This window comes from Pedobacter sp. UYEF25, from assembly GCF_054061655.1.
Genome location: NZ_JBSSEL010000003.1, coordinates 230,687 through 288,357, shown reverse-complemented (window position 1 = coordinate 288,357; position 57,671 = coordinate 230,687). Strand labels below are relative to the sequence as shown.

The 57,671-nt window shown below is 37.4% G+C and carries 53 protein-coding genes and 1 tRNA gene (1 of these 54 cut by a window edge); 13 read left to right on the top strand and 41 right to left on the bottom strand.

Translation table 11 applies throughout. The annotated features are described in order from the left end of the window. The 9 genes from ACVWYG_RS05245 to ACVWYG_RS05205 form a co-directional block, all read right to left on the bottom strand. Positions 1 to 1,584 carry the 5' portion of a M28 family peptidase gene (locus tag ACVWYG_RS05245; RefSeq protein ID WP_457269102.1) on the bottom strand. 57 nt of this gene lie to the left of the window's left edge, so only the first 1,584 of its 1,641 coding nucleotides appear in the window; it begins with the start codon at positions 1,582 to 1,584; its stop codon lies beyond the left edge, outside the window. Between the two features lie 15 nt (positions 1,585 to 1,599). After that, on the bottom strand, positions 1,600 to 2,022 hold the full coding sequence (gene rpiB / locus ACVWYG_RS05240) for a ribose 5-phosphate isomerase B (RefSeq protein ID WP_457269173.1): 423 nt from the start codon (positions 2,020 to 2,022) through the stop codon (positions 1,600 to 1,602). Between the two features lie 43 nt (positions 2,023 to 2,065). Then, on the bottom strand, positions 2,066 to 2,950 hold the full coding sequence (tatC, locus tag ACVWYG_RS05235; RefSeq protein ID WP_457269101.1) for a twin-arginine translocase subunit TatC: 885 nt from the start codon (positions 2,948 to 2,950) through the stop codon (positions 2,066 to 2,068). Positions 2,951 to 3,039: 89 nt separating this feature from the next. Further along, a complete protein-coding gene (gene accC / locus ACVWYG_RS05230) occupies positions 3,040 to 4,380 on the bottom strand; it encodes an acetyl-CoA carboxylase biotin carboxylase subunit (protein ID WP_457269100.1) in 1,341 nt (446 codons plus the stop codon). Positions 4,381 to 4,467: 87 nt separating this feature from the next. Further along, a complete protein-coding gene (accB, locus tag ACVWYG_RS05225; RefSeq protein ID WP_457269099.1) occupies positions 4,468 to 4,944 on the bottom strand; it encodes an acetyl-CoA carboxylase biotin carboxyl carrier protein in 477 nt (158 codons plus the stop codon). Positions 4,945 to 5,054: 110 nt separating this feature from the next. Continuing rightward, positions 5,055 to 6,053: a beta-ketoacyl-ACP synthase III gene (locus ACVWYG_RS05220; protein WP_457269098.1), complete on the bottom strand. Its 999-nt coding sequence runs from the start codon at positions 6,051 to 6,053 to the stop codon at positions 5,055 to 5,057. Positions 6,054 to 6,059: 6 nt separating this feature from the next. Next, the gene (plsX, locus tag ACVWYG_RS05215) at positions 6,060 to 6,995 is read right to left on the bottom strand and encodes a phosphate acyltransferase PlsX (protein WP_457269097.1); all 936 of its coding nucleotides are present in this window, start codon (positions 6,993 to 6,995) and stop codon (positions 6,060 to 6,062) included. Positions 6,996 to 7,094: 99 nt separating this feature from the next. Next, a complete protein-coding gene (rpmF, locus tag ACVWYG_RS05210; protein ID WP_457269096.1) occupies positions 7,095 to 7,286 on the bottom strand; it encodes a 50S ribosomal protein L32 in 192 nt (63 codons plus the stop codon). Between the two features lie 9 nt (positions 7,287 to 7,295). Next, positions 7,296 to 7,826 carry a YceD family protein gene (locus ACVWYG_RS05205; protein ID WP_457269095.1) on the bottom strand — a complete coding sequence of 177 codons (531 nt, stop codon included), beginning with the start codon at positions 7,824 to 7,826 and terminating at the stop codon, positions 7,296 to 7,298. A 224-nt stretch (positions 7,827 to 8,050) separates the two neighbouring features. Here ACVWYG_RS05205 and ACVWYG_RS05200 point away from each other — a divergent pair, with 224 nt between their 5' ends. The 3 genes from ACVWYG_RS05200 to ACVWYG_RS05190 all read left to right on the top strand — a co-directional run bounded on the left by ACVWYG_RS05200 (position 8,051) and on the right by ACVWYG_RS05190 (position 11,679). After that, the gene (locus ACVWYG_RS05200) at positions 8,051 to 10,135 is read left to right on the top strand and encodes a hypothetical protein (protein WP_457269094.1); all 2,085 of its coding nucleotides are present in this window, start codon (positions 8,051 to 8,053) and stop codon (positions 10,133 to 10,135) included. A 90-nt stretch (positions 10,136 to 10,225) separates the two neighbouring features. Beyond that, positions 10,226 to 11,068: a glycoside hydrolase family 25 protein gene (locus ACVWYG_RS05195; RefSeq protein ID WP_457269093.1), complete on the top strand. Its 843-nt coding sequence runs from the start codon at positions 10,226 to 10,228 to the stop codon at positions 11,066 to 11,068. A 254-nt stretch (positions 11,069 to 11,322) separates the two neighbouring features. Next, entirely contained in the window at positions 11,323 to 11,679 is a 357-nt protein-coding gene (locus ACVWYG_RS05190; protein ID WP_457269092.1) for a hypothetical protein, read from the top strand. Between the two features lie 266 nt (positions 11,680 to 11,945). On the opposite strand, the gene ACVWYG_RS05185 is transcribed toward ACVWYG_RS05190, so the two are convergent. From ACVWYG_RS05185 to ACVWYG_RS05175, 3 genes are all read right to left on the bottom strand, one after another. Further along, positions 11,946 to 12,242 (bottom strand): FtsB family cell division protein, encoded by a 297-nt coding sequence (locus ACVWYG_RS05185; protein ID WP_457269091.1) that lies wholly within the window; start codon positions 12,240 to 12,242, stop codon positions 11,946 to 11,948. A gap of 275 nt (positions 12,243 to 12,517) precedes the next feature. Next, positions 12,518 to 13,813: a phosphopyruvate hydratase gene (eno, locus tag ACVWYG_RS05180; protein WP_457269090.1), complete on the bottom strand. Its 1,296-nt coding sequence runs from the start codon at positions 13,811 to 13,813 to the stop codon at positions 12,518 to 12,520. 431 nt (positions 13,814 to 14,244) lie between these two features. Then, positions 14,245 to 14,697, bottom strand: a complete 453-nt coding sequence (locus ACVWYG_RS05175; RefSeq protein ID WP_457269089.1) for a hypothetical protein — start codon at positions 14,695 to 14,697, stop codon at positions 14,245 to 14,247. Positions 14,698 to 14,736: 39 nt separating this feature from the next. Between ACVWYG_RS05175 and ACVWYG_RS05170 the strand changes: the two genes are divergently transcribed. Continuing rightward, positions 14,737 to 16,371: an ABC transporter substrate-binding protein gene (locus ACVWYG_RS05170; protein WP_457269088.1), complete on the top strand. Its 1,635-nt coding sequence runs from the start codon at positions 14,737 to 14,739 to the stop codon at positions 16,369 to 16,371. A 2-nt stretch (positions 16,372 to 16,373) separates the two neighbouring features. On the opposite strand, the gene ACVWYG_RS05165 is transcribed toward ACVWYG_RS05170, so the two are convergent. The 4 genes from ACVWYG_RS05165 to ACVWYG_RS05150 form a co-directional block, all read right to left on the bottom strand. Then, positions 16,374 to 18,830, bottom strand: a complete 2,457-nt coding sequence (locus ACVWYG_RS05165) for a TonB-dependent receptor domain-containing protein (RefSeq protein WP_457269087.1) — start codon at positions 18,828 to 18,830, stop codon at positions 16,374 to 16,376. Between the two features lie 280 nt (positions 18,831 to 19,110). Beyond that, the gene (locus tag ACVWYG_RS05160; RefSeq protein ID WP_457269086.1) at positions 19,111 to 19,839 is read right to left on the bottom strand and encodes an acyl-CoA desaturase; all 729 of its coding nucleotides are present in this window, start codon (positions 19,837 to 19,839) and stop codon (positions 19,111 to 19,113) included. Positions 19,840 to 19,997: 158 nt separating this feature from the next. Then, positions 19,998 to 20,495: a phosphoheptose isomerase gene (locus ACVWYG_RS05155; RefSeq protein WP_457269085.1), complete on the bottom strand. Its 498-nt coding sequence runs from the start codon at positions 20,493 to 20,495 to the stop codon at positions 19,998 to 20,000. Positions 20,496 to 20,589: 94 nt separating this feature from the next. Beyond that, a complete protein-coding gene (locus ACVWYG_RS05150; protein ID WP_457269084.1) occupies positions 20,590 to 21,132 on the bottom strand; it encodes a hypothetical protein in 543 nt (180 codons plus the stop codon). A gap of 273 nt (positions 21,133 to 21,405) precedes the next feature. Between ACVWYG_RS05150 and ACVWYG_RS05145 the strand changes: the two genes are divergently transcribed. After that, a complete protein-coding gene (locus tag ACVWYG_RS05145) occupies positions 21,406 to 22,494 on the top strand; it encodes a mechanosensitive ion channel family protein (RefSeq protein ID WP_457269083.1) in 1,089 nt (362 codons plus the stop codon). A 191-nt stretch (positions 22,495 to 22,685) separates the two neighbouring features. Here ACVWYG_RS05145 and ACVWYG_RS05140 read toward each other — a convergent pair whose 3' ends face one another. Further along, positions 22,686 to 24,563: a potassium transporter Kup gene (locus ACVWYG_RS05140; protein WP_457269082.1), complete on the bottom strand. Its 1,878-nt coding sequence runs from the start codon at positions 24,561 to 24,563 to the stop codon at positions 22,686 to 22,688. Between the two features lie 126 nt (positions 24,564 to 24,689). Here ACVWYG_RS05140 and ACVWYG_RS05135 point away from each other — a divergent pair, with 126 nt between their 5' ends. From ACVWYG_RS05135 to ACVWYG_RS05115, 5 genes are all read left to right on the top strand, one after another. Continuing rightward, positions 24,690 to 26,576 (top strand): mechanosensitive ion channel family protein, encoded by a 1,887-nt coding sequence (locus ACVWYG_RS05135; protein WP_457269081.1) that lies wholly within the window; start codon positions 24,690 to 24,692, stop codon positions 26,574 to 26,576. Between the two features lie 29 nt (positions 26,577 to 26,605). Beyond that, on the top strand, positions 26,606 to 27,841 hold the full coding sequence (locus ACVWYG_RS05130; RefSeq protein ID WP_457269080.1) for a cation:proton antiporter: 1,236 nt from the start codon (positions 26,606 to 26,608) through the stop codon (positions 27,839 to 27,841). 190 nt (positions 27,842 to 28,031) lie between these two features. Then, on the top strand, positions 28,032 to 30,221 hold the full coding sequence (locus ACVWYG_RS05125; RefSeq protein ID WP_457269079.1) for an ATP-binding protein: 2,190 nt from the start codon (positions 28,032 to 28,034) through the stop codon (positions 30,219 to 30,221). A 97-nt stretch (positions 30,222 to 30,318) separates the two neighbouring features. Continuing rightward, a complete protein-coding gene (locus tag ACVWYG_RS05120) occupies positions 30,319 to 31,026 on the top strand; it encodes a DUF421 domain-containing protein (protein ID WP_457269078.1) in 708 nt (235 codons plus the stop codon). A 543-nt stretch (positions 31,027 to 31,569) separates the two neighbouring features. Beyond that, entirely contained in the window at positions 31,570 to 33,012 is a 1,443-nt protein-coding gene (locus ACVWYG_RS05115) for an APC family permease (protein WP_457269077.1), read from the top strand. 110 nt (positions 33,013 to 33,122) lie between these two features. Here the strand turns inward: ACVWYG_RS05115 and ACVWYG_RS05110 are convergent, their stop codons facing one another. The 3 genes from ACVWYG_RS05110 to ACVWYG_RS05100 form a co-directional block, all read right to left on the bottom strand. Then, positions 33,123 to 33,749 carry a class I SAM-dependent methyltransferase gene (locus tag ACVWYG_RS05110; protein WP_457269076.1) on the bottom strand — a complete coding sequence of 209 codons (627 nt, stop codon included), beginning with the start codon at positions 33,747 to 33,749 and terminating at the stop codon, positions 33,123 to 33,125. A 333-nt stretch (positions 33,750 to 34,082) separates the two neighbouring features. After that, entirely contained in the window at positions 34,083 to 34,925 is an 843-nt protein-coding gene (locus ACVWYG_RS05105; protein ID WP_457269075.1) for an aldo/keto reductase, read from the bottom strand. Between the two features lie 228 nt (positions 34,926 to 35,153). Continuing rightward, on the bottom strand, positions 35,154 to 36,128 hold the full coding sequence (locus tag ACVWYG_RS05100) for a glycoside hydrolase family 26 protein (RefSeq protein ID WP_457269073.1): 975 nt from the start codon (positions 36,126 to 36,128) through the stop codon (positions 35,154 to 35,156). Between the two features lie 358 nt (positions 36,129 to 36,486). On the opposite strand from ACVWYG_RS05100, the gene ACVWYG_RS05095 reads away from it, so the two are divergent. Further along, a complete protein-coding gene (locus ACVWYG_RS05095) occupies positions 36,487 to 36,891 on the top strand; it encodes a LytR/AlgR family response regulator transcription factor (protein WP_457269072.1) in 405 nt (134 codons plus the stop codon). A gap of 704 nt (positions 36,892 to 37,595) precedes the next feature. Here the strand turns inward: ACVWYG_RS05095 and ACVWYG_RS05090 are convergent. The 10 genes from ACVWYG_RS05090 to ACVWYG_RS05045 form a co-directional block, all read right to left on the bottom strand. Further along, a complete protein-coding gene (locus ACVWYG_RS05090; protein WP_457269071.1) occupies positions 37,596 to 38,033 on the bottom strand; it encodes a hypothetical protein in 438 nt (145 codons plus the stop codon). Between the two features lie 4 nt (positions 38,034 to 38,037). Beyond that, positions 38,038 to 38,682, bottom strand: coding sequence for a hypothetical protein (locus ACVWYG_RS05085; RefSeq protein WP_457269070.1), 645 nt, complete (start codon positions 38,680 to 38,682; stop codon positions 38,038 to 38,040). Between the two features lie 34 nt (positions 38,683 to 38,716). Beyond that, positions 38,717 to 39,268 (bottom strand): RNA polymerase sigma factor, encoded by a 552-nt coding sequence (locus ACVWYG_RS05080; protein ID WP_457269172.1) that lies wholly within the window; start codon positions 39,266 to 39,268, stop codon positions 38,717 to 38,719. A 104-nt stretch (positions 39,269 to 39,372) separates the two neighbouring features. Further along, positions 39,373 to 40,329, bottom strand: a complete 957-nt coding sequence (locus ACVWYG_RS05075) for a transketolase family protein (protein WP_457269069.1) — start codon at positions 40,327 to 40,329, stop codon at positions 39,373 to 39,375. A gap of 88 nt (positions 40,330 to 40,417) precedes the next feature. After that, the gene (locus ACVWYG_RS05070; protein WP_457269068.1) at positions 40,418 to 41,263 is read right to left on the bottom strand and encodes a transketolase; all 846 of its coding nucleotides are present in this window, start codon (positions 41,261 to 41,263) and stop codon (positions 40,418 to 40,420) included. A gap of 48 nt (positions 41,264 to 41,311) precedes the next feature. Continuing rightward, positions 41,312 to 41,776: a thioredoxin-dependent thiol peroxidase gene (gene bcp, locus ACVWYG_RS05065; protein ID WP_457269067.1), complete on the bottom strand. Its 465-nt coding sequence runs from the start codon at positions 41,774 to 41,776 to the stop codon at positions 41,312 to 41,314. Between the two features lie 19 nt (positions 41,777 to 41,795). Next, positions 41,796 to 42,008 carry a hypothetical protein gene (locus ACVWYG_RS05060; protein WP_457269066.1) on the bottom strand — a complete coding sequence of 71 codons (213 nt, stop codon included), beginning with the start codon at positions 42,006 to 42,008 and terminating at the stop codon, positions 41,796 to 41,798. Between the two features lie 3 nt (positions 42,009 to 42,011). Beyond that, positions 42,012 to 43,538: a M23 family metallopeptidase gene (locus ACVWYG_RS05055; RefSeq protein WP_457269065.1), complete on the bottom strand. Its 1,527-nt coding sequence runs from the start codon at positions 43,536 to 43,538 to the stop codon at positions 42,012 to 42,014. Beyond that, positions 43,539 to 44,150, bottom strand: a complete 612-nt coding sequence (locus ACVWYG_RS05050) for a fumarylacetoacetate hydrolase family protein (RefSeq protein ID WP_457269064.1) — start codon at positions 44,148 to 44,150, stop codon at positions 43,539 to 43,541. A gap of 67 nt (positions 44,151 to 44,217) precedes the next feature. Next, positions 44,218 to 44,751 carry a T9SS type A sorting domain-containing protein gene (locus ACVWYG_RS05045; protein ID WP_457269063.1) on the bottom strand — a complete coding sequence of 178 codons (534 nt, stop codon included), beginning with the start codon at positions 44,749 to 44,751 and terminating at the stop codon, positions 44,218 to 44,220. Between the two features lie 168 nt (positions 44,752 to 44,919). Between ACVWYG_RS05045 and ACVWYG_RS05040 the strand changes: the two genes are divergently transcribed. Continuing rightward, the gene (locus tag ACVWYG_RS05040) at positions 44,920 to 46,884 is read left to right on the top strand and encodes a KUP/HAK/KT family potassium transporter (RefSeq protein WP_457269062.1); all 1,965 of its coding nucleotides are present in this window, start codon (positions 44,920 to 44,922) and stop codon (positions 46,882 to 46,884) included. Between the two features lie 59 nt (positions 46,885 to 46,943). Here ACVWYG_RS05040 and ACVWYG_RS05035 read toward each other — a convergent pair whose 3' ends face one another. After that, a complete protein-coding gene (locus ACVWYG_RS05035; protein WP_457269061.1) occupies positions 46,944 to 48,233 on the bottom strand; it encodes a DEAD/DEAH box helicase in 1,290 nt (429 codons plus the stop codon). Between the two features lie 224 nt (positions 48,234 to 48,457). Continuing rightward, the gene (locus ACVWYG_RS05030) at positions 48,458 to 48,880 is read right to left on the bottom strand and encodes a secondary thiamine-phosphate synthase enzyme YjbQ (RefSeq protein WP_457269060.1); all 423 of its coding nucleotides are present in this window, start codon (positions 48,878 to 48,880) and stop codon (positions 48,458 to 48,460) included. A gap of 656 nt (positions 48,881 to 49,536) precedes the next feature. Here ACVWYG_RS05030 and ACVWYG_RS05025 point away from each other — a divergent pair. After that, positions 49,537 to 49,610 (top strand) — tRNA-Ala (locus ACVWYG_RS05025). A gap of 196 nt (positions 49,611 to 49,806) precedes the next feature. Here the strand turns inward: ACVWYG_RS05025 and ACVWYG_RS05020 are convergent. The 9 genes from ACVWYG_RS05020 to ACVWYG_RS04980 all read right to left on the bottom strand — a co-directional run bounded on the left by ACVWYG_RS05020 (position 49,807) and on the right by ACVWYG_RS04980 (position 57,671). Next, entirely contained in the window at positions 49,807 to 50,121 is a 315-nt protein-coding gene (locus tag ACVWYG_RS05020; RefSeq protein ID WP_457269059.1) for a hypothetical protein, read from the bottom strand. A gap of 162 nt (positions 50,122 to 50,283) precedes the next feature. Continuing rightward, the gene (locus ACVWYG_RS05015) at positions 50,284 to 50,604 is read right to left on the bottom strand and encodes a Dabb family protein (protein ID WP_457269058.1); all 321 of its coding nucleotides are present in this window, start codon (positions 50,602 to 50,604) and stop codon (positions 50,284 to 50,286) included. A gap of 325 nt (positions 50,605 to 50,929) precedes the next feature. Further along, on the bottom strand, positions 50,930 to 51,814 hold the full coding sequence (locus ACVWYG_RS05010; RefSeq protein WP_457269057.1) for an SMP-30/gluconolactonase/LRE family protein: 885 nt from the start codon (positions 51,812 to 51,814) through the stop codon (positions 50,930 to 50,932). A 136-nt stretch (positions 51,815 to 51,950) separates the two neighbouring features. Then, on the bottom strand, positions 51,951 to 52,712 hold the full coding sequence (locus ACVWYG_RS05005; protein ID WP_457269056.1) for an SDR family NAD(P)-dependent oxidoreductase: 762 nt from the start codon (positions 52,710 to 52,712) through the stop codon (positions 51,951 to 51,953). Positions 52,713 to 52,743: 31 nt separating this feature from the next. Then, positions 52,744 to 54,459: an IlvD/Edd family dehydratase gene (locus tag ACVWYG_RS05000; RefSeq protein WP_457269055.1), complete on the bottom strand. Its 1,716-nt coding sequence runs from the start codon at positions 54,457 to 54,459 to the stop codon at positions 52,744 to 52,746. A 670-nt stretch (positions 54,460 to 55,129) separates the two neighbouring features. Continuing rightward, positions 55,130 to 55,627 carry a VOC family protein gene (locus ACVWYG_RS04995; RefSeq protein WP_457269054.1) on the bottom strand — a complete coding sequence of 166 codons (498 nt, stop codon included), beginning with the start codon at positions 55,625 to 55,627 and terminating at the stop codon, positions 55,130 to 55,132. A gap of 31 nt (positions 55,628 to 55,658) precedes the next feature. Then, complete coding sequence (locus ACVWYG_RS04990) at positions 55,659 to 56,207, bottom strand: GNAT family N-acetyltransferase (RefSeq protein WP_457269053.1); 549 nt, start codon at positions 56,205 to 56,207, stop codon at positions 55,659 to 55,661. Positions 56,208 to 56,235: 28 nt separating this feature from the next. Continuing rightward, entirely contained in the window at positions 56,236 to 56,991 is a 756-nt protein-coding gene (locus ACVWYG_RS04985; protein ID WP_457269052.1) for an SDR family oxidoreductase, read from the bottom strand. Positions 56,992 to 57,128: 137 nt separating this feature from the next. Beyond that, a complete protein-coding gene (locus ACVWYG_RS04980; protein WP_457269051.1) occupies positions 57,129 to 57,671 on the bottom strand; it encodes a YceI family protein in 543 nt (180 codons plus the stop codon).

Genomic DNA, 57,671 nt, shown 5'->3' with positions numbered 1-57,671 from the left:
ATTCGCCAATTCCCAAGCCGTAAAATAGGTAAGTTTAGCCCGTTTGCACAACAACCCAAAATGGATTTTGCTCACTTCATCGCCTGGTTGGTGATAATCTTGTTGCAACATACCGTCGTAGTAAAAAATAATTGGAATACCTAATTTCGCGAAATTGTAATGATCGGAACGATAATAGATACGCTCTGGGTCTTTCGGATCATCGTATTTATAATTTAATTTCATTTTCGTATAAGTGGCATTTACTTGTTCGCTAAGTTTGCCCAAGCCGCTGCTTAACATATTAGAACCGATAGAGTAAATGTAATTTGCAGAATCTGCCTTACCCAAATATTCTTCCCCAATACGGCCAATCATATCTGTATTTAAATCTGCAATGGTATTTTTTACAGGAAAAATAGGATGGTCAGAATACCATTCAGAACCCCACAAACCTTTTTCCTCGCCAACAACTGTCATAAACAAGATACTTCTTTTAGGTCCTTTACCTGCTTTTTTCGCATCAGTAAATGCCTTAGCCATCAGCAAAACACCTGTCGTCCCAGAACCATCATCATCTGCGCCATTATTTACTTTATCTGTAGCGTTTGGATCATTCACCATTCCGATATGGTCATAATGGCCAGTAATGATTAATACTTCGTTCTTTAAATTTGGATCGCTGCCTTCTAAATAGCCCAAGACATTCTCGCAGCGCACAGGTTTTTGGGTTTTCATCGCGCTAGCAGAAATCGCCACATTTATAGTTTTGGAGGCAGGTTTCATTGTTGCTGAAATGGTATGCTGAACAGAATCTACACTTGTGCCCGCGGCCTTTAATATTATGTTCGCGGTCGCAGTAGAAATAGACACAGAAATAAATGGATCTGACCCAGCCGCTGCATTGAGGTCAGTGGCCTTCTTTACAGAAACGACCCCTGCTTTTTGTCGTTCAATCATATAAGGAGAAGTTTTATCAAGAGCAGGGTCTATTAATATCACTGCTTTTGCCTTATTTTGATTCAAATAGCTCATTTTTTTGTAGCGAGCCATCATTGCCTGTCTTCTATCCAATTTCTCTCCTGTTTTTAGAGTTGGGTCTCCGATTGCAAAAAGCATAACTACTTTTCCAGAAACATCGATGTTTTTAAAATCATTATATTCTCCATTTTGTACGCCGTAACCTGCAAAAACAATTTCGTCAGCGCTAAATGTAAATCCATTCGGGCCAACTGCATTGTTTGAGATTACGAAATCCTTGAATGCTTCTTGGGGTTGCCCATTTATTGTAAGCATACGCTGGGTAATGCTGTCGCTTACTAAGTCTATTTTTTGAAAATATTCGCCATTTACAGGGCCTTTTAATCCTATTGATTTGAAATATTTACGGATGTAGTCTGCCGCCATCCATGCGCCTCTGGTACCGGTTTCTCTACCTTCGTATTCATCAGAGGCTAAAACTGATAAATGTTTAAAAGCGGCTTCAGGATTAATCGCTTTGCTAAATTTAACAGCATTATTATTAACTGCTAGGGGCTTTACCTGCGCAAAACAGCTCGTACCAAATATAGCCAGGACTGAAATAGCTAAAAGTTTTTTATTCATGATTGGATAGTTAGTTTAAAGCAAAATTTTATCGATTCTTTTTTGATGTCTGCCGCCCTCAAAAACTGTGTTTAAGAAAACGGTTGTAATTTCTTTTGCATCCGGTAAAGATACAAATCGGGCCGGAATACAAAGGATGTTTGCATTATTGTGCTTTCTGATAAGCGAAGCAATTTCTGGTAGCCAACATATTCCTGCCCTGATTGATTGGTGTTTGTTGGCAGTAATGGCAACCCCATTTGCAGAACCGCAAAGTAAAACTCCATAATCAAATTTGCCACTTGCTACAGCCTCGGCAACTGCGTGAGCAAAATCTGGATAGTCTACCGAGGTGGAATTAAACGGGCCGAAATCTTCAATTTCGTACCCAATTAGGTGGTTGATTAATGATGTTTTGCAGTCAAAGCCAGCATGATCAGAACCTATGGCTAGTTTCAATTTCAATCGGTTGAATTTTGGTTTATAATTTTAGTGTTTTCACCTATTTTGCATAAAATTCTGCTTCTGCTTTTTTCTTCTGACGTTCTATGTAAGCTGAAACATAAATACTTAATTCATACAGCAGAAATAAAGGTGTTGCAACAATCATCATCGTCATAATATCTGGTGTAGGCGTAACGATTGCTGCAATAATTAAAATGATAACAGTCGCATATCTCCTGCTAGATCTCATTAACTTTGGAGTCATTAAGCCAAGTTTAGAGAGGATAAAAATTACAATTGGCAATTCAAAAATAATTCCCGTGCCCAAAGTAAGCGTTGCTACGGATGATAAATAGGAATCGACTGTGAATGTATTCTCAATTTCCTTACTTACCGTGTAGCCTGTTAAAAAGTTAACAGAAAGTGGACAAACGATGAAGTAGCCAAATAATATACCGACTATAAAAAGTGCCGATGCAAAGAAAACAAAGCCACTAGCAGATTTTCTTTCATTTTCTAAAAGAGCGGGTTTAATGAATCGCCAAATTTCCCATAACAAATAGGGGAAGCCAACAATAATACCTGCCATTACACAAACGCTTAACTGCAGATTAAACTGCCCAGCCATTTCCGTATTAATTATTTTACCATTTATCTGGGTAATGCAAAGACCTTCGCCCAGAGAGGGGAAGTGCTCCACCAACTTGCACAGCATCCTATAAGTCCAAAAACTTGGTTTCTTTGGGCCGAAAATAATGCTATCTAAAATAAACTCGTTGAAATAGAAAGCTACACCAGTTAACACACCAATTACAATTACCGCTCTGATTAAGTGTTTTCTAAGCACGTCTATATGGTCGAAAAATGACATTTCTGCTTCTAAGGATTTACCTTTTTCTCCTATGGTTTTAAGCAGGGGTTTTCTTTCTAGTTTTTCGCTCATGTTGTAAATAAAAATACCATTCTTTTATGCTAGAATGGTATCTACGTGGTAAAGATAAAAATAGTTTAAGAATAATGCGTAAATACTTCTTATTCTGAAAATTCGAAGGTTTCCATAAACTTCGTCGTAAAATTTCCGGCTCTAAAGTTTGGGTCTTTCATTAATTGCATATGAAACGGAATGGTTGTTTTTACGCCTTCAATTACAAATTCCCCTAAAGCGCGCTCCATTGTGCAGATGGCCTCTTCTCTAGATTGTGCCACACAAATCAGTTTAGCAATCATAGAGTCGTAATTTGGCGGAATCTGATAGCCTGCATAAACATGCGTGTCAACACGAACGCCGTGCCCTCCTGGAGAATGGAAATTGGTGATTCTACCCGGCGATGGACGAAAACCATTAAAAGGATCTTCTGCATTTATGCGACACTCGATGGCATGCATGTCCGGGAAATAGTTTTTCCCAGAAATAGGAATACCTGCAGCCACTTTTATCTGTTCCTTAATTAAATCGAAATTTATTACCTCTTCTGTTACCGGATGTTCTACCTGGATTCGGGTATTCATTTCCATGAAATAGAAATTACGATGTTTATCAACCAAGAATTCAATAGTGCCGGCTCCTTCATATTGTACAGCAACAGCGCCTTTTATAGCTGCTTCACCCATCCTCAACCTAAGTTCATCGGTCATAAATGGTGATGGTGATTCCTCTACCAACTTTTGATGGCGACGTTGGATCGAACAATCTCTTTCTGATAAATGGCAGGCTGTTCCATACTGATCTCCAATAATTTGAATCTCAATATGACGCGGATCTTCGATGTATTTTTCTAGGTATAATCCATCATTTCCAAAAGCTGCACCAGACTCTTGTTTGGCGCTATCCCAAGCATGTTCAAACTCTTCATCTTTCCAAACTACTCGCATGCCCTTCCCTCCGCCGCCTGCAGTTGCCTTTAATATGATGGGATAACCCATTTCGTTGGCTATTTTAATGCCTTCTTTAATAGTTGTAAGCAATCCCTCAGAGCCTGGAATAGTCGGTACACCTGCTTTTTTCATGGTTTCCTTTGCGGAAGCTTTATCTCCCATACCATTAATCTGCTCTGGTGTTGCTCCAATAAATTTGATGTTGTATTCCCTACATATGTTGGAAAATCGAGCGTTTTCAGAGAGAAAGCCATAACCAGGATGTATTGCATCAGCATTAGTCAATTCTGCTGCCGAGATAATATTTGGAATATTTAGGTAAGAGTCTTTACTAGGTGGTGGGCCAATGCAAACGGCCTCATCGGCAAAGCGAACATGTAAACTTTCCCTGTCTGCAGTAGAATAAACCGCGACAGTTTTTATACCCATCTCCTTGCACGTCCGGATGATGCGCAACGCTATTTCACCCCGGTTTGCAATTAATATTTTTTTAAACATAATGTGTTTATTTTCGTCGCCTCGGTTTATCTGAGGTCTTTATCTGTAAATGAAAAATGCTGAAACTAGTTCAGCACGACGGTTTGTTTAAAATGGCTCTACTAAAAATAACGGCTGATCGTATTCGATGGGCGATGAATTGTCCACCAAAATCTTGACAATTCGGCCAGAAACTTCGCTTTCTATCTCGTTAAAAAGTTTCATTGCTTCAATAATACAAAGCACTTTTCCTGGCGAAACATCATCGCCAACATTTACAAACAGGGGCTTATCAGGACTTGATGAACGATAAAATGTGCCAATCATTGGCGATTTTATGGTGATAAAATTAGATTCCTCTGCACTAGCGGCAACAGCTGCAGCTGATGCAGCATCTGCGGTTGGTGCTGCTGCTACCGGAGCAGCTGCCTGAAGAAGTGGCGCTTGTGGAAAACCAGCATGCACCACCGTATGTTCTTGATTTGTTTTGATGGTAATTTTGAAGTTTTCTTGCTCAATGGCAACTTCGTTTACGCCCGATTTAGCAACAAATTTAATGAGGTCTTGTATTTGTTTGATGTCCATTTTTTAAGCTTGTTTTGTCAAAAATAGTCTTGATTAAAAAACTAAGTTATACTTTTTTATTTTAATTTGTGACTGCAAAAAATTTTTTCTGTTTTGTTTTTAATTGGTGATTACACGGAATCATATGCCCATTTTAGATAAACGGAACCCCACGTAAAACCGCCTCCAAAAGCCGCTAAAATAATGTTATCGCCTTTTTTCAACTTAGTTTCCCACTCCCATAAACAAAGTGGAATGGTTCCGTTTGTAGTATTTCCATAACGTTCTATATTAATCATAACCTTATCCGTTCCCACGCCCATCCTGTTGGCAGTTGCATCTATAATGCGTTTGTTAGCCTGGTGCGGCACAAGCCATGCGACATCATCTGCGGTAAGTTTGTTTCGTTCCATAATCTCTGCAGCAACATCTGCCATATTTGTAACTGCAAATTTAAAAACAACAGGTCCCTCTTGGTGCGCATAATGTAAATCTGCATCTATACTCTCGTGGGTTGCAGGAATAACAGAGCCACCACCCTTCATGCCAAGATAATCCCTCCCAGATCCATCTGTCCTTAAAATGGTATCTAACATTCCAAAACCTTCCTCATTTGGCTCTAACAATGCGCAACCGCAACCGTCACCAAAAATAATGCAGGTACTTCGATCTTTATAATTTACGATGGCAGACATTTTATCACCACCCACAACAAGAACTTTTTTATGTTTACCAGACTCGATAAATGCTGCACCTGTTGATAGACCAAAGATAAATCCCGAACACGCTGCCTGCAAGTCATAACCCCATGCGTTTATAGCCCCTATTTTATCTGCCAATACGTTTGCTGTTGCTGGAAATGTAAAATCGGGTGTGGTGGTACAAAAAATAATAAGCTCTATTTCTTTTGCATCTATTCCTCTTTTCTTGAGCAAACCATTTACAGCGTGCACCGCCATATCAGACGTTCCAAGTCCTTCACCTTTTAAAACCCTTCTTTCTTTTATACCAGTTCTGGAGGTTATCCATTCATCAGAAGTATCCACCATGGTCTCTAATTCTGCATTGGTAAGTACATAATCAGGAACATAGCCATTTACTGCTGTGATAGCAGCGTGAATTTTACTCATTTTTATTTATTTAAACGCAAATGTTATTTTGTCTACCAATTTAGTGTAAATCATATCTCTAGATTGAAAGATCATATTTTTTACGGCAGTTGGACTAGATATTCCGTGTCCAATAACTACTGGCGCATTTACGCCTAAAATCGGACTTCCACCATATTGTTCATAATTAAAACGGTCGAAAAAATCGTCTTTGAGACCTATTTTTAATGTTAGTACGTAGAATGATTCGGCCATTTTAAGCATAATGTTTCCCGTAAACCCGTCGCAAACAATTACGTCTGCAATGTCGTTAAACAAATCTCTACCCTCTACATTGCCTATAAAGTTAAAGGTACTATTTTTCATTAAAGGAAAAGCGGCCATACTTAATAAATTTCCTTTCTCGTCTTCTTCTCCAATATTGATGAGGCCAACTTTGGGGTTTTGTAGCTGCATCATGTGTGTGGCATAAATGCTACCAAGAATGCCAAATTGCGGCAAATACTCAGGTTTGCAATCTGCGTTTGCACCAACATCTAACATAAGGCCAGTTCCCCCTTTTATTTTAGGAAGAATGGTCGTTAAGCAAGGTCTATGAATACCAGGGATTGCTTTTACGCTGTAAAGCGCGCCAACAAGCATGGCTCCGGAATTTCCGGCGCTTGCAAAAGCATCAAGTTTTCCACCTTTAAGTAGGCTAAAACCAACAGCAATACTGGAATTGGGTTTCTGTATAATGGCTTTGGTAGGATGTTCGCCCATACCAATAACTTCTTCGGTATGTACAAACTCAAAATGATCAGGATTGAAACCTTCTTCCGCTAGAATTGGTTTAATCTGATTTGCATTACCAATAAGCACCAAATGCTCATCAGCCTTTAAATATTTATGGGCAGCAATGGCTCCCAAAACAATTGCTTTGGGAGCATGGTCTCCGCCCATGATGTCAAGACCTATTTTCATAGAAAAATATGTATGTATTTAAGTTAGGCGCTACCTAGGGTTATAAAAGACTAAGGTATGACTAAAGAAGTCGAAAACACAAACAATTTTTTGAGAATATTACCCAATTTGAGTGTTCTCAATTACAAGTTTACCGTTGTAATATAAATTCCCATCAACGTTGTAGGCACGGTGAGGAACATGTATAGCACCTGTAGCTGAGCAAGTTGACAAAGAAGGCAATACCGCTTTATAATGTGTTCTTCTTTTATTTTTTCTCTGTTTCGAGATTTTCCGTTTTGGATGTGCCATGTTATTTTTTTAATTATTTTTTAACTTATTAAGAGCCTCCCAACGTGGGTCGGATGTTTTTTCTTCTTCTTTCTGGTGCGTTAAACTTAGCTGTTCCAATCGCGCAATCATTTCCTCATCGCAACTAAGTCCCGCTTGCTCACAATGCTTAATAAAAGGCACACTCACATTTATCATTTCATAAAGAACTTTAGAAATATCTATTTCAGCTTCTTTACGGTGTAAACTGATGATCTCCTCATCGTCGCTTTCCAAATCATCACCGGCAAACTTTACAATTTGCCTTTCTTCAACACTTATCGGCAATGGAAAATTACTTAAACACTTATCGCAGTTTAAATTTACAGTACCAAAAATTTTAAAATTTAACAGCAACATTGTTTCTTGCTTCTCCAATTCCACGTTTACTTTCAAATCCCCACTTTTTATCAACGAATAATCAAATGCGTCAAAAAACGAGTCATCAAGTTGATAATCAAATTGATGAACTCCAAGTTTAAGGCCGGTAAAAGGGATTGAAAATTGTTTTAACGGTTTCAAAGTACTTCAAATTTTAGCCTGCAAATGTATGGATAAATTTACGAGATTAAAAATGTTTTTATAAATCAGTGCGGCTTCACTTTGTTTTTTATAAGATATAGATAACTCAAATATTTTTTTAACCACCCTGTTTTTTTCTTTGGTGGATATTATGTTTGGGCCTACAGGTATGTAATCTAATTTTATTTTTAAAAAAGGCAGCAAAATGATCATCTTTATCAATTATGATGAGCACTTTTTCTATCGCTACCATTTTTTTTCTGCTGGGATGTTTATTATTGGGCGTGCTGTATGCCTGGCTGCTCTATACAACTAAAAGCAGCTTAGACAAAAAATATAAAGTTAGTTTGTCGGTAATTAGAACCCTGTTGGTAGCAGTTATTGCTTTTTTGCTGTTTGCGCCATTATTAAAGTTTACAGAATATACCTTGCAGAAACCAGTACTGATTATTGGTCAAGACAATTCGATTTCTATTAAGCAAGTGGAGCCGAAGGGTTTCGATAGACAACTGTATCAAAGTAATTTTAAAGCTTTACAAAAAGCCTTATCAAAAAAGTTCGATGTACAAACCTATCATTTTGGCGACCAAATTGGCGAAGATTTTGATTTTTCGTATCAGTCAAAACTAACCGACGGATCAGCTTTTTTTAAAAAAATTAAGGAAGAATATGTAAATAGAAATATAGGAGCAGTTATTTTAGCAACCGATGGAATATTTAATAAGGGTTCCAATCCACTTTATGGTTTGGAAAATTTAAAATCGCCCGTCTACACAATAGCGCTTGGAGACACGATGCCAAAACGGGATGCAGTTGTTGAAGGGGTAAATTATAACAATATCGTTTACCAAAATGATAATTTTACCGCAGAGGTGCTGGTTAAAATTTTTGGTGGTGATGGAGAATCAGCACAACTAGCTTTAGCTTCAAACGGAAAAACCATACAGAGGCGAAATATTTTAATTAGGGGAAAGGCATTTTTCCAAACCATTTCTCTAAAAATTAAAGCAGATAGACTAGGACTGCAGAAATTTACGGTAGAAATTAATCCATTAAAAAATGAAATTACAACCAAAAACAATTCTCAAACTTTTTATGTTGAGGTAATTGGCGGGTCTCAAAAGGTGCTTTTGGCAGCTGGCGCGCCTCATCCAGATTTAGCAGTGTTAAAAAATGCTATCTCTAGCAATAAGCATTTTGAAGTTACGCTCGCTCTTGCAGCTCAGCTGAATGAGTTAAAGCCGAAAACTTTCGATGTGATAATCCTTTATCAATTGCCAGACGCTAATAATTTATACAAGAATTTTTTCATCAATTTGCGCGAAGCACAAAAGCCGACTTGGTTTATTTTAGGTGGACAAACAGATATAACTGGATTTAATCAATTTCAGAAATCGGTAAATTTAGATGCAACAAACAGAAGTTTACAAGAAACATATCCGGTCTTAACAGATAATTTTACCGCCTTTAATTTGGGGCAAGGCGAAGAGAAATTAATGAGCAGGTTAGATCCCCTTTTGAGTCCTTTTGGACGGATAAATGCCTCTACAAGTACAACCGCTATCCTAAATCAGCGCATCGGTAAGATAAGTACAAATTCACCACTGCTCTTCTTTACTGATGAAAATGAGCAGAAATTCGGATTTTTAATGGGCGAGGGACTTTGGAGATGGAAATTGAATGAGGCCGAAAATGAAGACACTTCTGGTTTTGTCCAGGATCTAATTTTTAAAACGGTTCAATACCTGGCTGCAAAAGATGATAAGAGACGTTTTAAAATAGCTGCCCTAAAACCTAGATATGAAGAAAATGAAGAGGTTAATTTAAATGCAACGCTCTATAACAAAAGCTACCAACCAATAAATGAGCCTGAAGTAAATCTAGTTTTAAAAAACCAAACCGGTAAAAGTTTCAATTATGTCTTTTCCAAATCGACACTTGGTTATCGATTGAGCATGGTCAATTTGCCACCTGGAAACTACACTTTTACAGGAAATACGACACTAGGTAAGGAAAAATTTTCGGCGATAGGAGGATTTTATATTACATCTGTGTTGACTGAGTATATACAGACCACTGCAGACCATAGGTTGCTAAATGCAATGGCGAAGCAAAGTGGAGGCAAAATGTTTATGCCAGAAAACCTAATGAAAATTGCGGATGAAGTCTCTAAAAATGAGAATATTAAGACCATTAGCTACGAAGATCGGCAGTATGTAGCGCTTATAAACCTGAAATGGTTATTTGCTTTTATTCTAGCGTTGCTAAGTACCGAGTGGTTTTTAAGAAAACGGAATGGTGCAATTTAGTGTTTCACAAATTAATTAATCCACCCACAATAACTAAGCTGCAATTGCCAAATAATATGTCTAACCATTGGCAAATTTTTACTCTTAGAAATGGAAACAACAAAACCTAGGTTGAAGACTAGAAAGAAGAAAAAACGAAGGCGGGAACTATCCAACCGATGGAAAGTTACATTGGTGGTTGTGCTAATGTTTTTACTGTCGCCCTTTTATTATGGATACATTATAAAAGGCTTTGCAAGCACTTTACAGATGGTAAAGGATTGGCGACAAAATCCAAATTATCGAAGGTATAAAAGCTTTCATATAAAAATTCCGATAAATTATAAGATTCATGGTATTGATGTTTCCTATTACCAGGGTAAAATAGATTGGAAGAAGGTTAAAGAAATGAGAGAAGACGAAGTGCACATTCAATTTTCGTTTATAAAAGCTACAGAAGGCTTGCTGAATGTAGATCCTTATTTTAAGCGCAACTGGCGCGAAGCCCCAAAAGCAGGCATTGTACGCGGTGCATATCATTTCTTTAGGCCTAAACTTGATGGGAAAGCACAAGCGAAATTTTTTCTGCAAGTTGCTAGTGTAGATATAGGAGATTTACCGCCGGTGGTAGATGTAGAAAGTTTAGATGGGGTTTCTCCCCAAAAAATGCGAACAGCGCTGGGTGATTATCTAAATTATATAGAATTGAAAACAAAGATAAGACCGGTGATTTATACGGGATTGCGGTTTTATGAAAATTATATACGCGGAGATTTTGACGAATATCCGTTATGGATAGCGCATTATCATCAACCAAAATTAAGAGTTGATAAAAGTAGATGGAAATTTTGGCAGCATTCTGATCGAGCTAAAATTAACGGAATTAACCACGTAGTAGATTTTAATGCATTTAACGGCGATAGCATTGCTTTTGAAAAAATATTGGTTAAATAAATTAGCTATTTATATTTGATTGATATCTAACCTAATATGCTCGCAATAAAAAATCTTTGGTTTACGCTCAAATGTTTGTCCATACATCCCGAACGTACATTTTCTTATATAGTTAATCGTTCAGGAAATAGCCAAAAAAATTTACTTATAGCAATAGCAATCTTGGTTGGACAAAAACGTTGTTTTTCGACAAGCAAGATACCATGTTGGGCTATATACTTGGCTCTTGTTTTTTATTACCAATAGCTTTTTTTGTGGCTACTTACATAATTAAATTAGCCGGCCTTCTGTTGGTTTTTTTATTAGAAAAATTTGGCAATTCGATGGATGTGCCTAATGCAGAACTGGTTGTTGTTTATTCTCTACTACCAATCTCTATTCTATATGGCTTCATACTTATACCGTTTAAGTTTGGAGATGAACAGTTTTCACAGAGTATAATTATTACGTTCGCTATATATTCTTCTCCAGCTAGCATATTATTTAGAGCTATTTATAGTTTAACAGATCTTAGTTGGAATAAATCATTCTATGTAGTCGTAATTTTTACGCTTTTGCCATACCTTCTACTCGGTGCATTTAGTCTATTGCTGAATAATGTTATGCATTAAATAGAGTTTATTGCGATTTTTAGACTGATTGATTAAGGTTTGTTTGGCCGCTGCTAATGAAACCTGTGTTAATTGCACAGCAGTAAATTCTTAAACCCGACTGAAACGATATCCTTTTACCCGTAAGGGTTTTTAACGATTAGAGGTAAAAGATACAGTGGAGTGCGGGGCAGAATTTTCTAATGTCGTAGCGTGTCTCGTTTTCAAAAAATTGAAAGAAAATAACCCAATTTTTGGTTAAAAGAGTTGATTCTAAACCCTAAACCTTACTTCTTTTCTTCCCTAATTATTACAAAAACATCTTCGTTGTCTTTTTTCATGAAGTATTTTTCTCGGGCGAATTTCTCGGCAGTATTTAGGTTGGTACTCAGTTCGGTCAAATCGGTTTTAACCTGTGCAGTTTCTTTCTCGTAATATTCCTTTTCGTTCTGAAGTTTATTGGCTTCTGTCCGATACTCGTATTGCGACATCATGTCGTTTTTATCGAAAAACATAATCCAGAAAAAGAAAGCCAAAGTCGCTAAGAAATATTTGTTCCGAAAAAGATCTATTAACCGTTGCATTTATTGGGGGTATTTAAATGGTTATACAAATATAGAGTTTTATCAACGATAATTAAAGGCGATTTCTCATTGTAAAGTTAAAGAAGCTGCGGAAAAATAAGCCATTTTGAATTAAAGAAAATTTATCCGTTGCCCTCAACAAAAAAAACATCCGGAGGTTTTAACCCTCGGATGTTTTGCAATCTTGTTTTTCAAACTACTAAAATAAGGCGATGCTCGCACTAACCTGTTAAAACACTGCTATAAAATCCTTTAACAAGCCTGGCATAACACATTTATTTCTTGTAATATTTGAAATTTTTACCTATAAAACGAGCATTTTCGCCAAGTTCTTCTTCGATACGTAACAACTGATTGTATTTCGCAATTCTATCAGAACGAGACGCAGAACCTGTTTTAATTTGTCCACAGTTTAATGCAACAGCTAAATCTGCAATTGTTGTATCTTCGGTCTCTCCACTTCTATGACTCATTACGGTTGTATAACCGTTTGTTTGGGCTAAAGTAACTGCATTAATTGTTTCCGTTAATGAACCAATTTGATTTACTTTCACCAAAATAGAATTGGCAATTTTCTCGTCGATGCCTCTTTGTAAGCGAGTTACATTGGTCACAAATAAATCGTCACCCACTAACTGAACTTTGTCGCCAATTTTATCTGTTAATGTTTTCCAACCTTTCCAGTCGTCTTCATCCATCCCATCTTCGATAGAGATAATTGGATATTTTGCTGCTAAATCTGCAAGATATTGTGCCTGCTCTTCACTGCTGCGAACTGCGCCTTTCTTACCTTCAAATTTAGTGTAATCATATTTACCGCCTTCATAAAATTCTGCAGCAGCGCAATCTAAAGCCAAGCAAATGTCTTTACCAGGCTTATAACCAGCTTTTTCAATTGCCTTTAAAACGGTTTCAATTGCATCTTCGGTGCTATCGAATTTTGGTGCAAAACCACCTTCATCTCCAACTGCGGTAGATAAATTTCTATCATGTAAAATTTTCTTCAACGTATGGAAAACTTCTGTTCCCCAACGCAATGCTTCAGAAAATGAAGAGGCCCCAACGGGCATAATCATAAATTCTTGGAAAGCAATAGGCGCATCAGAGTGCGAACCACCGTTAATAATATTCATCATCGGTATAGGCAATGTATTGGCATTTACACCACCAACATACCTATAAAGCGGTTGCAAACTTTCTTGCGCAGCTGCCTTCGCAGCGGCTAAAGAAACGCCTAAAATAGCATTTGCACCGAGTTTACCTTTGTTTTCGCTGCCATCTAAGGCAATCATAATCTTATCTATCTCGTTTTGCTCAAACACATCTATGCCTTGCAAAGCCTTGCTAATTTTGGTATTTACATTTTCAATAGCTTTTAATACGCCCTTGCCCATGTAAACTTTTTTGTCGTCATCGCGCAGCTCTACTGCTTCGTGTTTACCTGTAGATGCGCCACTTGGCACAGCTGCACGGCCCATGGCGCCCGCTTCTGTTACTACTTCTACTTCTACTGTTGGGTTGCCACGACTGTCTAAAATCTGGCGTGCATGCACATTGATTATTGAACTCATTTTTTTCTGTCTTTTTTTGATTATTTTACTTAGTGTAAAAAGTACAATTACTAAGTTAAAACCAAAGTTAACATATTTTTTAAAATTATTGTGTTTCGTAAACTTTATCGGGTTTTAGAAGCTTTTTAAGATATCAGACCGCAGAAAAAGCAAAATCCAAGTCTGTTTCAATAGATATCATTTAGTCGGTTTCATTGAAAAAACGAGAGTGGAATTTAAAAAAGCTCGATTTACAAAAATTTCCTACTACAAAGCCGATTGAACATACCCATTGTCCAATCGTTAATTATAAAACCGGAGCGCTCTTACGCTATTGATTGCATCTTTCTTAATTGAGAAAATAAACAAAATTATCACCATATTATGATTAGATATTTCTTGCAAACCGAAACCAAGTTTTTAGACTCCAATAAATATGGTCGTCGAATTAACTACACCGAAAATCGAATCCATTTATGCCCTTCATGCCCAAATATAAATGTTCCAGGATGAATCATTTCCGCCATATCTTCTATAAGTGAAACCGCATTTTCGGCCGTTAGCGATCTATTTATGTCGTCATTTAATAAAATCACTCTGTTATTTTTAACGGCAGGCCATTCCGGATTTAAAGCTGCCGGTACTTCGCGCATCAAGTCAATAAGCGTTTTTTCAGGCTCATAAAAAATAAGAAATATCGCAGCAAATACATCTCTTCCAACCATTCCACCTGCAATTGCAATTTCCTCAGAAAGATAAAAATTAGGTGATCCGTCTGCGTTTACACAAGTAACTGGTGGCTTATCCATAAACTTAATTTTATGTTCTACCAGCTCCAAACGTTCTGTTAATTCTTCTATCTTAGCAGGCAATAAGTTTATCGTTAAATGATCTAAAAAAGCCATTGTGTGTTTTTTTTTTTACAAAAATAATAATCTGGCAGCATGAAAAAGCTTATTAGCTATATATTTTATTTCTATGCTATTGTTTTATCTGTAGCCTGCAAAAACAACGCCAGCCAGGAAAATAAAAGGGTGTTCAGGCTAAATCTAGATCAAGGGCTTACCTCATTAGATCCGGCATTTGCCCGCAATCAAAACGCAATTTGGATGACAAACCAAATCTTTAATGGTTTGGTTCAGATAGACAGTAATTTAAAAACTGTGCCTTGTATTGCAAAAAGCTGGGAGGTGAGTTCAAACGCCAAAACCTACACATTTCACCTTAGAACGGACGTGTTTTTTCAAAACGATCCAAATTTCAAAAATGGAAAAGGCAGAAACGTCTTGGCAAGCGATTTTGCATACAGTTTTTATAGGCTGATAGATCCAAAAGTTGCCTCCTCGGGCGGATGGATTTTTAGCGACAAGGTTGAAAATGAGCACAGTTTTGTGTCTTTAAATGACAGCACTTTTCAAATAAGATTAACTAAACCGTTTCCTCCGCTGATGAATCTACTCACTTCTCAATACTGTTCGGTTGTACCAAAAGAGGTGGTAACGCATTATGGTAAAGACTTTAGAAGCCATCCTGTGGGAACTGGGCCATTTAAATTTAAGTATTGGAAGGAAGGTGAGATTTTAGTACTGTTAAAAAACGACCACTATTTTGAAAGCGATAGCCTTGGAAAAGTTCTCCCTTATTTAGACGCTGTAACCGCAACATTCATTAACGATAAACAAAGCGGATTTATGAGTTTTTTAAAAAAAGACCTCGACTTTTATTACAGTGTGGATGGCAGCTATCGCGATGACATTCTGACCAAAAGTGGCCGGATGACGAAAAAATATCAAGGCAAATTCCAACTTAGAAAAAGTCCCTACCTATGTACCGAATATGTGGGTATTCTGGTAGATACAAATCTCGCCATCGTTAAAAGCTCCCCTTTAAGATTTAAAAAAGTAAGGCAAGCCATAAATTATTCCATAGACAGAGCACAGTTAATTAAATATTTGCGGAATGGAATTGGCATTGCCGCCACAAGTGGTTTTATTCCGAAGGGAATGCCCGGCTTTGATGACGACCTTGTAAAAGGGTATGACTACAATCCTACTTTAGCTGCAAAACTATTGACAGAGGCAGGATTTCCGAATGGCAAAGGACTACCTGAAATTACCTTAAATACGACCACCACTTATAAAGATTTAATTGAATTTATTCAAGGTTCTTTAATTGCAATTGGAATACAGACAAAGGTAGATGTAAGTCCTAGTACAAGCCTGAGAGAATTAATGGCGAAAAACCATGTGAACTTTTTTAGAGGTTCTTGGATAGCCGATTATGCAGACGGAGAAAATTTCCTGTCTGTTTTTTATTCCAAAAACAAAGTCCCTTTTGGCCCAAACTATACGGCTTTTTATAACAAAAAATTTGATAAACTTTTTGAACAAAGTTATAACGAACCAGACGATCAAAAGCGTTTTAAGCTTTACCAACAAATGGATCAACTCGTTATGGATGATTCGGCGGTGGTTCCCATATTTTACGATCAATCTGTGGTGATGTTACAGAACAGCGTAAGCGGCTATAATTACAATCCGCTTAGTCTGCTCATCCTAAAAAAGGTTAGAAAAAACTAACCCTATCGTTGCTGTCCCCCGCCACCAACTGGGTTGCCTACTCCACCGGCGCCACCTTGGGGATTACTGCCTTTAACGTCGTCATTTTTAATTTTTGATTCGGCATCAAACTTAAGTTTACCGAAAGTGTAGCTAAAGTTAATGCCAAAAGAGCGTAATGGGTAATAAATATTATTACTTTGATATACAGCTCCGGAAGCATCTAATGAGTTACTGATTGTACGAATGTGCAAATCTTTTGTAAACGGATTAAGTGTATTTATTCCAATGCTCCCTTTTTTCTTCAGCACATCTTTTTTTAGCGATGCGCCATAAAAATATAATGGATCCGTTTTTCCCTGGTAAGTTCTATTTGCGGACGTTGCCACCCCGAAAATCTCAAAATTAATTCCTTTGCCAAAACCATAAGCCGAGCGGCCAAAAAGGCTATAATTTAGATAAGTACCAGTGCTTATATTTGTGGTCGTATTAGTTACCTCATAAGAATTTGCAGCAAAATTACCCATTAGTGTCCATTTTGGTTTCGGGTTGTAGCTACCAAAAAGGTTTAAACCATAACTCTGCAAGCGGCCCACATTAACGTAAGAAGACAACACTTTACTTAAACCATTTTCTTTGAAGGGCGAAATGGACTTCTCAATCACGCCACCAGTATTTCTATAAAAAATGGAGGCATTAATGATAGAACCTTTAATAAATGTGCTGTATCCAAGCTCAAAATTTTGACTTAATTCTGGATTTAACTGTGGGTTTCCCTCCGTTACATTAAAACGGTCGCTTTCATTTCTAAAGGGATTTAAAAAAGTTTGGCTAGGTCGCTCTACACGTCTATTATAGCTAAATTTTACAGTAGCACCTTTTTTAAGCGCCTGCGATAGAATAAAACTTGGGAACAAATTAAAATAACTGTTTCTCTCATCTCCACTCGCTTTTGTATTAAATCCAATGTTGGTGTATTCTGCTCTCAAACCACCTTTAAATTTTATTTTTTTAGTCAGATCGAAACTTAGAACGCCATACGCCGCAGCAACATCTTGATTGTAATCGAAATTTCCTTCGTTATTTCCATACTGGCTTTTTACACTTCTAAATATGCCTTTTGCGCCAGTTTCTAAAATAGTAGTCTTGCTGAACGGATAAGTATAGTCTGTCTGTCCTGTATATTCGTTGTTTTTTACAGTGTTGTCACTAACTGTCTGAAAGCCTGAAGGAAAAGTGGAAGATGTCAATATGTTATTGATGTTTGTTGGACTAGTAGCAGATGACAATTGGCCGGAAATGGTAAATTCTTCTCCTTCTTTTTTACTCGTCTTCGTGTAATCGACGTTCCAATCTATGTTATTTCTAACCACGCTAATGTCACTTATATTGCTCGCAGGAACATTATTAATAATATAGGCCGCGGTTCCGGGACCTCCATTATTAAATCGGCTATACTTTACAGTAGAACTGATATTGTTATAGGAGTTAAAATCATAATCTACACCAACGCCACCATTATAACTTCCCCTACTCCATTTAGAAATGCCATCTGATGCGACATTAGACACAGAGTCATTTGAGAAAGTTGTGTTGTTCACAGTATTTACTCTAGAATTCTGCGCGTATGCAACATTTGTACCAAAATTACCATTTACACTTAGTCGTCCTGTTTTTGCCGTTACATTTAATGCACCATTATTTTGTCTGGTTCCACCAGAAGCACTTACGCTTCCACTAACACCTTGCGCATTAGATTTTTTCAAAATGATGTTGATAATTCCGCCAGAACCCTCTGCATCATATTTTGCCGAAGGGCTAGTAATAACTTCAACGCTTTTTATTTGCTCGGCGGGTATCATTTTTAGTGCGTCAGAAGCACTGGCAGCCATCGTTCCGGAAGGCTTTCCGTTTATGAGTACTTTTACAGAAGCGCCACGTAATTGTACATTTCCACTTGGATCGACCGATAACATCGGCACTTTACGCATTACATCGGTTGCATCGCCTCCGGCGTTGGTTCCATCCGCCTCTGCGTTATAAACCATTCGATCAACTTTATTTTCGATTACTGAGCGAGTCCCTTCTACTTTAACATCGGCTAATGAATTTGTAGTGGGCTTTAAAAGAATCGTTCCCAAATTTCTGTCCAAAGATTTCTCTGTGGTTACTACCTTAACGCTCTTAGTGATGTAACCAATAAAACCAATTTTTAAAATATAGGCGCCGGCCACAACATTTTGAAGTGCAATTTTGCCATCATTATCGGTTACGCCACCATTTACAGGCTTTTGCGTGTCTATGTTTATGAGCGAAACAGTAGCATAATTTACAGCAGTTTTATTTACAGAATCTTTGACTGCTAAAAAAATTCTACCCTTTATTATTGCCTTTTTACTTCCGCCGAAGCCGGTGGGCAACTGCGCATAGGCATGGACACAAAAAAGAAATAAGGCAACGCATACGAGAAGACGCTTCATGATATAGGACGAGTTAGTTTAAACACAACTTAAAACTCGCGCTGCAAATAACCTCTTCGTCTGAGCTTTAACTTTGGTTCGCAAATTTCCGTTTTTTTTTCAACATAGAAGCATCTATCAAAAAAAAACATCCCTAATAAGTATATTTTTGCTTAATTGGGTATATTCCCCACAATAGGAGCATTTATCTCATTTCAACTATCGATCAGCTTGTATTTACCTAATAGCCATTGTAAAAATATAAGTCATACCAAAGCTAAAAGTGTTGATTTTGAAGCACCTAAAGTTTCCTGATTTTAATTATCCTCATCCAATGTAGCATTTTCATAACCGGATAAGTTGGATCAAATTCAAACCAGCGATTTGCAAAATTCGGATTGTTAGGCTTTTTGTGGTGATTGTTCTGAAATAATTCCCCCATCAACAAAAAATCCCATGGCAAGGAGTTTTTACTATGGTCTCCGTTGTCGTGGTTGGAATAACCATATTTATGGCCACACCAATTAACAATAGCACCGTGCAATGGCCCAATAATAAAATGAATCGGCAGCAACAAAAACAGCCACCAATGGTTTGCAAATGTCATGTAGAAAGCGATGTAACATAAACCGCAACAAATACGCCAAGCCCAAGAATTGCCAATTCTATCAATTAACGGCCACTCTGGGTAATTTCCTCTAAATGCTGCCGCGGGCTCCTTCTTAAAATGGAGATAATCCATGTACATATTTTTAGTAGCGATCATCATTCCAAACACGTCTGCAAAAAAGTGTGGCGAATGCGGATCTTCTTCTGTATCGCTGTAAGCGTGATGCATCCGATGTAGAATGGCGTAAGCTCTTGGATTTAAATAAGAAGAGCCTTGCGAAATAAGTAGGAGAATGTAAAAAAACTTTTCCCAAAACGGCTCCATTTTAAACATTTTGTGAGATGCGTATCGATGAAGAAAGAATGTTTGGCTAAAAAGAGACAAGAACCAATGGCAAAGAAAAAATATGAGTATAATCATTAAATAGTATTAAATTACTTTATTAACGAGATTAAGCGAAAAGCAGTTTTCCCGTTAGAATTTTAAAAGATTTGTTTTCCGGAAACCCTCTTTTGTGTGGTATAAAAAAAACACAACTCTAAACAGAATCGTGTTTTGGAATAAATTATACTGAATGCTTATCTGCCAAAATCGTCTTGCACACGCACAATGTCATCCTCATCTGATGGATTTGAAGCATCTGTATGTTGCCATATTTCTGCTACAACGCCCCAATCGTCCAAACCGATTAACCTATGTCGCTCTCCTTGCTGCAGTTTAACTTGCTGTGTTGGATGATATTTTTTCATCTCGCCTTCAGCATCATTCGGACTTGTCTCTATTCCGACAATTCCCTTTACTACTTGCCATATTTCTGCGCGACGGTGGTGATATTGCCAAGATAAACGTTTGTTTGGTGCAACTACTAAAATTTTTGGACTCAATTTGCCGCCAATCTTTAAGTTGTCGACATCTAAACCGTCGAAGTAGGTATCAGCAAATTGCTGCGCTTGATTTTCATCTATCACAAAGAAACCACCCCAAGGCCTTTCTTCATCCTTGCTCACAACCTTAAATCCCTCGCTATCTAACCGTTTAGCTATTTCCTCAAATTGTTCTTTCTTATCAACTGCCATTTTTAATATTCTATTTTTAATTGGGAAGATTTATACCTCAAAATTACAGCTAAATTCTAGAAAAAGAGAAGTTATTTGGGCTTTTTAAACAATTTTACTTAATTCCATTCACTAGAATATCCGTTTCTTGGCCATGAGTCTCTAAGGTAATCGGTACCAAGGGATTGTTTAAAATAACCATTGACATGTTCCCATCATCACTTTTTAAATAGGTAACATCTGCTTCCTTGTCATTAAGCATAAATTTTGGATGGGCGGTGGTGTCTGTCGAAAATTTTATTCCTCCATACATAAACATTTTATCTGACATCAAATTTTGATAAGCTTTCCTAGAAATGAACAAAATGGTTTTACTGTCAAATTTGCTTATGCCAAGTTCTGGCTGACCTGCTGAAAATTCGATACCATTTTCAACTGCATTTTCAGACATCTCGAATGTGCCATAGCCATCCACTGACCACATCAGCGCGATGCCAGACACCATTTTACCGAATTTAAATGTTACTGGGAAAGTTCCTGAGGCAACGGTTGCGTCACTGCTCACCACAGTATTTTCATTAATTTCTGGCACGTATTTCTGAGCGCGCGCCACTATGCCAACGGTGAGCAGGCAAAACAAAAGGGCAACATTTTTCATAATATTATTGTTAATTTTTGGAGCGAACATACGCGCTATAAAACTAAATTATTACCGTCAATAATCCAAATTTATTTATTTATAAATAACTGTTAAACAATATCTTACCATCCAAATTACGTATTTTACTAAATTTTTGGTATCTTTGATTTTAATTTTACGGGAAATAATTAATGCAAAAAGCGCCTATTCAAGGTGCGCTTCCAACAAAATGCATATTTCCCATTTTATTATGGGTAAATTGTTTTCGCCCTACCAATTGCAACAGCATTTATGAAAGATATAATGAACCAAGTATTTTGGGATAATTCTATTTACGAATGGGCGATAGCTTCCGGCATTATTTTAATCACATTTATTTCGGTTAAACTCTGCAAATTATTTATCCTAAAACGCGTAAAAATTTGGGCAAGTTCAACAGCTACATCTTGGGATGACTTTATCATCAATTTAATTGATCGTTCAGTTATTCCACTGCTGTACCTAAGTGCCATTTACTTCGCACTTTCTATTTTAAAACTACCAGAAAAACTAGAGAAAACAATTCAAATTGCCTATTTGGTTTGCGTAACCTTTTTTGTACTAAAGATTATTAGCAGCGCATTTAAAAAATTTATTTATTCTTTTATAGAGCGAGAGGACAATGCTGAGCAGAAGGAAAAGCAAGCGGGGGGGCTAATTGTAATTTGCAATGTGATTATTTGGGTTTTGGGTTGTATTTTTTTGGTAGACAATTTAGGCTACAATGTAACTACCCTAATTGCCGGTTTAGGCGTTGGAGGTATTGCGATAGCGTTAGCTGCACAAGCGGTACTTGCAGATCTTTTTAGTTATTTCGTGATTTTTTTCGATAAGCCGTTCCAAATTGGAGATTTTGTAGTGGTGGATGATAAAAGCGGCAATATTGAGTATATTGGAATAAAAACCACTCGAATAAAAACCTTAAACGGTGAACAATTAATTTGTGCAAACAAAGACCTGACCGACTCAAGGATACATAATTATAAGCGAATGGAGAAAAGACGAATCGTTTTCCAACTTCGTGTAGTGTACCAAACAGATCATAAAACATTGGCAGAAATACCAACCATTATTAAACGCATTATCGAGAGTGAAGATGAGGTAACTTATGATCGCGGACATTTTTCTGGCTATGGCGATTACAGCCTAAATTTCGAATTCGTTTATTATGTATTAAGCGCTGATTATGGCGTTTATATGGATAAGCAACAAGCTATTTTTTTAAGCGTGCATGCGGCGTTTGAAGAAAAGGAGATTAAATTTGCCATTCCTACACAAAATCTCTTCTTGAAAAACGAGGAAGCTACCCAAGCGGAATTAAAAACCTTTTTAAACAACTAAATATCCAAGACGAAATTTAACTATTGCGCAATCAAGTTAACTGGAAATCCATAGAGATAAGGTTTTAAAAAATATCCCTTTTGCCTTTGGGGATATTTGTCAATACCTAATGAAATGACAACTCACATCCAAGTACTCTAGATCCAGACGATGTAAAAAAGGTTCTTAAATTGTGCACTCCTCTAAAATCGTTATAACTTAATTTGTGTGCCAATTTCACAAACCTGTTCTGGCGGAAGGTTAAAATAAGACGCGAACCTTTCTGAATTTCTGCTCATGTAATCGAACAGAGATTCACGCCACGGGCTCATACCGGTATGCTTTGTAACAACGATAGATTCTTTTCCTAAAAAATAGGTAATGTCTACCTTATCACTTATCAAATCTAAATCACACAAATGTTCTATAACAACGGGTATATTTGGCTGGTGCATATATCCATAGCTTACTATTACTTGCCAAATATTTTCATCTAATTTAGTTATCTCTATATTTTCGTCTAAATTTAAATAAGGAACATTTGCAATCTTAATGCTCATTATGAGCACTTTTTCGTGTATAATCTTGTTGTACCTAATGTTATTGACTAAAGTTGGCGGAGTTCCGTTTGGGTTTGCTGTTAAAAAAAATGCTGTTCCAGGTACAATTTGAGATACATCCTTTCTGTAGTTCAAAATAAACTTTTTAAGAGGGTCGGTTAGCTTAGTAAGCTTAATGCCCAACATTCTTCTTCCTTTGTACCAAGTGGTCATCAATATGTAAATTAAGATGCCTACCAATAGCGGAAACCATCCTCCTTCGGGAACTTTAATAATATTTGCAGAAAAAAAGCTCAAATCAACGATGCCAAACAGTATGCTAATTGAAACAGCGATATAAATATTCCATTTCCATAGTTTTGTCATCGCCGTAAAGGCCAAGAATGTGGTTATCAGCATTGTAGTGGTAACTGCGACACCGTAAGCAGCTGCTAAATTACTAGAGCTTTTAAAAGAAACGACCAAAGCAATAGTTGCTATAAAAAGCATCCAGTTTATTTGAGGAATGTAAATCTGCCCACGTTCGTCTGCAGAAGTATGGATGACGTGAAATCGCGGTAAAAACCCCAACTGTATTGCTTGATGTGTCAAACTAAATGCACCCGATATTACCGCTTGAGATGCGATGATAGTTGCCATTGCGGATAAAGCTACCAGAGGATATAGCGCCCATGACGGGGCTAAATAGTAGAAAGGATTTGCTGCTAAAGTATGATTGCTCAATATTAGCGCGCCCTGACCCATATAATTTATCACCAAGCTCGGCAAAACCACCAGAAACCAAGCCAATCTGATTGGTTTCCGACCAAAATGTCCCATATCTGCATATAAAGCCTCGCCTCCTGTAACAACCAAGAACACGGCGCCCAATACTAAAAGCCCCGCAAAGCCATGTACAGTAAAAAATTCTATAAAATAAATCGGATTTAGCGCTTTTAAAATCGTGGGATTCTTTGAAATACCACTAATACCTAATATTGCCAAAACGATAAACCAAAACAAAAGAATTGGCCCGAAAATTTTGCCAACACTGGCAGTTCCCTTTTTTTGAAAGAAGAACAAAATAAAGAGAATAATAATGGTTATTGGAATGATATAAGGTGTAAAAAAAGGAGTGGCTATTTCCAAGCCCTCCATAGCACTTAATACAGAGATGGCCGGGGTGATAATACCATCGCCGTATAGCAGCGCAGCACCAAAAAGGCCTAAAGATAGGATTGCGAGGTAAGACCTTCCTTTTTTCTTCGGTAGAACGAGTTCCATCAACGCCATTATACCACCTTCGCCTTTGTTATCAGCTCGCATTACGACTAGAAGATATTTGATGCTTATTACAAAGATTAAAGACCAAAATATCAGCGATACGACTCCAAAAATATTTTGTTCGCTAACTTCCATGCCGTGCTCCCCAAAAAAGCATTCTCTCATAGCATAAAGTGGACTGGTACCAATATCGCCGAAAACTATACCTAAAGCACTTAACGTGATTATTGATAAATTCGACTTCGTTTCTTTTTTGCTATTAGTCATTGGCCAATTTTACTCGTTTTGTAGGATGTAGTATTTTCGAAAAAATACTGTTAAAAAATTTCACGTAAGTACAACAGTTAGTAGAGTTCAATGTTTTTTTCTACTTTTATTTGAATAAATGAATGTATGAAAAAAATATTCCTAATAATATATTTTACCATTTTATTCGGGCCTCTACCGCTTATCGCACAACAAAAACCTGAAGTTGCGCACACTGACTCTACAAAAATCTATATAGACTCCGCCGCAAATACTGAACGCGACAAGCAATTGAATGCCGTGACGCAGCTTTCGTTACAACGGCTTTCTGATTCTTTGAAAAGGACGGAATTAAAAAATAAGGTTGCAGATCTGAAACCAGAAGACATAGACCAAAAAGTAATTTTGCTTAAAGCATTAATGGACTTGAAAAAGCAAGATTCAATTCATTTGGTTAAGCAAAAGCAAAAAATAGATTCCCTAAGAAAATTTGTGAAGGCGTTTCCAGTAAAATTTGATAGAGACACCTTATTCTATTTATACGCGAAATTAGGAAGCTTTACTGCTTCTGATAGAGCTGACGCACTTACCGTAAGAATGAAGCAAGTAAGTGAAGATTTGGCCTTTAACAAAGATTCGATTGCTATCTTACCTGCAGAGCAGACATTAGACCTTGTTTATAAAAATAAGTTATTGATTTCTGTTTCAGAGCAAGATGCGCTTTGGACCAATCAACCTCGAGAAAAATTAGCCGACAGCCTGAAAATTGTTATTGGAAATGCTGTAATTAAATATCAAAAAGACAATAGTTGGCAAACGCTAGTTAAAGAAATTCTCTTAAGTCTTTTGGTAATTGGTGTGGTAACTGCTTTAATTTATGGAGTAAATCGATTTTTAAAACGCTTAAATGACCGAGTAAAGCTTCATACACAACTATTTAATGAAGGTTTTAAAATCAAAAACTTTGAAGTGCTTACTGCCGACAGAAAAGTAAAGCTTTTCGATCTCATCATAAACATAATTAGATGGGGAGCAATTATTTTAATTGTGTATTTAGCTTTACCTGTGCTATTTAGCATATTCCCGTTTACAAGAAATCTATCCGACAACCTAATCAATTACTTTCTTAGTCCGGTAAAGAAAATTGGTAAATCTATTTTAGACTACATCCCAAATCTAATTACCATCTTGGTTATTTTATTTGTATTTAAATATGTATTAAGATTTCTAAAATTTTTAAAAATTGAGATTGAATGTGGAAATTTAAGAATTAATGGTTTTTATGCCGACTGGGCAAGCCCAACATATCAAATTATGCGGATTTTTATCCTTGCATTTATGTTGATTGTCATCTTCCCATATCTTCCCGGCTCAGACAGTGGTGTATTCAAAGGAGTCTCCGTTTTTATTGGGGTGTTGTTCACCTTTGGCTCGGCAGGTGCACTCGGCAATGTAGTTGCAGGATTGGTGCTTACTTATATGCGGGCTTTTAACATCGGTGATCGTGTACAGATTGGCGAAGTAGTAGGAGACATTTTGGAAAAAACAATTTTGGTAACTCGGATCCGCACGATTCAAAACGAGGTGGTGTCCATCCCAAACTCAACGGTGATGAATAACCATACCATTAATTTTAGCGCAGAAGCCAATAGTTTTGGTTTAATTATACACACTACGGTTACCATTGGGTATGATGCGCCTTGGAAACAGGTCCATCAATTGCTTATTGACGCAGCATTAAATACCGAACTCATTGAAAAAGACCCAAAGCCTTACGTTTTGCAAACAGGTTTAGAAGATTACTACGTGAGCTATAAAATTAATGCATTTACAAAACAGCCAAATAAACAGGCCGTAATTTATTCTCATCTGCATGCAAACATTCAGGATAAATTTAATGAGGCAGGAGTGGAAATTATGTCGCCACATTATAGGGCAATGAGAGATGGAAACGCAACAGCTGTGCCTACCGATTATCTTCCAAAAGATTACGTGGCGCCGGCATTTAAAACAGAAACACAACAACCAAAATAATTTGGTCTAACAAATTATATTCCTACCCAATGAGTACTCAAGAAATTATTGCCATAACCATTGTTCTGGCAGCTTTATTTGCCTACATAAACCATCGCTTTATTAAATGGCCGCCCACTATCGGGATTATGGCAATTTCTCTAATTTGCTCCGTACTATTGGTTACAATCGGCAATGGAAAATCTCTCGTATCAGAAAAAGCAGTACAGTTGGCGCTTTCTGTCGATTTTCAAGATGTGTTAATGAATTTTATGCTAAGCTTTTTGTTGTTTGCAGGTGCCATACATATAGATTCTGCAAAACTTAAAAAAGAAAGTCTACCTGTCATTGTCCTAGCAACCGTAGGCATTTTAATATCAACTTTTTTAGTGGGCGGAATTTTATGGCAGATGCTCGTTTGGTTCGGTATTCCGATCCCTTTTATCTATTGCCTCATCTTCGGCGCGCTCATATCTCCTACAGATCCAATAGCTGTAATGGGTATTTTAAGCCGCTCAAAAATTCCAGAGTCGCTGGAATTAAAGATTGCAGGGGAATCCCTGTTTAATGACGGGGTAGCTGTTGTCATTTTCGTAAGTCTTGTCCAAATTGCACGTTCTAGTTCTGGCGCTTTCGACATAGGAGATGTTGGCATACTATTTTTAGAAGAAGCAATGGGTGGCCTCATATTTGGTGCCTTGCTTGGCTATATTGGCTATTACGCTTTAAAATCCATTGATGATTACAATGTGGAAGTACTTATTACCCTCGCCATAGTGATGGGTGGTTATTTCATAGCTGGAAGGCTTCATGTTTCTGGCCCGTTGGCAATGGTAGTAGCGGGATTAATAACTGGCAATAAATCTAAAAGAGAAGGCATGAGCGATGTTACTAGAGATTATTTAGGGAAATTCTGGAAGATGATTGATGAGATCCTTAACGCAGTGCTCTTTTTATTTATCGGGTTAGAGATGTTGATTATTAAAACAAACATCACCGTGTTTTTAATTGGGCTAATTTGTATTTTAGTGGTACTCTTTAGCAGGTGGATTTCTGTTCTGATCCCTATATTCTTACTTCGATTTAAAGTTAAATTTGAGAAAAATGTAGTCTCTATACTTACTTGGGGAGGTTTGAGGGGTGGAATTTCTGTCGCTTTGGCACTGTCTTTAGGTCCAGACATGTACAGAGACCAGTTTGTACTCATTACCTATATTATTGTGGTTTTCTCTATCTTGGTTCAGGGATTGACAATTGGTGCTTTGGCAAAAAAATTAAAGTATTAATTGGGTGGCATAAAATCATCTAAAATAATTGAAAGAAAAAAACTGACATGGGCTTTAAAAGCCTTACGGAAATTGTTTAATTTTTTTACCCTTTACACGAATAGATAGCGCTATTTAACATTGAGATATTTTTAAAATCGCTACAAATATCTATTTTTGATTTTAAATAAGTATCCCAATCCCCTATTTGATGCCCAATAATGTTACTCCTTTAATCGACAAACAATTGTTGGAAATACTGGCATTGTCAAAAGATCCAACAGCCATTTTTATAAACGATCAATTGAGGGTAGCATTTGTAAATGATGCAATGTTAGCATTTTGGGATAAGTCGAGAGATGTTACCGGTTCAAATTTAGACGAGATTATGCCCGAATTTATCGACCAGGGATTTATCTCAATACTAAGAAATGTATGGCAAACCGGCGTTAGTTATAAAGCACAAGACCAAGCTGCAGAATTGTACCTTAATGGAGCACTTCAAACTCGCTATTTCGATTTCATCTATAAATCATTAAAAAATGAAGATGGGAAAACCTATGCTATTTTAAATACGGCAACAGAAGTTACTGATCGAGTGTTAGCGTTGGCCCTTATAAAAGACAAAGACAAGATAGAAAAAGACCTGCTGAAACAACTATTTGCTGCAAATGAAGAATACCGAGCAACCAACGAGGAACTTCGTATTTCTAATGAGGAACTTTCACTTTTAAGGAAGGAGATGGAAACTGTAAACCAATTGCTTAAAGTTTCTAATACTGGCTTACAAGAAGAAAACAATAAACTTACCACGAGCGAAAAAAAGGCACTTGCAATTTTCTCTGACGCACCGATAGCAATGGGCATTTTTTCCGGCGCAGAAATGCGGATTGAGAGTGCGAATCAAAAATTGTTAGAAATTTGCGGAAGGCCAGCATTCGTAATTGGGATGAGGCTTGCAGATGCAATACCAGAATTAAAAGGGCAGCGATTTTTGCAAGCGCTAGATGATGTATTTCAACAAGGCTTGGCCTCGTCTCTTACAGACGAGCGTGTCGTTTTAATCCGAGATGGGGCAATGACCGAGGGATATTTTAATTTCATTTATCATCCAATAAAAGATCGCTCAGGCCAAACAGAGAGCATCATGTTGGTTGCCAATGAGGTTACTGAGCAGGTTTTAGCAAAACAAACCGTGCAAAGCTTAAATGAAAATCTGGCCGGAATAAATGAGGAATTAATTGCTACTAATGAAGAAGTTAGTTTCGCCAATGAATATGCGAAATCTGCCAACCACCGGTTGACACTAGTAAACGAAAAACTTAGCGCATCGCGCAAGCAAGTGATCGAAGCCGAACAGTTTTTAAGGCAAGCGATCGAAGCTGCAAATATTGGAACTTGGAATTTAAATATTCATACAGGAAAGTTGATGACTTCCCGTCGGCTGAAAGAACTTTTTGGTTTCTTGGAAACCGATGACCCAACATTATCTGAATGTATCGCGCAGATTTCTCCAGAATATCAGAACATCATGACACAAGAGGCTGATAGCTCCTTACCTTCCGGTGGCGATTACGACCTCTCCTACTCAGTGATTGGGTTTCGCGATCAAAAAACTCGTTGGGTTAGGGCTGTTGGCCATTTAAGCGTAGACAGTGAGGGAAATATCTATACCTTTGCAGGAGTAGTTATGGATATAACTGGCCAAAAACAGGACGAACAAATAAAAAACGATTTCATATCTATGGTAAGTCATGAGCTAAAAACGCCATTAACCTCGCTCATGGCCTATATCCAGATGCTTCAAATTGTTTTAAAAACTGCCACGGACGTAAGAGTGGTGGATATGTTGAAAAGATCCAGAAGCCAAGTAACAAGAATGAATAAAATCATCACAGGGTTTTTAGATGTGTCTCGGTTTGATGGCGGTAAACTCTATATCCAGGCTTCAAATTTTTCGTTACAACAACTTATAGTAGAGATCATAGACGAGGTGATCATTACATCAACTACCCATAAAATTATCTTTGAATCTAAAGAAGATGTCCTTGTGAATGCCGATCGAGATAAAATTGGCCAAGTAATTCAAAACCTCATAAGTAACGCTCTAAAATATTCTCCACACGGAAAAGATATCGAAATTTCTTATCAGCTAAAAGACAAAATGGCAAAGGTGAGCTTTAAAGATCATGGCATGGGTGTTAGAGCCGAAGATTTAGACAAACTTTTTAATCGATTTTATAGAATTAAAAACAACCGAACTAAAACAATTGCAGGATTTGGCATAGGTCTATATCTTTGCGCAGAAATAATTAAACGCCATAAAGGCCAAATATGGGTAGAAAGTGATGGTTTCAGCGGATCGACATTTCATTTTTCAATACCAATTTTTAGGCTCTAGAAAGGCACTCGATTAAAGATGTAAACTCAGTATTGCGCCCAATAGGGAGCGCTTGTAAAAACTATAAATCAGTTGACGCAGAAAAAATTTACCATTTATGATAGGAAATACATTTTTACGGATAGACTGGAATAACATTTTGATGGGCGATGATAAATGGCAATTTGTATTTGAGATTGCTTTTAGGACTATTCTGATGTACTTTATCATTCTTATTGGGTTGAAGTTATTAGGAAAACGAGGGGTTAAGCAACTTTCTGTTTTTGAGCTTGTGGTGATTATTAGCTTGGGATCTGCAGCAGGCGACCCTATGTTTTACAAAGAAGTTGGGCTAATCGAACCACTTGTTGTTTTTGCCGTCATCGTTGGCGCTTACAGACTTACCACATTGGCTATGGCAAAAAGTGAGAAGTTTGATAAGCTAGTAGAGGGCGATGCAGTTTATCTCATAATAGATGGCGAATTTTCTCTAGTAGACTTTAAAAAAGAAAACTTGGCTAGAGATGAGTTTTTTTCTGAACTACGGCAGCAAAGTATCTCACATCTCGGTCAGGTTGAGACTGCAATTTTAGAAACTTCTGGCAATCTAAGCATTTATCTATACGAAGATGAAAAGATAAAATATGGTCTGCCCATACTTCCAAAACTATTTGACCAGGCGAGCAAAGATATCTTTACAGCAGGAATATATGCTTGCGCATTTTGCGGAAACGTAAAAAAATTAGTGCTTACAAAAACCCATGTATGTGAGAAATGCGGGAAAAATGAATGGGTCAAGGCGATTAATTCCCGAATTGTAAAATAGTGGTTTACTGAACTTTCCTCAATCAAATAGCTCAAAAATCAATTTAAAAGAAAATTTTTTTCCGGGTCGATCTGCTTCATCCATCTAAATTAAAGTCGAAATAATGTGCAATAAACGCTTCGGTAGATTTGCCGAAACTTATTTGAATGGTCGACAAAATTTGGAAGAGACGTGAGCGCTCAGCATTTGGATAAATAAGCAGCTGGCTTTCTTCCTAGAGGAAAAACAGCATCCAACTATTACATTAAAAATTATTAGGGCAAAGTATTGCCTTTAATTAATATTTTCAAGAAAGCAATAGTCCAAGTGATTTTGTGGTTAATTGTCCATATTTCCATTAAAGTTTGGAAACCGTGCCTTGGGCATGGTTGGCGCAATCTATCGTTTATAGACCATCGAATAACTGTAAAGATTTATTAAATAAGTGTCTAAGATTTTAAAGAGATTCGGTGATGTAAAACCATCAGACGACTAAAAAGAGCCCCATTATTTCCTATATCCGATCATAATGCCTATGTTCTGCTAAACAGGAATCTAAATTAAATGAAAGAAATAGGTAATCTTAAAAAGTCGTTTGGATTGAGGATGGCCATCATTATGGTTATGAGTGCTATAATTGGCACAGGAGTGTTCAAAAAAGTTGCTCCAATGGCAGAAGGATTGCTGTCGCCAGGATTGGTTATGTTGGTATGGGCATTGGCCGGAGTGGTCATTTTATGTGGAATATTAAGTATTGGTGAATTAGGCGCGATGTTTCCAGAATCGGGAGGAGCTTTCTACTGGCTAGAGAAAACTTACGGAAAGTTAGTTGCATTTTTATATGGGTGGTCGTGCTTTACCGTTATTCAAACAGCGGCTATCGCTTCTGTTGCATACGTTTTTTCTGGCGCACTTGGCACTTTTTTCCCCTTGCCACACCTTTCTCAGCATTTAGAATCTATCACTATCTTCGGCATTATCCAACCTTTAGACAATATTGGCGCAAAGATCATTACCAGTTTAATGATCATGTTGCTCACCTTCATCAACATCAACAGCACCAAAAAGGGAGGAAATTTAAGCCGAGTTTTCACATATACCATAGTGCTAAGTATTCTTCTTATTGTAGCATTTTCCTTAAGTAGCGCTGTAGGCAGTTTAAAAAATTTGTCAACGAATTCCGTTACTTATCCGCCAAGTGGGTTTGCTACCAACTTTGGCTTTTTAGGAATTTTGGTCATCGCCATGCGAAATGCTTTTTGGGGATACGAAGGTTTTATTGCTTTAGGTTTTATAGGGGAGGAACTTAGAGAACCGAGAAAAAATATGCCGAGGGCGATGTTGGGTGGCATATTAATGATCACCCTAATTTACCTTTTGGCTAATTTTGCCTATTTATATGTGATGCCCATCGATGAACTAATCGCCAGTTTAAAAGCCGATAAGAATTTGATTGCAGCCGTAGTTGTTGTTAATAAAGTATTTGGAACGGGGGGAGCTTACGCGGTTAGTGCGATGATTCTGGTCTCTACTTTTGGCTGTACCAATGCAACTATTCTACTATCCTCTAGGATTTATTATGCGATGGGGAAAGATAATATGTTCTTTAAAGACGCAGGAAAAGCACATCCTAAACATTATACTCCTCACAAATCGCTAATTTACCAGTGTATTTGGGCCTGTATACTTGTATTTACCGGTTCGTTTGATTTGTTAACTGATTTAGTTGTAATTGCTGGATTTCTATTTTATGGCTTAGTAGTATTTGGTGTGATTATTTTACGAATTAAAAACAAAGATACTTTTCGACCATATAAAACTTGGGGATATCCGGCTGTGCCTTTGGTTTTTGTGGCAGTTTGTATTGTGCTGATGGTTGTATCCTTTATCCAATCTCCTGCTAAAGCAAGTGTGGGAATGTTGCTGATTTTTACAGGGTTACCATTCTATTACTACTGGAAAGCAAAAAACAAAAAAATAGAAAAGCAAAAATTCTTTGACGGCTAAACTGTCACACAAGTTTAATACGGATTGACCTACAATCGATTTCGCAAGCAGTTTTGCAGTTTAGGATGATCTCCGGTTTATGTAGGTTTGCGCTTAGCAATTAATCCCGATCAAATAATAGTTTTCCTGAGACACCAAGTGGTCATACACCGTAAATTCTGCACGTTTGTCGTTTTAATGGGCTCATATAAAATCGCATTCAACTTATTGGTGAGCATTAGCAAAATCCCTTCATTGACCAAAAAACGTTCTGATTCGTCGGGCAACAAATAGCGACCGTTTCCCAATGGGATCACCTTATCTTCAATACCGATATCGGAAGCTAAACGAGCGAAAAAATAACCGCCTGGTTTAATTGCGCTCCACATGGAAATCAACATAGCCTCGAAATGAACTGCGCTTTTCGCAAAATGTAGCACTGCACTACTTATAACTAAATCAAATTGGAGATTTTGAAAGGGTAAATGCTCGGCAAATCCAACCCTAAAATTACTAGGCGGGTTTGCCAGAAACAGCTGCTTAGACAGTTCCCGGACGCATGCAACACTGTCCGCATCCGGATCGACACCAAATACTTTGTATCCTTGCTTCAAAAAAAAAACGAGATTTCTGCCGCCGCCGCAGCCAACATCGAGAATGGATTCGCAATTGACATAAGTCCCTTTTAAAAGTTGATCGAGCAAGTAAATATCAATATTACCAAACTGCTCGGCTAAATTTTCGCTTATCTTCTTCATCTATTCATCAATATTTATTAACCTATAACTGACAAGCTATTGTGTGCAACAAGTTCAATTATCTTTTGGAGTATATTCCCAAATCTACAGTTTTTGGCGCTCCCAGCAAGTCAAAAACAGACTTCGACCATTAGGATGAATCCTCCTGCAGAAGTGAAAATAGCACAAAATCATTCACAAAAAAACCACTACAACATTTAAAGTTTAGTGGTTTCTAGCTTATCTATTGAGCGAAAAAGGATTTATAAATCCCGCATATCAAATAAAATCGCTGCATAGATCTTTTTGCTACAATTAAAAGTTTCTTTCTGTTCCTCTAAGAAATCAGCAAAATTATCGTTCGTTCGATAAAATTTGAAACTCTTGTTCTGAGAGCTCTATTTCTGCAGCCTTTAAATTTTCCCCTAAGTGGGTTATGGACTTGGTACCGGGAATTAGCAGAATATTTGGAGCACGTTTTAATAGCCAAGCCAACGCAATTTGAGCAATTGAAGCTTGATGATTTTCAGCGATATCCTTTATTTTATCCTCAAGGCTCGATGGTCCAGAGGCTAGCGGAAACCAAGGGATAAAAGCCAATCCATTTGAGGCCGTAAAGTCTAAAACATCTTCCCATTGTCTATCGCCAAGATTGTACTTGTTCTGTACCGAGACTATTGGAAGCAATTCCTGAACTTTTTTAATCTCCTCGACTGTAACTTCGGAAAGACCAACATAACGAATCTTGCCCGCCTTTACAGCTTCTATAACCGGCGCCAACGTTTCTGCGACATCAACATTTGGATCTATTCGATGTAATTGCCACAAATCAATTGTATCTACTTTAAGCCGTTTTAGGCTTCCCTCTATATTTTCGATAATGTATTCAGGGGAACCATTTGGAACCCAATTATTTGGGCCAGGCCTATCAAAGCCACCCTTTGTTGCAATTAGTATTCCCTTTTTGTAAGGAGCAAGAGCATCTGCAATTAACTTCTCATTAAATTTCGGACCATATGCCTCTGCGGTATCGATAAAATTAACCCCCAACTCAACCGCCGCACGCAACACTTTTATCGCATTCTCCCGACCAGTTACTTCACCAAAAACACCTTCTCCGGTTAGCTGCATCGAACCATAACCCAAGCGGTTGATTTCTATATCTCCAATTTTGTATCTTAATGATCTATTTTCCATATGTATTTTCTATCTAATAAAGGAACAAATATTTAGGAGTAATGTTTAGATGACCAATTATTAGGACTAAAAACGGCAGAAGCTCAATATTATCGGTGCCTATTAAGTTACAATCCAGTAGTAACCTAACTAATTACAGAAAATTCTACAGTTGTTTGAAAAGGTTAAATTCTGATGGCTGCTGAAAATGGACCATCGATAACCCGAGCATTTTACTCTTCGATACTTTTATTTCCAACCAGGCATTTTATCAAGTGTAATTACGTTTGGCATATTGTGTATAGATCTTATTTGTTCAATGGTATTGTCTTGAAGTTCCAATTCTGACCAACCCATAAAAAACACCCATTTGGGCTGCGTTAATAAAACGGTATGATCGGGAAGTTTCGTGCACTCTCCTATTGCAATGGATTTGCCAACTGAAGCCTCCAACATCAATTTATATTTTTCGTCCGTATATCCGCTGCTGTCGTACACATCAAGCGCGGCAATGTCCCAATACTGCAGATTGGGTTTATAAACTTTGAGATCGTCTTCCAAGGTTTTAAAATCTTGCATATCCCAAACCCAAATTAGGTTGGTCAGTTTTTTTTCTTTTACCATATAATCGTGTAGCATCTCATACAGTTTTAAAGTTCCATTTGGGCCAGGGCGACCGCCCCACCAAAATACGCCCTGATTCATCTCATGCATTGGTCGCCACAATACTTCCACATTTTTCGCTTTCAACTGTTGTAGGTAAAAGCAAACTTCATCAACCCGTGCTTTCCATTTTTTATTTAGATCACTTCCATTGGTGGTAATTTCCTCCCATTGCTTATCTGAAAGTTTACTCAGCACGCCACCTTGCCAACCACAAGGTTCCACTAATGCTGGATTACAAGCGTGCCACATTAAGTTAATTACAGCACCTTTTCCCCACTGGCGTACCGCTTCGTTAATCATAAGCTGCCGATCATTAATGTTGTCTGCCTGAAATAGAAAATCACCACTCCATAAAGCCGGAAAATGGCCTGTTACAGAATCTATCTTGTTAGTCCATCGCGCAGGCGCGGCACTTGGTTCTCTATTGTGAATGCCCGATAAAGTTTGCTTTCCAGATATGCTATTAAAGAATTTAACTACCTGAAATCTCGATTTTTTTTGCGCTTTTGCAAAGGTTGCCATGAGAAATATAAACAAGATGAATATTGTCTTTTTCATATGGTTTGTATCTGTTTTTGGTTAAATTAATGCCGTTTCCAGCTTTGAGCTAATTGACAAGGTAGCAAAACTTAAAAATACGTAAATCATCGTTTATAGCAAATACTCGGACGGTATTCTCTAGGTTATTTATAAGTGCGAAGCAACAAATGAGCAGCTTAACTGCTAACAACATTAATGGAGATTACCTTAGAAGATTACATCAATTTCTAGCAGCTACGGAATCTCCATATCACAAATTAGTTACAAGCCTCAAAAATCCAGACCTAAATGCATGCCGTACGTAAGCGCTAATTGGTTACAAATTTTATTGTTTGGAGAATTATTTGCCAAATAGTATAATCTAGGATTATAATAAATGAGTGAAAATCAGAATAACTTGCATTACCGATGTGCCATCGTTGACGACGATCCACAGTTTTTATTTATATTATCTTGTTTCATAAATGCAATCCCAAAATTAAAATTATGTAGAGAATTTCTCAACCCACAAACTGCAATAGACAATATCTTAGAAGAAGATGAGATTGACTTTCTATTTTTAGACATTAGAATGGGAAATATATCTGGTTTGGATGTGGCAGCAAGATTAAGAGATAAGGTAAAGTTTATTGTATTTATTAGTGGAAGCAAAGATTATGCACTTGATGCACATGCAGTTGGTGCTGACCACTATTTGGTAAAACCTGTCAATTTTGATGATTTTTTAAAGATGGTGAATAGCGTTTTGCACAGAAACAGACGTTTTATAAAAACCTATTAATTCCTAAACTTAGCAACATTTGTTCTTTTAAAATTGCCAGCGCTTTATAAGTCAATTTTTTAAAAATTTTTATAACCCTAACTTATAATTTTATTTTTTTAAAAAAGTCAGGTTTTGAACGCCTTCGATTGTACAATTTCGAGCAGGTTGGCTATAACCATGAACGTAGCTTAAGTTTAACTTTTAGAGAAAAGGCCGCAATATCCATTGCAGCCTTTTATTGTCAACTAACCTTAATTGTAGAATACTAACCAAATATTTTACAATACAAAGCTAAGACTAAAAAATAAAACCGTCTTAAATGAGATGTTAATTGTTGTTAAATCTTGTTCCAAAAATTTTAATGCAGCAGTTAAAAAGAACATTACTGATCTATATAGCACAGTTTTAGTTCAATGCGATTCCCTATTTGCACCCTCACACCCTTGTTTGTCGGCTGCCAAAAAAATTCAGAGCTTTAGGAAAACTAGCATTTTTTGTAGGGCGAAAGACCTGGTCACTTCTTCATCGTATTCGAAAAAACGGAAGAGTAACTCCTAATAATTCAAAACCGCTGGCTTAAACACCATCATGAATCCCACCATGTTGAACATGGAAAACAGCTTCCTGCGCATTTAAAAAGGATTTGAAAATAATATCTGATGGCACAAACTCTTGATAAATATAAAACTACCGAGAGAAATAGCTATTAAAATAGCAAAAAATTATCTGCGATTACGGTATTTATCGAGCAATTCTCTTTTAAAAGCTTCTTGAGCTCTATAATACTTTCCTACGGTTTTTATCGGTAGCGCAGAACGCAATTTATTGTAGTATTTTTTTTCAGTATTGAGCTCACGTTGCTTAAAATCGAATTCGCTTGTTATTAAGGACTGCACTTCACCGTCGCTTAAATCATCAATTTCGTCCACTTTTCTAAAAGAAATCATCTTTTGCATGCGCTCCTTGCGTAAGTTTGATTGTTCGGTTTGCATTTCATTATATATTGGCCAAAAAACTTTGGCTTCGTTCGGCGAAAGATCCAATTTACTCGTGAAAAAAGCAATCTTCATACTTTCTATTTCTCCCGGCTTTGGTCGTTGCGCCCAAATTAAAGTAGGAAAAGCAAACAGCAATAAGGCGCAAATAAAATTCTTCATCATGGTTTTATAAATCTTGAGCAAGTTCGCCCGTAGTATAGTGATTTAATAGATAATTTTCCATTTCTGCATCTGTGGTAGAAACAGCCTTACCCTTCGCCATTTTCTCTGTGTCAAGATGTTGTATAATGGTACTCTCGTCAATATCGTATAAAAACTGATCACTAATGCCTTCTATTTGAGCCGAGTTTTCAATCGTTGGAAGGCTATGACGACTGTAAAAGTAAAGTCCAAAAGAAGAAACCAATAATAAACAAGCAGCAGTTGCATATTTAACTAAATCCCTCTGCAAAAGCTTTAAGATTTTTGGTGCCTTTTTCACTTTATCATCAATTGTTCTTGCAACTATTCTATCTTGGAGCTGCGAGAAATAATTTTCCGGCACTGTAAAGGCGCTTTCTTGCTTAATATTTTGTATTAACGTTATGTTTGTTTCAATTTTTGAAGAAAGGGTTTTGAAATAATCATCAGGTATTTGAAGCCCAAAATGTTGTTTGTTCCCCGATAGTCCAGCTAAGAATATCGCATTTTTCGTTTGCTCCTCTAACCCCTCAAAATAGTGTGAAGGCGTAATAAAAGGATTACGCCTAGATGTTTTCGCTAAATATGGAGCAAGATCAATCCATTCGTTATTTTCTGTCTCTTTGTTCATTTCAAATATATGGATACATTAAATATCAAAAGGTTTAAAAGTCTATTTCATCATTTGTTATGATTGCTTCTATTTTTTTTGCGGCAATATGGAAAGAAGCTTTTAATGCGCCAACAGAGGTGCCTAAAATCTGAGAAATCTCCTCATATTTAAGGTTATCAAAATATTTCATATTAAAAATGAGCCGCTGCTTTTCTGGTAAGGTGAGGATTGCCTTTTGAAGTTTGAGTTCCAATTTATCTCCATTAAAATAAGATGGGGCAGTTAGATTTTGAGCCAAAACAGGCGATACCTCATCTAGTGGGATGTTCTTGTGTTGTTTCTGTTTGTTCAAAAAAGTAATGGATTCATTTGTTGCAATGCGATAAATCCAAGTATAAAGTTGAGAATCGCTTCTAAATTTGTCTAAATTTTTCCAAACTTTAACAAAAACTTCTTGGATAAGATCATCGCTATCGTCATGATTTAATACCAAACGACGAATATGCCAGTAAATTTTTTGCTGATATTTTTGCAAAAGCAAGTTAAACGCCTCATTTTTTGTCTTTTCTATGGCAAACATGGAAATGATATCGGCGTCTTCTATTACTTTCATCTATTGGTTTAAAATCTATTAAATATGTAAAAGCCACCAATGCAAGTACTTATAAACGTGATGCATTGGTGGCTAAAATAAGTTGTTATAACCTACTATTTTTTTCTTCCGATTACTTTTTGCGCTGCTTTCACTACGTCAACGGAATCTAAATGATACTTCGTCATCAACTGATCTGCAGTCCCACTTTCTCCGAAAGAATCATCCACGGCAACAAATTCCTGAGGACTAGGCAGTTCAGTAACCAGCAACCTGGCTACGCTCTCGCCTAAACCACCAAATTTGTTGTGTTCTTCACAGGTTACCACACAGCCTGTTTTCCTAACAGACTTTAAGATGGCCGCTTCATCTAAAGGTTTAATGGTATGAATATTTATAATTTCTGCGTCGATTCCTAATTCGGCTAATTTTTCCCCAGCTTCAATTGCTTTCCAAACTAAATGACCGGTTGCAATAATGGTTACGTCTTTTCCTTCGTTTACCATCCAAGCTTTTCCTATTTCAAACTTCTGATCTGGATCGGTAAATACAGGCCATTTTGGTCTACCGAAACGAAGATAAACCGGACCTTCGTACTCTGCAATAGCCAAAGTTGCAGCTTTAGTTTGATTGTAATCACAAGGATTAATTACCACCATACCTGGCAGCATTTTCATTAAACCAATGTCTTCTAAAATTTGATGGGTTGCGCCATCTTCACCAAGCGTTAAACCGGCATGCGATGCACAAATTTTTACGTTTTTATTAGAGTAAGCAATAGATTGTCTAATCTGATCATAAACTCTACCAGTGGAAAAATTTGCAAATGTACCTGTAAAAGGGATTTTTCCACCAATCGTCAAACCTGCAGCTACGCCCATCATATTTGCTTCTGCAATGCCCATTTGAAAAAAGCGTTCAGGGAAGTCTTCTATAAAAGCTTCCATTTTAAGCGAGCCAACCAAGTCTGCACATAAGGCAACTACGTTTTCATTCTTTTTCCCTGCTTCATGCAAGCCGACGCCGAATCCAGACCGGGTATCTTTTTTTTCTGTGTATGTATATTTTTTCACGATGTCTTTGTTTTTACCCCAAACGCCTAAGATGGTGCTTGTTTTATTTTGGTATAAAATTTATTTTCCCCCTTGGGAATGAAGGCGTTTAATAATCGCCCAATGTTTCTGGCAATTGTGCCAATGCAATTTCCAACTGTGCCTTGTCTGGTGCAGAACCATGCCATTTATGAGACCCTTCCATAAAATCTACTCCAGCACCCATTTGCGTACTCATCAAGTTTAAAATTGGTTTTCCTTTTCCGGTAAGAGTTTTTGCAAAATGTAATCCCTCTAAAATTGCAGTCATATTGTTTCCATCAGTGTTAATCACATGCCATCCAAAAGCTTCAAATTTATCCTGCAAACTATCTAAAGAAAGTACATCTTTTGTAGGCCCATCAATCTGTTGGCCGTTATAATCTACGGTACAAATTAAACGGTCTAACTTATGGAACGGCGCAAACATTGCCGCTTCCCAATTCTGTCCCTCTTGCAACTCTCCATCGCCATGCAACGAGTAGATGTAAGATTTATCTTCGTTTAACCTCTTGGCCAATGCGGCCCCAATGGCTACAGACATCCCCTGACCTAAAGACCCAGAAGCAATTCTAATGCCTGGTAGACCCTCTTCTGTGGCTGGATGGCCCTGAACTCTAGAATTCAACATTCTATAAGTGGCGAGTTCCTTTATATCGAAGTAGCCAGAGCGAGCCAACGTACTGTACCAAACTGGAGAAATGTGGCCGTTAGACAAGAAGAAAATATCTTCATTGTTCCCGTCCATTTCAAATTTTTCCCTGTGGTTTAAAACTTCGAAATAAAGTGCCGTGAAAAAATCCGCGCAACCTAATGAGCCACCTGGGTGGCCAGATTGTGCACCATAAACCATACGGATGATGTCTCTTCTGATTTGTGAAGCGATATCTTCTAATTCTTTTATTGTGTGTTTCATTTAAAAAATCTATTTATCAAAGGTAATATAATAAGCTTTATTGCCTAATTATCGGCCTATTAAATCTAACACTTGCTGCGATGCATTCTTGGTGTCTACTTTTTTAATAATGTGTTGTATGTTCCCTTGGTCATCAATTATAAATGTACTACGAGAAATACCCATATATTTTTTCCCATACATATTCTTTTCTCCCCACACGCCATAGCTTTTAACCACTTCATGGTCTGTATCTGCAATTAACGGGAAAGGTAAACTGTGTTTGGAAATAAACTTTTTATGGGAGTTTTCATCATCAACACTTACACCCAAGACCACAATGTCCTTGGCTTGTAAACCTTGATAGTTGTCTCTAAAATCACATGCTTCGGCAGTGCAACCTGGTGTGTCATCTTTTGGGTAAAAATATAAGACGACTGTTTTGCCACGATAAATGTTTAAAGAAATGGCTTCTCCATTTTGGTCTGTCGCTTCAATTTCTGGCGCTTTATCGCCGATTTTTAATTCTTCCATTTTTTTAATTTATCATTTTTTACCTAAGAAAGTCGATTTTGTATGTTTTTACGTTGTCTTTCATGTCAGAAACAATCAAATTCAAGGTATGTTTCCCAATGTTTACTTCGTCATCAAAACTATACCAGAGCGTTGCGGTCTTTGTGTCAAACTCCATCAAAACCCATCTACCATCTATGTAACCGTTAAAACTCTTTATTCCGGAAAGGTTATCTCTAATTTTAAAAAGCATTTTTCACGTACCCGCCATGTTCTTTCCTGCTGAAATATTTAATGGAACAATGGTTGGCGCTAAGGTATCTACACTGATGTAAAAGCTCCCAAATGTTTTTAATGTTGCGCTAACGTAACCATTTTCAAAACTTCCGCCCTGCGAGGCTCCGCTAGTACTTACGATAACCGCTTTACTCTGGAAGTTTTCCGGCAATTCGTCGGCCTTAATGGCAAATCTAAAACCTATGTGAAGGGGGATAAATTTATTACACACTTGATAAACATTTGAAAAAGCCTTCGACGTTAGCTTTGGTAATTTCTTAAAGTCGAACTTTAAATCGCTGTAAAGTGTGCCTTGAGGGAAGGTAACTTCTAGGTCATCGTTGGCCATTTTATTTTCTTGATTGTATCTAAAAACGAGCCCTTCCTGTGCTGCTGTTGGGATATAATTGTCTTTTGAGGCTTTTACACTAAATTTAACCACAGATTCGTTTCCGGTTGCATCTGTAACAATGTATTTTAGTTGATGCATTTTACCATCGGCAAAAATGATTCTACCTCCATCAACCAAATTGCTATAAATTTTTAATGGATTGCCAGGTTCTATAAAACTTTTTTGAATTTTTACATTTGATTTTAAGAAACTTGGGTAATCGATATGCGCATTTACCGCTCTGCTATTTTCAAATGCAAAACGCTCTAATGCCGAGGTAAAAACCGTTTTACCATCTACTTGAAGTTGAATAGAATAGACGCCATTTGTTCCGGATTTCCCGTTATGTCTGTCTGTCGATACGATTCCAAACCCAACTTCCCCCGACAGGCTTAACGGAGCTGTTACAACGTAATTCCCAGCCGAGCCGCTTATCGGAATCGACTGTTTTAGAATGTGTTCATCGAAACTTCGCCCATTTAATTGGTAAACATAAATCCCATGAATTACCGGAGGAATATTATCCGGAATAACAATCCCAAAAAACTGCGGATTGATGGTTTCCTCCGTTTTACTATCTCTAATTTCAAAATGCAAATGTGGTCCGCCTGAACTTCCGCGATTTCCAGAATAGGCAATTATCTCCCCTTTACGGACAGGGATTAAAGTTTCATTTGGATAATTGTCTAACTCGAATGTTTTAGCTTGATACTGTAAATCTTTGACAATAGCCGCAATTTTTGGCGAAAATCTCTGCAAATGGCCGTAAACCGAAGTGTAACCGTTTGGATGGTTGATGTACAGCGCTTGCCCAAAACCGCTATTTTGTACACGTAGCCTAGAGATATATCCATCCGCAACAGCATAGACCGGATATCCTTCCCGCTGATTTGTTCTAAAATCTATACCAGAATGAAAGTGGTTTGGCCGCAATTCTCCAAAAGACCCTGCCAGGGCAGGTGGCGTTATTGCCAAAGGTTGCCCAAAATAGGTAAGTGGATAACTGTTTCCACTAAAAATCTGCTGCGCGGATAAGCGCGTGCTTACAAATAATGTGCATACAATAGAAAGAAATATAAAAATATGGTTTGATTGAGGTTTTATTATGTTTAGCATTTATTTTACTTCGAAATTTAAAAGTTGCTTGTCCATTAACCAAGCTTCCAACTTATCGCCCTTATGCACCTGCCCCACACCCGCTGGCGTTCCTGTAAAAATTAAATCCCCTTTTTTTAAGGTAATGTATTGGGATACAAAAGCAATAATTTTTTCGAATGAAAAAAGTAAATCCCTTGTATTTCCCTTTTGCCGTGTATCTCCATTAATTTGAAGTTCGAATTCCAGGTCGTAAAGATTGGCGAAAACTACCTTTGGTACAAAAGCACTGATTGGCGCAGAGTGGTCAAATGCCTTTGCAAGCTCCCAAGGTAATCCTTTCTCTTTATGTCTTGTTTGAATGTCGCGAGCTGTAAAATCAATCCCTAATGCAATTTCGTCAAAATAGTTACTTGCAAATTTCTCTGCCACATGCTTGCCTTCTTTCGCAACTTTTAAAACTACTTCCACTTCAAAATGAATATCTGAAGAAAAATCTGGTAGATAAAAAGGCTTATTGTCTTTAAGAATCGCCGTATCAGGTTTTAAAAAAATGACCGGCGTTGTAGGTACAGGGTTATTTAATTCTTTTGCGTGTTCGGCATAGTTTCTGCCAATGGCGATGATTTTCATAGGATGCTAAAAAAAGAAAACGACAAGGATGATCGATTTATTTCCAAAATTAGTAAACATATCCAGTTTATAAAACCGAAATTCTTTTAACTTGGCTTTCTGAACGTGCGGTAACCCTTAAAAAATAAATCCCAGGATTCATTCTAGTTGGAATAGAGAAAGTCTTTGTTTGTTCTCCCGCAGCTAGTTTATCATTGCTAAGTGTCACAACTTCATTCCCCAATAAGTCCATTATTTTAATGGTAACGGGCGTGTTGTCTTTAGCTATGGCCAAAACAACATTTAGCTGATCACTTACAGGATTCGGAAAGATTTTTACGATCGTAAGTAATTTGTCAGAGCCCGTATTTTGACCACCAGACTTTGGCGCGACGGCATATGCATTAAAAAATGTAGATCCGATAGCATTATTAAAAAATGGCCGATATGGTGTTATATTGGCTTTAATTTCTGGAACTCTACTTGCACGTCTTGTTCTCGTGGTCCAACTGATTCTGACACTATCTGCCTGCTGAGACCAAGAATCTAAGCCACAAAACAACACACTGCAAAAAATGCATGTTATAATGGTGTGTAGCGTCACTTTGGAGTAGAGTTTCATCAAATTTCGATAACAAATATATCAAATAAAAAATAAAGAAACCACAGATTAATAGACTTGGTTTTTATTTTTAACACAATTTAACAGTCGCTTCCACAACGTCTTCTAAATATCCTAATTAATTAGCCATTAAATAGTTTTAGTTTTTTACTTTTGCAGGCAAATTATATGGAGTTATCAAATCATAAACATGGCAATGCGCTAAGCGCAGGTGGTGTGCTGATAAGTTTGGGTATCGTGTTTGGCGATATTGGCACGTCGCCATTGTATACTTTAAATGCAATTTTTACCACCATTCTTGGTGGCAAACAAAATATCAATCAATTAAATGTACTCGGCGTTCTATCCTGTATTATCTGGACACTCACATTACAAACCACTATAAAATATGTTATTATAACGCTTAGAGCTGATAATAAAGGCGAAGGAGGAATTTTTTCGTTATTTTCTCTTGTTCGGAAAAAAGCACGATGGCTTGTTTTGCCTGCAATTATAGGGGGTTGTGCACTGCTGGCAGATGGCGTTATTACGCCGAGTATTACGGTTACATCTGCAATAGAAGGACTGACAAATAAGTTCGATGTTCCCGTCATACCAATCGTTCTTGTCATTTTAACGATTTTATTTATCATTCAACAATTCGGCACCAACCTAGTTGGTAAGCTCTTCGGACCCATCATGTTTGTGTGGTTTGCTGTGCTAGGGGTTTTAGGCGTTGGTTATATTTTAAAGGATTATACGATACTTAAAGCGTTGAACCCATACTACGCTGTACACCTTTTATTCACAAATAATCTAGCCTTTTTGATTTTAGGAGGGGTTTTTCTATGTACAACCGGAGCAGAAGCACTTTATTCGGATTTAGGGCATTGCGGTAAACATAACATTAGAATTAGCTGGATCTTCGTTAAGTTAACGCTGATCTTGAATTATTTGGGACAGGGTGTTTGGATATTACAACATGCGGACATTTATACACCTGGGGCTAAAATGAATCCAATTTTCGAAATTGTTCCCGATCAATTTCAAATTCCGATGGTCGTGTTGGCTACCATGGCCGCGGTTATAGCAAGTCAAGCACTCATTAGTGGTTCATTTACATTAATAGCAGAAGCTGTTAGATTAAATCTTTGGCCGAAAATAAGAATCAACTATCCTACTGCATCAAAAGGTCAACTTTATGTGCCTTCTATTAACTGGTTATTGTGGCTTGGCTGCTGTAGCATTGTGGTGCTTTTTCAAAAAGCAGAAAGAATGGATGCCGCTTATGGGCTTTCAATTACCATTGCAATGCTTATGACCACAATTCTGGTAAGTTTTTATTTGCGGAGCAAGCGTTTCCCAAAATATCTGGTATTTTCATTTTTCTTTATCTACGTCGTTATTGAAGGTACTTTTTTAATTAGCAATCTAACAAAGTTTTTGCACGGCGGCTGGGTGACTGTTTTATTGGGGTCGTTTCTATTTACCATTATGTGGAGCTGGTTTTCTGCAAGAAAAATCAAGAATCGTTTCGTAAAATATGTCGAGATAGAAGACTATTTTGAGATCATTAGCGAGTTAAGTAACGACATCTCGGTTCCTAAATTTTCTTCGCAATTGGTTTATTTAACCAGCGCAAATTTTAAAACAGAAATCGAGTCTAAAATAATTTATTCCATCATTCAAAAAGAACCAAAAAGAGCAGATGTTTACTGGCTGGTACACGTGGACGTGGTTGATGAGCCATACACAATGGACTATAAAGTTGAATTTCTTATTCCGGGAAAGCTTATACGAATTGACTTTAAACTTGGTTTCAGGGTAGAGCAACGGGTAAATCTATTGTATAGAAAAGTGATTGAAGACTTGGTTAAAAATGGCGAAGTAGATATTACGAGCCAATATACTTCACTAAATAAGCATAAAATTACTGGCGATTTCCGATTTGTAATTTTGGAAAAACACTTATCTAAATTTACGAATTTAAGCCTTTACGAACGTACAATAATGGACTACTATTTCATCCTAAAAAAGCTCAGCTTGTCTGAAGAGCGAAGTTTTGGCTTAGATAGCAGTTATGTTGATGTAGAAAAAGTGCCACTCATTTTTGTAAGCCCTGATGATATCGAATTAAATCGATTGCCGGTATAAAAAAACCCCGATCCTCTATAAGGACCGGGGTTTTTTAAGTAGATAACTTAGTCGAACAACTAATCTTTTCTTCTATGGTTAAATTTCCGACTGCTACTGGCGTTTCTCGGCTTACCGCTCATATTTCCATCGCCTTGATTGCGGTTAGAATCACCACCTCTGCCCCTACCTTGTGGTTTGCGTTTCACCTCCGATTTTGCCAACAAGTTCTCCCATTTTAAAGGATATGGATGATCTTCCACGATCGGCAACGTAATTTTTATAAGCTTCTGAATGTCTAATAAATAATCGTTTTCTTCAGCATCGCAAAAGGAAATTGCCGTTCCATTGGCTCCGGCCCGGCCTGTTCTGCCAATCCTATGCACGTAAGATTCCGGAATATTGGGTAATTCATAATTGACAACGTGCGAAAGTTGATCTATGTCGATTCCGCGCGCAGCAATATCCGTTGCCACCAACACTCGGATTTCTTTATCCTTGAATTGTGTTAAGGCACGTTGCCTCGCATTCTGAGATTTATTGCCATGTATCGCGGCAGCCTTGACCCCCGCATGGCCTAAATCCTTTGCAATCCTATCCGCACCATGCTTAGTCCGTGTAAATACAAGAGCAGTTTCTATGTTCTGATCTTCTAAAAGGTGGATCAGTAATTTCTTCTTATCAGGCTTATCTACAAAATAAATCGACTGATTTATGGTTTCAGCAGTGGTAGATTCTGGTGTAACTTCCACTTTAGCCGGACTATCCAGAATTGTATTTGCCAACTTCTGAATTTCGCTAGGCATAGTTGCAGAGAAGAAAAGCGTCTGTCTTTTTGATGGAAGTTTTGCAACCACCCGCTTTACATCATGTATAAAGCCCATATCTAGCATTCTATCTGCTTCGTCTAATACAAAGATTTCTATTGCATTCAAGTTGACAAAACCTTGATTCATCAAATCTAACAGGCGCCCCGGTGTAGCCACCAAAATATCAACACCCCTTTTTAAAGCATCTGTTTGAGCTTGCTGACCCACTCCACCAAAAATAACAAGATGCCGTAAATTAAGATTGTTGCCATAGGCCTTAAAACTTTCTTCAATTTGTATAGCCAATTCTCTAGTAGGCGTTAGTATTAGTGCTTTAATATTTTTTGTTTTACTATTCAGATGCTTTTCGTGCAACAATTGTAGCATTGGGATCGCAAAAGCGGCAGTTTTACCAGTGCCGGTTTGCGCACAGCCTAAAAGATCTCGCCCTTTTAAAATTATCGGAATAGACTGCTCCTGAATGGGCGTTGGCTGGGTATATCCCTGAGTTTCTAGCGCCGTTAAAATGGGCGCAATTAGATTTAATTCTTTAAATAACATGTTTTATTAAATTTTGTTGAAGAAGCTAGAACGATCAATTATTGAAGGACTAACTTGCGGAGAGAATGTTGTAGGTAGATACCTAACAAAGCCCTTGATTCCTGCTTCATCGGCGAAGATACGCAAATTTGTGGGCTTTTCTACTATCGTAACCCAAGCGCGTAGCTTGCTAAATATAGAAAGAACTGACAAGTTTACGAAATTACCCTCAGCATACTGATTGATCAAACACCCCAGGCAGTAATCAGGAGTTTTCTACTGCCACCATGGTTTCTATGTTCGCAAAGATATATCCCCTGCCAGATACCTAAATTTAATTTTCCGTTGCTAATAGGTATTAGTACTGAAGCGCCTAAAATTGCAGCTTTTAAGTGCGCAGGCATATCGTCAGATCCTTCGTAATCGTGCCGGTAATCCACGTCGTTCTCAGGAACCGCTTTACTGAAAAACATTTCAAAATCGTCTCTCACCGTCGGGTCGGCGTTTTCATTAATGCATAATGAAGCTGAAGTGTGTTGTATGAAAACCTGACACATTCCCATTTTTAAATGGTTTATTTCTTGAAAAAATGAAACGACTTGATCAGTTATCAGATGAAAGCCACGACTTCGAGCGCTCAAATTGAGTTGTTTTTGAAATAATTCCATATAAGAATTAAGGTAAGATGCCGATATAAATTTGATCGTTTATAATACTACTTTTTATTTAAAAAAGATAAAAGTACCGCTATAAATATCCTCAAGTAAGGCAAATAATTTTTAGTATTAAATTAGATTTATACAGTAGATAGGGAGAGCCATCTCTGAATTAGTTTTGTCAAAACAAACTAACATCACGTAAGCCAGCGGTCAGAATTAAGGTCGTTACTCTAAAATAAAATTTTTTCTGCTCTCCAAAACTCATAATAGACAAAGTTTTAGAAATAATTTAACTAATCAAATTTTGATCATAATCTTCTTCCTTTAAGTGGCTTTTATTAAATTGTTCAAACGAATGTAGACTCACCTGTTATCTATCTATGTTCTCGTTGCCAAACTTGACAATAAATTATTGGTTTCTTGATGCAGGAAGTTTAACATTAAGGGGCCAACGAAAATTGCGGTTAGCGCCTTGAATAGAATCATGAAGTATTAATTCTATGTATGTCAAGTTGTTTTAGTACTTAAAAAAATTATCACATAGTTTCTTCAGAATTTATTTGCTTTACACAAACTATTTGGTATTTTTGCTCTCCCAAAATAACCTAAAATGTGCTATTTGATCAGGTTACTGTGATTATTTGAAATGGCATAAAACTTAATAAGGGGGATTAGCTCATTTGGCTAGAGCGCTTCGCTGGCAGTGAAGAGGTGATCGGTTCGAATCCGATATTCTCCACGTTTTAAATAATTAATAATTTAGCTAGTTAAAATACATTAATCAGTTAATTGACTAATTAATGCCATAGTTATCTGTAGATATGCGCGCTACGCGTCGAAACCCTGTAACTTTTTTTCTATGGCCTCATTTAAATAGGGTACGAAGGATATATTTTGATACTCAGTAACACCGTTTCCCAAGCAATCTTTATATTTTAATTGGCAGTTGTAAGCCTTTCTAATCGAAAATTAACATTTTCGACAATACTTCCTTCAGCTTCTTTTTTGATAAGAATAGGAGATGTTAAGACAGAAGAAATCATACCTAATTTCTTAAGCTGTGCTTCATCTATGCCAACCATATATCTTCCTGGCAACAATCCTACATAGGTGTATGAGCCATCTATCTCCGATAAGGTCTGAGCAACAACAATTCCTTTCGTAGTATAGAAATTAATGATTATCCGACCTATAGCTTTTTCTTGATTATTTTCGATGACAGCCACCTGGCCAGAAACTTCGTTGGCCACAAAAATTAGGAATATCGATTTTCATCACCTGGTTTTGGGTAGCAGGGCCAGTCATTGCCACCTCTTAATTGCAGGAATCAATTAGAGGATCATATTTGATTGAACAACAATTACTGGTACTTGGTGCAACAAAGATATATAGCGGGGAGATTTATTCGAATTTTATGCTTCCTTTACATCGTAAACTAGCACCTTATCCCACAAATGACTGTAGTTCTCAATAAAGGTTAAGTGAATAGGGTGCGTTTGATAGGAGGCTTGACCTTCAAGATCGCTAAAAAACATCAGCTCAGAAACGCTCCAGCTATTTTCTATCACATCACGTTTTTCTGTGCTGGCAACAACGCCAACATGTATTTCGCATATGGTTGGTATAGTTGAGAGGGATTTTACTCCCTCCACCAATTGATCAAGATCTTTTTTTGAATTTGGATTCTTTAGCCAAAAAAATACATGATGTACTACTGGATATTTATTTTTCATAGGTGTTGTTAATGAAGTTTATACGAACGACCGAGTCTAAATCGCGGCTATAATTGCCACAAATTTCCTGCTTAAAATAGTATTAGAGGTTAAATCTATGAAAAAAGCGTGTGTTTTGCTGATCAAATTGTATATTTTGCTTACGTAATCATTTAATAGGTTGCAAAATTTGCATTTTGTAAAGATAATTAACATTCGATTTTATAAATTGGCTTTTTTAGATCTCCAAATATAACCTACGAACATCCAGTAAATTCAGGTCAATTTGTTGCAAAAAACTAGATTATTAGGTGATGACGGGTAGAAGTAATAATCAATAGGAGATTTACCTATTAAACCTTACCGTGGGGCAGCCTTTAAAACCACAGTTTTTTATCACGAAAAGTGAACCTGCTAGCGGCTGATTTTTTAACTCTTTTTCGGTAAGCCCAGTTTTTGCTGTTGTGATAAAAAGACTATCTAAATTTTCACCACCAAATGTGCACGAAGTTACTTTAGCAACAGGCAATTTTATTGAAAATACTTTCTTACCTGTATCAGGATTCCATCGAGTTAGCTGCCAGCCATCCCAATGTGCAATCCAAAGCATCCCCTCGCTATCAATTGTCATTCCATCTGGAAAACCGTCTTCTTTTGCGATTTTTATAACTGTACTCTTGTTGTTAATGCAGCCGGTATCTTTATCATATTCGTAGGCCAAAACTTCGTAAGTTGGTGTATCTATAAAATAAAATATTTTACTATTCAAACTCCAAACCATACCATTAGGAATTGTGGTATTGGTTATTTTTTGTGTGATAGATAATGTATCATCTAAACAATAAACACTACCTGCAGCCGGATTTTCTGAAAGAGACATAGTGCCGGCCCAAAATCTTCCAGATGGATCACATTTGCCATCGTTAAACCGGTTATTAGGTAGATGAGCTTCAGGATTGGCAATCATTTTTATCGCTCCATTTTTTCTGTCAATAAAAGCGAATCCAGTTTTTAAAGCGCCTAAAAAAACATTACCCTTACAGAGTGCCACGGCTCCAATTAATTGGTCAACTTTTAAAGTTTGAAGGTCGTTTTCTTCAACAAAAAACTGATGAATTTCTCCATTTAGGATGTCGACCCAGCAAATACATTTGTGCTCAGCATCCCACACTGGGCCTTCGCCCAACAAGCTAAGGTGATTGATGACTGTGGTGATATTGGGTTTTGTCATTAACTTAGGTATTCAATTTTTCCAAAATACAAACAATTGCTTCTTATTGGGCAAATAATAAGTCTGCTGCTTTTCTGTTCTGTCTGCTTTGCCGGTTATTAGGGCAGTCTTTTTCTGTTAACTCAATACAGTATTTTTAAAAAGGCGATGGGCTAATGGATGTCCAACCACCATCAATAATTAAACTTTGGCCGGTAATGTGTTTTGCTTTTTCTGATACTAGGAACAATGCCGCATCTGCTATATCAGAAACACAGGCGGGCCGGCCCATCGGCGTAAGCGTACTCCAAGTGGCCATATATTGCGGGTCATCGGTTGTTCTTTCTGTAAGTGTAGCACCGGGCGCAATGGTGTTTACATTTATTTTGTATTGAGAAAGTTCTATGACCAAATTTTTAGCAAGCATTTCTAATGCAGCTTTACTCATGCCATAAGCTGCCAAATTTTTATGTGCTTGATGCCCAGTTACTGAGGATGTAAATAAAATAGAACCGCCTTCTTTTTGCTGCTTCATTTGATTGGCGGCCGCCTGCGCCAGAAAGAACGTACCGCTTAAATTTACTTCCATTACTTTTTTAAAAGCTTCAGGCGTATAAGTAAAAAAGTCTCCAAATAAGGTGATGCCGGCATTGGCAATTATAATATCTAACTGACCAAACTGCGTTACTGCAGTAGAAACCATTTTTTGTATAATTGATAAATCGCTGCTATCGCCGGCAATGTAAATACAGTCATTGCCACTTAAATCTTTTATTTTTTTTACCGCTGTTGCTGCTAATAGCTCATCCACATCATTTAAAATAACATGCACTCCTTCTTTAGCAAGACTTAGGCATATTTCAAAACCGATACCTTGCCCTGCACCCGTTATAATTGCTGATTTTCCTTTGAACGACATTTGAATTTATAAAGTGTTTTTACCTAATTTATTAATGTGAATCTCTTGATACCTCACTGCCCGAACTCCCTACCAAATAATCCATATCGGCTCCCAGATGGGCCTGTTGCACATGATTTATGTAAAGGTTTACATATCCTCGGCTTACAATTGGCGGGAGTGGTTTAAATTGTTTCCGCCTTCGCGACAGTTCTTCCACACTTAGAGCTACGTTTAACGTGCGATTAGGCACATCAAGTGTAATGACATCTCCTGTTTCAATTACTGCAAAGTTGCCGCCAGTAGCGGCTTCTGGCGATACATGCAATACCACGGTTCCGAAACCGGTGCCGCTCATCCTACCATCAGAAATGCGCACCATATCTGTTACTCCTTTTTCCAAAAGCTTTTTTGGAATCCCCATGTTACCCACTTCGGGCATACCGGGATACCCTTTTGGGCCAACATTTTTTAAAACCAAAATACTGTTTTCGTCTACCTCTAACTGATCATCATCAATTAATAACTTATATTCTTCTATATTTTCAAACACAATGGCCTTGCCGGTATGCTGCATTAAATGCGCACTTGCCGCCGATGGTTTTATCACGGCACCTGCCTCGCATAAATTGCCTTTTAAAATAGCCAAACCAGTTTCGTTGTTAATCGGATTATCTACTGTGGCTATTACGTCTGTATTAAAACATTTGCTGTTGATGTAATTTTCCTTTATTGTTTTTCCGTTTGCTGTGATGCAATTATTATGAAGAAGCCCACATAGCTCTTTTAACACAGCAGGTAAGCCACCTGCATAAAACAAATCCTCCATAAAATATTTACCAGATGGCTGCAGGTTTACAATAAGTGGAATATTTTTAGAAAGCATGTCAAAATCTTCTAAAGAAAGAGGAACACCTATTCTGCCTGCAATGGCTAGTAAATGGATAACGAAATTTGTAGAACCACCGATTGCTGCATTTACTTTAATGGCATTCTCAAAAGCATTTCGAGTTAGGATGTCTGATAGTTTTAAGTCTTCTTTTACCATTTCCACAATGCGCAGCCCCGAAAGTTGTGCTAGTGTTTTGCGCCTACTATCGGCAGCGGGTATGGCAGCATTGCCTGGCAAAGAAAGTCCCAAAGATTCTACCATACAAGCCATAGAAGAAGCTGTGCCCATTACCCCACAATGCCCACTGCTGCGGCACATGGCGCTTTCTATGGTCAGTAATTCTTCTTCAGTTATTTTATTGCTTCGCAAGTCGTCGTGGTAGTGCCATAAATCGCTAGTGCCAATACTTTTCCCATTGTGCCTGCCCGTTAGCATGGGTCCTCCTGATACTACAATGGTAGGGATGTTTACACTGCTTGCGCCCATTACCAATGACGGCGTGGTTTTATCGCAACCGCATAAAAGCACCACACCATCCACAGGATTTGCTCTTATAGATTCTTCTACATCCATGCTTGCTAAATTGCGATAAAGCATGGCGGTAGGTTTCATCAGCGTTTCGCCCAGCGACATTACCGGAAACTCTACCGGAAAACCGCCAGCTTCAAAAACACCTCTTTTTACCGATTCTGCTAACTCTCTAAAATGCCCGTTACATGGGGTTAATTCACTCCAGGTATTGCAAATGCCTATAATCGGTTTATTATTGAATTCATAATCGGGGATGCCTTGGTTTTTCATCCAGGCTCGATAAATAAAACCATCTTTTCCTTTTCGTCCAAACCAATTGCTACTTCTAAGCTTTTTTTCTTCCACGTTTATTTCTGTTTTTAAAAGGATAATATGTGCTAACAAAAAAGGTTGCTCTTACTGTGAACAACCCCATCTCAATATTTTTTTTGGAAGATCCCAATTCGACCGACTGTGGGGATTTCAGTATTAATCAACAGTTTTATTGATAATAGGCAACTTGTTACAAGAATGCTTTTGAGTGCCACGAATTAGCCATAAATCTTTCTGCTAAAGCTATTTTTTCGAAAAGGATTCTGGACAGCACCTTTTAAGTTAAAGAACTAAATAATTGAATATTGTAAAGCCAAGTTAACAAAAATGTTGATTTTAATTACTTTCACCTTATCGGTAAAACGCCAACCACAGCATAATTACGAGCGTTGCGAAATAAGCCAGGCTAAATTAAACTGTTTTCCAGCTAGTTGCTTTTTAATCATAACCGTCTTTATTTAATATTCAGGCAACGTTTTCTTAAGATCATTTCCGTTTTAATTTTGGGTTTTATAAATTTGGACACAACCATTCTGGGCGATTGGCTTTAAAAGTTAAATCGATTTTAGAGAAAATTCAAACTCTGTTTGGACCAGCCGCTAGCTTTTTATCCTATTTTACATGATGCAAAATTTTACAACGGTTAACTTCAAGTGATAATCAAATCTGAAAGTTGACATCAACCACGAATTAAATCCTGGTTTTAGTGGTGATCAAGTTCGAGTAGCAAACTTTTTAAGTTCATTGTCTTCGTATAGATCTCCAAACTTCCGTCAGGTTTCTGCGGCCAAAGCTCACGCGGTCTGTCCCAATAAAGTTCCACCCCATTACCGTCTGGATCGTCTAAATAAAGTGCTTCAGAAACACCATGGTCACTTGCGCCGGTAAGTGGATAATTTTCCCTTGTAAGTCGGTCAAAAATAAAAGCAAGATCTTTTCTTTCTGGATAGACTATTGCAGTGTGGTATAAGCCGACACTGTTTCTCGGCGCTGGCTGAAGTCCTTCGCTATGCCAGGTATTTAGTCCAATATGATGGTGATAGCCGCCTGCCGAAACAAATGCAGCCTCATTGCCAAACTTTGAAATAAGTTCAAACCCTAGTAAATCTCTATAAAAGGCAAGAGAACGGTTTAAATTAGCCACCTTTAAATGAATGTGTCCGATTCTTGTTTCCGGCGGAATTGTGTATTTTTCTTGCATTGCTAACAAATTTAGGTTTCCTGAAGTTAATTTATTTCTGTAGTAGATTTGGATCTTCCATTTTTATTTCTAACCTCATCATCAAATCCGTCTGCTTATCATCGCCGAGCATAAAAGCGTGTTTTTTAAATTCTGCAAAACCATTTTTCTGATAAAAATGAATTGCCCTTTCGTTCTTTTCCCAAACCCCCAGCCATAAATAATGGAGTTTTAAATCCTGTGCAACAGACCGTGCTTTTTCATACAAAAGTTGGCCAATAGATTTCCCAAGGTATTTTTTCAATACGTAAATTCGCTCGATTTCCATTCCATCTACTTCTTGTAGTTCGCTTTGTGCTTCGCCACAATTCAACTTCAAATACCCAATAACGGATTCTTTCTCTTTCGCAAAATAAAACTGCGAATTTTCATTGTTAAACTCCTTGGTAATCTGAACCATAGAAAAGTCTGTATCAAAAGCCTTCTGCATATTTTCTTTTGAATTAAATTCAGAAAAAGTCTCGCTAAAAGTGATCCAGGAAAACTGCTGTAACTGCGTGATCTCGTGCGGCAAAACTTTTTCTAATTTAATATTTTCCATAAAAAAATAATTGTCAGATTATCTGAATTTACAACAACATTCCACCACTTGCCTCTATTCTTTGACCGTTAATCCATTTTGCATCTTCGGTACATAAAAATGCTACGATCGGGCCTATATCAGTTGGCAGACCAGCGCGCCCGAGAGGCGTTCCCGCGGCTATCGCTGCATTTGCATCTTTATTATCTCTGGTTTGCCCACCGCCAAAATCTGTTTCTATAGCTCCGGGTGCCACTACATTTACGGTTATCTTTCTAACGCCCAACTCCTTCGCCATGTAGCGAGTCATTACTTCTATTGCGCCTTTCAAAGCACCATAAACAGATAGTCCAGGATAGGAAAAACGTGCAAGACCTGATGAGATATTGATGATACTTCCGCCATCGTTCATTAAAGTTAATGCTTTTTGGGTCAGAAAAAAGACGCCCTTAAAATGGATATTTACGGTGTCGTCAAATTGCTCTTCGGTAGTATCTGTAATCGAAGAATATAGCGCTGTACCCGCGTTATTCACAAGAAAATCGAACTTTTCGATTCCAAATTCTTCTTTCAATTTTCCCATCAGGGTTTCAAAAAATCCGGCGAAAGATTTCACGTCACTCGTGTCTAATCGCAAAGCAATAGCTTTTTGTCCGAGACTTTTTATTTCTGTAACAACCTCCTCTGCTTTGTCTTTATTGCTGTGGTAAGTCAACACCACATCTATTCCTTTTTTGGCGATGTTTATCGCCATATCTCTTCCTAATCCGCGGCTACCCCCGGTCACTATTGCTATTTTACTCATGTTTTTTTTTTAATTATTTTGCAACTTTAAGTTTTGTAATTACGGGCATTGATGCGATTTTGTTTTAGCCAAAAGCCTGCAAATTCACAAGAAAAAAATGTACCTCGGCCGCTTGGGTATTTTGTTAATTTTTTCGATTATGCATTTACCATTTCGGCAACTTGAATGTTTGCACTTAGTTTAATGTCCTCCCCTAATCCTAAGCCGCCGGCATCTGTAAGTTTATTCCAGGTCATTCCAAATTCTTTGCGGTTCACGACACCAGTTATTTCAAAACCATGCTTCAAAACGCCATGTCCATTATCTTCCGACCCACCGTATGCGACATCTAATGATACGGGTTTCGTTACACCTTTCATTGTTAAGTTGCCCTGCATTTTGTAATTGTCACCGCCCATGGTCTCAAAAGAGGTGCTTTCAAAATTGATGGACGGATATTTATCTGCTTCAAAAAAGTCATCACCCTGCAAATGCTGGTCTCGTTGAGTTTGATTGGTGTCTACACTTTTTACCCCTATATTTAGAGACACCTTCGCATCATTAAAGTCTTTTCCCTGAGAAATTATTTGACCCTCAAATTTTCTGAAAGAACCTGTTACTGTAGAAATAACCAAATGCTTAATTTTAAAGAGTACTTTTGAGTGCATTGGGTCTATTGCCCAGGTTTTTGAATTTATCAT

Excerpts from the sequence above, each read along its gene's own strand:
- tatC (WP_457269101.1), bottom strand. The coding sequence starts at position 2,950 with ATGAGCGAAAAACTAGAAAGAAAACCCCTGCTTAAAACCATAGGAGAA.
- accC (WP_457269100.1), bottom strand. The coding sequence starts at position 4,380 with ATGTTTAAAAAAATATTAATTGCAAACCGGGGTGAAATAGCGTTGCGC.
- accB (WP_457269099.1), bottom strand. The coding sequence starts at position 4,944 with ATGGACATCAAACAAATACAAGACCTCATTAAATTTGTTGCTAAATCG.
- ACVWYG_RS05220 (WP_457269098.1), bottom strand. The coding sequence starts at position 6,053 with ATGAGTAAAATTCACGCTGCTATCACAGCAGTAAATGGCTATGTTCCT.
- plsX (WP_457269097.1), bottom strand. The coding sequence starts at position 6,995 with ATGAAAATAGGTCTTGACATCATGGGCGGAGACCATGCTCCCAAAGCA.
- rpmF (WP_457269096.1), bottom strand. The coding sequence starts at position 7,286 with ATGGCACATCCAAAACGGAAAATCTCGAAACAGAGAAAAAATAAAAGA.
- ACVWYG_RS05200 (WP_457269094.1), top strand. The coding sequence starts at position 8,051 with ATGATGAGCACTTTTTCTATCGCTACCATTTTTTTTCTGCTGGGATGT.
- ACVWYG_RS05195 (WP_457269093.1), top strand. The coding sequence starts at position 10,226 with ATGGAAACAACAAAACCTAGGTTGAAGACTAGAAAGAAGAAAAAACGA.
- ACVWYG_RS05185 (WP_457269091.1), bottom strand. The coding sequence starts at position 12,242 with ATGCAACGGTTAATAGATCTTTTTCGGAACAAATATTTCTTAGCGACT.
- eno (WP_457269090.1), bottom strand. The coding sequence starts at position 13,813 with ATGAGTTCAATAATCAATGTGCATGCACGCCAGATTTTAGACAGTCGT.
- ACVWYG_RS05175 (WP_457269089.1), bottom strand. The coding sequence starts at position 14,697 with ATGGCTTTTTTAGATCATTTAACGATAAACTTATTGCCTGCTAAGATA.
- ACVWYG_RS05170 (WP_457269088.1), top strand. The coding sequence starts at position 14,737 with ATGAAAAAGCTTATTAGCTATATATTTTATTTCTATGCTATTGTTTTA.
- ACVWYG_RS05165 (WP_457269087.1), bottom strand. The coding sequence starts at position 18,830 with ATGAAGCGTCTTCTCGTATGCGTTGCCTTATTTCTTTTTTGTGTCCAT.
- ACVWYG_RS05160 (WP_457269086.1), bottom strand. The coding sequence starts at position 19,839 with ATGATTATACTCATATTTTTTCTTTGCCATTGGTTCTTGTCTCTTTTT.
- ACVWYG_RS05155 (WP_457269085.1), bottom strand. The coding sequence starts at position 20,495 with ATGGCAGTTGATAAGAAAGAACAATTTGAGGAAATAGCTAAACGGTTA.
- ACVWYG_RS05150 (WP_457269084.1), bottom strand. The coding sequence starts at position 21,132 with ATGAAAAATGTTGCCCTTTTGTTTTGCCTGCTCACCGTTGGCATAGTG.
- ACVWYG_RS05145 (WP_457269083.1), top strand. The coding sequence starts at position 21,406 with ATGAAAGATATAATGAACCAAGTATTTTGGGATAATTCTATTTACGAA.
- ACVWYG_RS05140 (WP_457269082.1), bottom strand. The coding sequence starts at position 24,563 with ATGACTAATAGCAAAAAAGAAACGAAGTCGAATTTATCAATAATCACG.
- ACVWYG_RS05135 (WP_457269081.1), top strand. The coding sequence starts at position 24,690 with ATGAAAAAAATATTCCTAATAATATATTTTACCATTTTATTCGGGCCT.
- ACVWYG_RS05130 (WP_457269080.1), top strand. The coding sequence starts at position 26,606 with ATGAGTACTCAAGAAATTATTGCCATAACCATTGTTCTGGCAGCTTTA.
- ACVWYG_RS05125 (WP_457269079.1), top strand. The coding sequence starts at position 28,032 with ATGCCCAATAATGTTACTCCTTTAATCGACAAACAATTGTTGGAAATA.
- ACVWYG_RS05120 (WP_457269078.1), top strand. The coding sequence starts at position 30,319 with ATGATAGGAAATACATTTTTACGGATAGACTGGAATAACATTTTGATG.
- ACVWYG_RS05115 (WP_457269077.1), top strand. The coding sequence starts at position 31,570 with ATGAAAGAAATAGGTAATCTTAAAAAGTCGTTTGGATTGAGGATGGCC.
- ACVWYG_RS05110 (WP_457269076.1), bottom strand. The coding sequence starts at position 33,749 with ATGAAGAAGATAAGCGAAAATTTAGCCGAGCAGTTTGGTAATATTGAT.
- ACVWYG_RS05105 (WP_457269075.1), bottom strand. The coding sequence starts at position 34,925 with ATGGAAAATAGATCATTAAGATACAAAATTGGAGATATAGAAATCAAC.
- ACVWYG_RS05100 (WP_457269073.1), bottom strand. The coding sequence starts at position 36,128 with ATGAAAAAGACAATATTCATCTTGTTTATATTTCTCATGGCAACCTTT.
- ACVWYG_RS05095 (WP_457269072.1), top strand. The coding sequence starts at position 36,487 with ATGAGTGAAAATCAGAATAACTTGCATTACCGATGTGCCATCGTTGAC.
- ACVWYG_RS05090 (WP_457269071.1), bottom strand. The coding sequence starts at position 38,033 with ATGATGAAGAATTTTATTTGCGCCTTATTGCTGTTTGCTTTTCCTACT.
- ACVWYG_RS05085 (WP_457269070.1), bottom strand. The coding sequence starts at position 38,682 with ATGAACAAAGAGACAGAAAATAACGAATGGATTGATCTTGCTCCATAT.
- ACVWYG_RS05070 (WP_457269068.1), bottom strand. The coding sequence starts at position 41,263 with ATGAAACACACAATAAAAGAATTAGAAGATATCGCTTCACAAATCAGA.
- bcp (WP_457269067.1), bottom strand. The coding sequence starts at position 41,776 with ATGGAAGAATTAAAAATCGGCGATAAAGCGCCAGAAATTGAAGCGACA.
- ACVWYG_RS05060 (WP_457269066.1), bottom strand. The coding sequence starts at position 42,008 with ATGCTTTTTAAAATTAGAGATAACCTTTCCGGAATAAAGAGTTTTAAC.
- ACVWYG_RS05055 (WP_457269065.1), bottom strand. The coding sequence starts at position 43,538 with ATGCTAAACATAATAAAACCTCAATCAAACCATATTTTTATATTTCTT.
- ACVWYG_RS05050 (WP_457269064.1), bottom strand. The coding sequence starts at position 44,150 with ATGAAAATCATCGCCATTGGCAGAAACTATGCCGAACACGCAAAAGAA.
- ACVWYG_RS05045 (WP_457269063.1), bottom strand. The coding sequence starts at position 44,751 with ATGAAACTCTACTCCAAAGTGACGCTACACACCATTATAACATGCATT.
- ACVWYG_RS05040 (WP_457269062.1), top strand. The coding sequence starts at position 44,920 with ATGGAGTTATCAAATCATAAACATGGCAATGCGCTAAGCGCAGGTGGT.
- ACVWYG_RS05035 (WP_457269061.1), bottom strand. The coding sequence starts at position 48,233 with ATGTTATTTAAAGAATTAAATCTAATTGCGCCCATTTTAACGGCGCTA.
- ACVWYG_RS05030 (WP_457269060.1), bottom strand. The coding sequence starts at position 48,880 with ATGGAATTATTTCAAAAACAACTCAATTTGAGCGCTCGAAGTCGTGGC.
- ACVWYG_RS05015 (WP_457269058.1), bottom strand. The coding sequence starts at position 50,604 with ATGAAAAATAAATATCCAGTAGTACATCATGTATTTTTTTGGCTAAAG.
- ACVWYG_RS05010 (WP_457269057.1), bottom strand. The coding sequence starts at position 51,814 with ATGACAAAACCCAATATCACCACAGTCATCAATCACCTTAGCTTGTTG.
- ACVWYG_RS05005 (WP_457269056.1), bottom strand. The coding sequence starts at position 52,712 with ATGTCGTTCAAAGGAAAATCAGCAATTATAACGGGTGCAGGGCAAGGT.
- ACVWYG_RS04995 (WP_457269054.1), bottom strand. The coding sequence starts at position 55,627 with ATGCAAGAAAAATACACAATTCCGCCGGAAACAAGAATCGGACACATT.
- ACVWYG_RS04990 (WP_457269053.1), bottom strand. The coding sequence starts at position 56,207 with ATGGAAAATATTAAATTAGAAAAAGTTTTGCCGCACGAGATCACGCAG.
- ACVWYG_RS04985 (WP_457269052.1), bottom strand. The coding sequence starts at position 56,991 with ATGAGTAAAATAGCAATAGTGACCGGGGGTAGCCGCGGATTAGGAAGA.
- ACVWYG_RS04980 (WP_457269051.1), bottom strand. The coding sequence starts at position 57,671 with ATGATAAATTCAAAAACCTGGGCAATAGACCCAATGCACTCAAAAGTA.